48 protein-coding genes (1 of these 48 only partly in view) are annotated in these 57,144 nt (G+C 74.6%); 25 read left to right on the top strand and 23 right to left on the bottom strand.

Translation table 11 applies throughout. The features are described 5' to 3' along the window. Positions 1-288: 288 nt before the first annotated feature. The 3 genes from OZ948_01970 to OZ948_01980 are packed head-to-tail and all read left to right on the top strand — an operon-like array spanning position 289 to position 3,826. A complete protein-coding gene (locus OZ948_01970; protein ID MEB2343487.1) occupies positions 289-1,152 on the top strand; it encodes a phosphotransferase in 864 nt (287 codons plus the stop codon). Then, positions 1,149-2,354 (top strand): glycosyltransferase, encoded by a 1,206-nt coding sequence (locus tag OZ948_01975; GenBank protein ID MEB2343488.1) that lies wholly within the window; start codon positions 1,149-1,151, stop codon positions 2,352-2,354. Before OZ948_01970 ends, OZ948_01975 begins: the two co-directional genes overlap by 4 nt. Further along, positions 2,351-3,826, top strand: coding sequence for a lipopolysaccharide biosynthesis protein (locus OZ948_01980; GenBank protein ID MEB2343489.1), 1,476 nt, complete (start codon positions 2,351-2,353; stop codon positions 3,824-3,826). The genes OZ948_01975 and OZ948_01980 overlap by 4 nt, the downstream gene beginning before the upstream one ends. On the opposite strand, the gene OZ948_01985 is transcribed toward OZ948_01980, so the two are convergent. Beyond that, positions 3,775-4,746, bottom strand: a complete 972-nt coding sequence (locus OZ948_01985; protein MEB2343490.1) for an aminoglycoside phosphotransferase family protein — start codon at positions 4,744-4,746, stop codon at positions 3,775-3,777. The two genes, OZ948_01980 and OZ948_01985, sit on opposite strands and share 52 nt — an antisense overlap. Before the next feature lie 82 nt (positions 4,747-4,828). Here OZ948_01985 and OZ948_01990 point away from each other — a divergent pair, with 82 nt between their 5' ends. Further along, on the top strand, positions 4,829-5,965 hold the full coding sequence (locus OZ948_01990; protein ID MEB2343491.1) for a nucleotidyltransferase family protein: 1,137 nt from the start codon (positions 4,829-4,831) through the stop codon (positions 5,963-5,965). A gap of 17 nt (positions 5,966-5,982) precedes the next feature. Then, positions 5,983-7,128, top strand: a complete 1,146-nt coding sequence (locus OZ948_01995) for a hypothetical protein (GenBank protein ID MEB2343492.1) — start codon at positions 5,983-5,985, stop codon at positions 7,126-7,128. Here OZ948_01995 and OZ948_02000 read toward each other — a convergent pair. Continuing rightward, on the bottom strand, positions 7,039-8,421 hold the full coding sequence (locus tag OZ948_02000) for a glycosyltransferase (protein ID MEB2343493.1): 1,383 nt from the start codon (positions 8,419-8,421) through the stop codon (positions 7,039-7,041). The genes OZ948_01995 and OZ948_02000 overlap by 90 nt on opposite strands. A gap of 99 nt (positions 8,422-8,520) precedes the next feature. On the opposite strand from OZ948_02000, the gene OZ948_02005 reads away from it, so the two are divergent. From OZ948_02005 to OZ948_02020, 4 genes are read left to right on the top strand one after another with little or no spacing between them, the layout of a single operon-like run. After that, entirely contained in the window at positions 8,521-10,338 is a 1,818-nt protein-coding gene (locus tag OZ948_02005; GenBank protein MEB2343494.1) for an NAD(P)/FAD-dependent oxidoreductase, read from the top strand. Next, a complete protein-coding gene (locus OZ948_02010) occupies positions 10,335-10,631 on the top strand; it encodes a hypothetical protein (protein ID MEB2343495.1) in 297 nt (98 codons plus the stop codon). Before OZ948_02005 ends, OZ948_02010 begins: the two co-directional genes overlap by 4 nt. Positions 10,632-10,642: 11 nt before the next feature. Continuing rightward, positions 10,643-11,917, top strand: coding sequence for a hypothetical protein (locus OZ948_02015; protein MEB2343496.1), 1,275 nt, complete (start codon positions 10,643-10,645; stop codon positions 11,915-11,917). Positions 11,918-11,938: 21 nt separating this feature from the next. Then, positions 11,939-12,610, top strand: a complete 672-nt coding sequence (locus OZ948_02020; GenBank protein MEB2343497.1) for an NUDIX domain-containing protein — start codon at positions 11,939-11,941, stop codon at positions 12,608-12,610. 18 nt (positions 12,611-12,628) lie between these two features. Here the strand turns inward: OZ948_02020 and OZ948_02025 are convergent, their stop codons facing one another. Then, positions 12,629-13,483 (bottom strand): oxygenase MpaB family protein, encoded by an 855-nt coding sequence (locus tag OZ948_02025; protein ID MEB2343498.1) that lies wholly within the window; start codon positions 13,481-13,483, stop codon positions 12,629-12,631. Between the two features lie 155 nt (positions 13,484-13,638). Continuing rightward, a complete protein-coding gene (locus OZ948_02030; GenBank protein MEB2343499.1) occupies positions 13,639-16,812 on the bottom strand; it encodes a hypothetical protein in 3,174 nt (1,057 codons plus the stop codon). Positions 16,813-17,416: 604 nt separating this feature from the next. On the opposite strand from OZ948_02030, the gene OZ948_02035 reads away from it, so the two are divergent. Next, a complete protein-coding gene (locus OZ948_02035; protein MEB2343500.1) occupies positions 17,417-17,902 on the top strand; it encodes a PEP-CTERM sorting domain-containing protein in 486 nt (161 codons plus the stop codon). 6 nt (positions 17,903-17,908) lie between these two features. Here OZ948_02035 and OZ948_02040 read toward each other — a convergent pair whose 3' ends face one another. Then, on the bottom strand, positions 17,909-18,394 hold the full coding sequence (locus tag OZ948_02040) for a peroxiredoxin (GenBank protein ID MEB2343501.1): 486 nt from the start codon (positions 18,392-18,394) through the stop codon (positions 17,909-17,911). Positions 18,395-18,688: 294 nt separating this feature from the next. On the opposite strand from OZ948_02040, the gene OZ948_02045 reads away from it, so the two are divergent. Then, on the top strand, positions 18,689-19,177 hold the full coding sequence (locus OZ948_02045; protein ID MEB2343502.1) for a hypothetical protein: 489 nt from the start codon (positions 18,689-18,691) through the stop codon (positions 19,175-19,177). Here the strand turns inward: OZ948_02045 and OZ948_02050 are convergent. Then, positions 19,174-20,328: a hypothetical protein gene (locus OZ948_02050; GenBank protein MEB2343503.1), complete on the bottom strand. Its 1,155-nt coding sequence runs from the start codon at positions 20,326-20,328 to the stop codon at positions 19,174-19,176. The genes OZ948_02045 and OZ948_02050 overlap by 4 nt on opposite strands. 162 nt (positions 20,329-20,490) lie before the next feature. Between OZ948_02050 and OZ948_02055 the strand changes: the two genes are divergently transcribed. Further along, complete coding sequence (locus OZ948_02055; GenBank protein ID MEB2343504.1) at positions 20,491-21,771, top strand: FAD-binding oxidoreductase; 1,281 nt, start codon at positions 20,491-20,493, stop codon at positions 21,769-21,771. Continuing rightward, positions 21,768-22,505: an SDR family NAD(P)-dependent oxidoreductase gene (locus tag OZ948_02060; GenBank protein ID MEB2343505.1), complete on the top strand. Its 738-nt coding sequence runs from the start codon at positions 21,768-21,770 to the stop codon at positions 22,503-22,505. The genes OZ948_02055 and OZ948_02060 overlap by 4 nt, the downstream gene beginning before the upstream one ends. Before the next feature lie 10 nt (positions 22,506-22,515). Here the strand turns inward: OZ948_02060 and OZ948_02065 are convergent, their stop codons facing one another. From OZ948_02065 to OZ948_02075, 3 genes are all read right to left on the bottom strand, one after another. After that, positions 22,516-24,039, bottom strand: a complete 1,524-nt coding sequence (locus OZ948_02065) for a DUF4215 domain-containing protein (GenBank protein ID MEB2343506.1) — start codon at positions 24,037-24,039, stop codon at positions 22,516-22,518. Positions 24,040-24,197: 158 nt separating this feature from the next. Further along, positions 24,198-25,448 carry an aminotransferase class V-fold PLP-dependent enzyme gene (locus OZ948_02070; GenBank protein ID MEB2343507.1) on the bottom strand — a complete coding sequence of 417 codons (1,251 nt, stop codon included), beginning with the start codon at positions 25,446-25,448 and terminating at the stop codon, positions 24,198-24,200. 62 nt (positions 25,449-25,510) lie between these two features. Beyond that, a complete protein-coding gene (locus OZ948_02075) occupies positions 25,511-27,079 on the bottom strand; it encodes an AMP-binding protein (protein MEB2343508.1) in 1,569 nt (522 codons plus the stop codon). A gap of 335 nt (positions 27,080-27,414) precedes the next feature. On the opposite strand from OZ948_02075, the gene OZ948_02080 reads away from it, so the two are divergent. The 5 genes from OZ948_02080 to OZ948_02100 all read left to right on the top strand — a co-directional run bounded on the left by OZ948_02080 (position 27,415) and on the right by OZ948_02100 (position 32,616). Next, complete coding sequence (locus OZ948_02080; protein MEB2343509.1) at positions 27,415-27,816, top strand: RNA-binding protein; 402 nt, start codon at positions 27,415-27,417, stop codon at positions 27,814-27,816. A gap of 123 nt (positions 27,817-27,939) precedes the next feature. Next, positions 27,940-31,038: a DUF748 domain-containing protein gene (locus OZ948_02085; protein ID MEB2343510.1), complete on the top strand. Its 3,099-nt coding sequence runs from the start codon at positions 27,940-27,942 to the stop codon at positions 31,036-31,038. A gap of 85 nt (positions 31,039-31,123) precedes the next feature. Then, on the top strand, positions 31,124-31,612 hold the full coding sequence (locus OZ948_02090; GenBank protein ID MEB2343511.1) for a MarR family winged helix-turn-helix transcriptional regulator: 489 nt from the start codon (positions 31,124-31,126) through the stop codon (positions 31,610-31,612). Further along, positions 31,609-32,085 (top strand): DUF2269 domain-containing protein, encoded by a 477-nt coding sequence (locus OZ948_02095; GenBank protein MEB2343512.1) that lies wholly within the window; start codon positions 31,609-31,611, stop codon positions 32,083-32,085. The genes OZ948_02090 and OZ948_02095 overlap by 4 nt, the downstream gene beginning before the upstream one ends. 9 nt (positions 32,086-32,094) lie before the next feature. Next, positions 32,095-32,616 carry a nitroreductase family deazaflavin-dependent oxidoreductase gene (locus tag OZ948_02100; GenBank protein MEB2343513.1) on the top strand — a complete coding sequence of 174 codons (522 nt, stop codon included), beginning with the start codon at positions 32,095-32,097 and terminating at the stop codon, positions 32,614-32,616. A 36-nt stretch (positions 32,617-32,652) separates the two neighbouring features. On the opposite strand, the gene OZ948_02105 is transcribed toward OZ948_02100, so the two are convergent. From OZ948_02105 to OZ948_02135, 7 genes are all read right to left on the bottom strand, one after another. Continuing rightward, the gene (locus tag OZ948_02105; GenBank protein MEB2343514.1) at positions 32,653-33,735 is read right to left on the bottom strand and encodes a hypothetical protein; all 1,083 of its coding nucleotides are present in this window, start codon (positions 33,733-33,735) and stop codon (positions 32,653-32,655) included. Further along, positions 33,687-35,681: a hypothetical protein gene (locus OZ948_02110; GenBank protein MEB2343515.1), complete on the bottom strand. Its 1,995-nt coding sequence runs from the start codon at positions 35,679-35,681 to the stop codon at positions 33,687-33,689. The genes OZ948_02105 and OZ948_02110 overlap by 49 nt, the downstream gene beginning before the upstream one ends. A 226-nt stretch (positions 35,682-35,907) precedes the next feature. Further along, on the bottom strand, positions 35,908-36,999 hold the full coding sequence (locus OZ948_02115; GenBank protein ID MEB2343516.1) for a glutathione S-transferase: 1,092 nt from the start codon (positions 36,997-36,999) through the stop codon (positions 35,908-35,910). Between the two features lie 44 nt (positions 37,000-37,043). Next, positions 37,044-37,451 carry a DUF86 domain-containing protein gene (locus OZ948_02120; GenBank protein ID MEB2343517.1) on the bottom strand — a complete coding sequence of 136 codons (408 nt, stop codon included), beginning with the start codon at positions 37,449-37,451 and terminating at the stop codon, positions 37,044-37,046. Continuing rightward, positions 37,448-37,852 (bottom strand): nucleotidyltransferase domain-containing protein, encoded by a 405-nt coding sequence (locus tag OZ948_02125; protein ID MEB2343518.1) that lies wholly within the window; start codon positions 37,850-37,852, stop codon positions 37,448-37,450. Before OZ948_02125 ends, OZ948_02120 begins: the two co-directional genes overlap by 4 nt. 83 nt (positions 37,853-37,935) lie before the next feature. Then, a complete protein-coding gene (mdoH, locus tag OZ948_02130; GenBank protein ID MEB2343519.1) occupies positions 37,936-40,599 on the bottom strand; it encodes a glucans biosynthesis glucosyltransferase MdoH in 2,664 nt (887 codons plus the stop codon). Beyond that, positions 40,596-42,056, bottom strand: coding sequence for a glucan biosynthesis protein G (locus tag OZ948_02135; GenBank protein ID MEB2343520.1), 1,461 nt, complete (start codon positions 42,054-42,056; stop codon positions 40,596-40,598). The genes mdoH and OZ948_02135 overlap by 4 nt, the downstream gene beginning before the upstream one ends. 340 nt (positions 42,057-42,396) lie before the next feature. Between OZ948_02135 and groES the strand changes: the two genes are divergently transcribed. The 3 genes from groES to OZ948_02150 all read left to right on the top strand — a co-directional run bounded on the left by groES (position 42,397) and on the right by OZ948_02150 (position 45,952). Beyond that, the gene (gene groES / locus OZ948_02140) at positions 42,397-42,684 is read left to right on the top strand and encodes a co-chaperone GroES (GenBank protein MEB2343521.1); all 288 of its coding nucleotides are present in this window, start codon (positions 42,397-42,399) and stop codon (positions 42,682-42,684) included. A gap of 18 nt (positions 42,685-42,702) precedes the next feature. After that, positions 42,703-44,373: a chaperonin GroEL gene (gene groL / locus OZ948_02145; GenBank protein ID MEB2343522.1), complete on the top strand. Its 1,671-nt coding sequence runs from the start codon at positions 42,703-42,705 to the stop codon at positions 44,371-44,373. Between the two features lie 109 nt (positions 44,374-44,482). Beyond that, positions 44,483-45,952: an NAD-dependent succinate-semialdehyde dehydrogenase gene (locus OZ948_02150; GenBank protein MEB2343523.1), complete on the top strand. Its 1,470-nt coding sequence runs from the start codon at positions 44,483-44,485 to the stop codon at positions 45,950-45,952. A 31-nt stretch (positions 45,953-45,983) separates the two neighbouring features. Here OZ948_02150 and OZ948_02155 read toward each other — a convergent pair whose 3' ends face one another. Then, positions 45,984-46,253: a YjbQ family protein gene (locus tag OZ948_02155; GenBank protein ID MEB2343524.1), complete on the bottom strand. Its 270-nt coding sequence runs from the start codon at positions 46,251-46,253 to the stop codon at positions 45,984-45,986. 3 nt (positions 46,254-46,256) lie between these two features. Then, complete coding sequence (locus OZ948_02160; protein MEB2343525.1) at positions 46,257-46,820, bottom strand: hypothetical protein; 564 nt, start codon at positions 46,818-46,820, stop codon at positions 46,257-46,259. 87 nt (positions 46,821-46,907) lie between these two features. Here OZ948_02160 and OZ948_02165 point away from each other — a divergent pair, with 87 nt between their 5' ends. Genes OZ948_02165 through OZ948_02175 form a run of 3 tightly spaced genes read left to right on the top strand, consistent with a single transcriptional unit; the run spans position 46,908 to position 49,895 of the window. Beyond that, positions 46,908-48,122, top strand: a complete 1,215-nt coding sequence (locus tag OZ948_02165) for an acyl-CoA dehydrogenase family protein (GenBank protein MEB2343526.1) — start codon at positions 46,908-46,910, stop codon at positions 48,120-48,122. Positions 48,123-48,132: 10 nt separating this feature from the next. Then, the gene (locus OZ948_02170; GenBank protein MEB2343527.1) at positions 48,133-49,224 is read left to right on the top strand and encodes an acyl-CoA/acyl-ACP dehydrogenase; all 1,092 of its coding nucleotides are present in this window, start codon (positions 48,133-48,135) and stop codon (positions 49,222-49,224) included. After that, entirely contained in the window at positions 49,224-49,895 is a 672-nt protein-coding gene (locus tag OZ948_02175) for an NnrU family protein (GenBank protein MEB2343528.1), read from the top strand. Before OZ948_02170 ends, OZ948_02175 begins: the two co-directional genes overlap by 1 nt. 56 nt (positions 49,896-49,951) lie before the next feature. Here the strand turns inward: OZ948_02175 and OZ948_02180 are convergent, their stop codons facing one another. Both OZ948_02180 and OZ948_02185 read right to left on the bottom strand, forming a co-directional pair. Then, positions 49,952-51,475, bottom strand: a complete 1,524-nt coding sequence (locus tag OZ948_02180; GenBank protein ID MEB2343529.1) for a mercuric reductase — start codon at positions 51,473-51,475, stop codon at positions 49,952-49,954. Then, positions 51,472-52,221, bottom strand: coding sequence for a TVP38/TMEM64 family protein (locus OZ948_02185; GenBank protein MEB2343530.1), 750 nt, complete (start codon positions 52,219-52,221; stop codon positions 51,472-51,474). Before OZ948_02185 ends, OZ948_02180 begins: the two co-directional genes overlap by 4 nt. 62 nt (positions 52,222-52,283) lie before the next feature. Between OZ948_02185 and OZ948_02190 the strand changes: the two genes are divergently transcribed. After that, positions 52,284-53,450: a diadenylate cyclase gene (locus OZ948_02190; GenBank protein MEB2343531.1), complete on the top strand. Its 1,167-nt coding sequence runs from the start codon at positions 52,284-52,286 to the stop codon at positions 53,448-53,450. Between the two features lie 5 nt (positions 53,451-53,455). Here the strand turns inward: OZ948_02190 and OZ948_02195 are convergent, their stop codons facing one another. The 3 genes in view from OZ948_02195 to OZ948_02205 are tightly spaced (at most 19 nt apart) and all read right to left on the bottom strand, a layout consistent with a single transcriptional unit that may run on beyond the window. After that, entirely contained in the window at positions 53,456-54,745 is a 1,290-nt protein-coding gene (locus tag OZ948_02195) for a hypothetical protein (protein ID MEB2343532.1), read from the bottom strand. Beyond that, positions 54,742-55,713: an alpha-L-glutamate ligase-like protein gene (locus OZ948_02200; GenBank protein MEB2343533.1), complete on the bottom strand. Its 972-nt coding sequence runs from the start codon at positions 55,711-55,713 to the stop codon at positions 54,742-54,744. The genes OZ948_02195 and OZ948_02200 overlap by 4 nt, the downstream gene beginning before the upstream one ends. A gap of 19 nt (positions 55,714-55,732) precedes the next feature. Beyond that, a protein-coding gene (locus OZ948_02205; GenBank protein MEB2343534.1) for a UUP1 family membrane protein crosses the window boundary here: on the bottom strand, positions 55,733-57,144 show its 3' portion. 160 nt of this gene lie beyond the right edge of the window; 1,412 of the gene's 1,572 nt are visible here — the last part of the coding sequence; the start codon falls outside the window, past its right edge — the gene reads right to left on this strand; the stop codon is at positions 55,733-55,735.

The following is a 57,144-nucleotide window of genomic DNA, read 5'->3' on the forward strand; positions in this document are numbered from 1 at the left end:
GGGGGGCGGCCCGATCGACTTCGCTCGCCTTCGGCTCGCTGCGCGCTCGCTTCTGGGGTTGCCGGCGCGGGGGTGGCCCGATCGACTTCGCTCGCCTTCGGCTCGCTGCGCGCTCGCTTCCGGGGTTGCCGGCGCGGGGGGCGGCCCGATCGACTTCGCTCGCCTTCGGCTCGCTGCGCGCTCGCTTCCGGGGTTGCCGGCGCGGGGGGCGGCCCGATCGACTTCGCTCGCCTTCGGCTCGCTGCGCGCTCGCTTCGCTCGCTTGCGTGGCTACCCTGCGGCGGTCCCGTGAGCGACGTCGATCGTCTGGCACCCTTCCGTTCGACACCGGCGGCGGATCTTCCCGAGATCGACGCGGCGCTCGCGCGCCATGGGCTGCGCGCCCGCCGGATCGGGGAGCTCTCGCCGCCCGACCCGGTCAAGCGCGGTCGCTCCGCGGCGTGGATCGAGCTCGACGACGGACGCACGATCAAGGCGCGCGTGCTCGAGAGCGCCGGGGCGGCGCGCCTCCTCCACGAGCGGCGCCGCGCGCTCAACGCGGCCTTCCCGCCCGCGCTCGGCCACGCGGGGCGCGTCCTGCTCGAGGAGTGGATCGCGGGCGCTCCGCTCGCGGAGCCGGAGGCGTGGATCGAGCCGGCCGCCCGGCTCCTGGCGCAGCTCCACGCGAGTCCCCTCCCCGGGCCGGCGGCGACGGTCGCGACCGGACGCTGGCGCGACGAGGCCACGCGCAACCTCGCCCGGCTCGCGGAGGCGGGCGTCCTGGCGGCCGGCCCGCACGAGCGCCTCGCGGCGCGGCTCGCCGACGCCGATCCGGGCCGGGTGTCGCTGGTCCTCGCGCACCGCGACTTCTGCCCCGAGAACATGGTCGTCGACGCCGCCGGGGACCTGCGCGTCATCGACAACGAGTGGCTCGAGCCGCAGCCGGCCGGGATCGACCTCGCGCGCACGCGCAGCCGCTGGCCGATGCCGGCCGGCTCCTGGCGGCGCTTCCTCGACGCCTATCGCGGATGCGCGCCCGCCGACCCGGGTCCGCTCGGGTTCTGGGAGATCGTGGTGCTGGCGGGGACGGCGCGCGTGCGGCTGCGTCGCAGCGCGGCGCATGCTGCCACGGCCCTCGCCGGGCTGTGCGCGCTCGGCGCGGACGGCCGGTGAAGGGCCCCGTCGTCGCGTTGTGCATGCCCGAGCGCGGGCACGTGCAGCGCCTGCTGCCGGTCGTCGAGGGCCTCGCTGCGCGCGGCGAGACCGTCCACGTGCTGACCGACGCGCGCTTCGCCGCCGAGGTCGCGGCGTCGGGCGGGCGCTTCGCCGACCTCTTCGCGCTCCATCCGCTGGCGGCGGCCGACGATGCATCGCTTCCGGTGCCGGTCCGCTACGTGAGCTTCGCCGGTGTCTACGCAGACGCGATCACCGCGCAGGTGGCGGCGCTCGCGCCTTCGCTGGTGCTCTACGACAGCTTCGCGGTGGTCGCGCCGATCGTCGCGCGCCGGCTCGGGGTGCCGTGGGTCAGCCTGTGCGCGGGACACGCGCTCGATCCCGAACGGGCGCGTGCGGCGCTCGCCAGGGACCCGCGCGTCGCGGTCTCGGATGCGTGTCATGCGGCGGTTGCGAGGCTGCGCGACGCGCACGGCTTGCCGGACGCCGGCCCCTTCTCCTTCGCCGACGGGCTGAGCCCCTGCCTCAACGTCTACGGCGAGCCGCCGCAGTTCCTCGACGAGGCGGCGCGCCAGCGCCTCGAGCCGGTGGCCTTCTTCGGCTGCCTCGCGCCCGCGCAGCGCGACGCCGCGTCGCGCGAGCGGCCCTTCGCGGGGACGGCGCGCGGGAGCCGCGTCTACGTGTCCTTCGGGACGGTGATCTGGCGCTACTACGCGCCGCTCGCGCGTGCCGCACTGGAGGTGCTCGCCGACAGCTTCGCGGAGCGTGACGCGGAGCTGCTCGTCTCGCTCGGCGGTCACCCCGGAGCCGGCACGCTCGCGCCGGCCCTCGCGCGCCGGAACGTCCGCGCCGAGCCCTGGGTCGACCAGTGGGGCGCGCTCCGGGACGCCGATCTCATCGTGACCCACCACGGCCTCAACTCGACGCACGAGGCGATCCACCACCAGGTGCCGATGCTCTCGTACCCCTTCTTCGGAGATCAACCGGCGCTGGCCCGGCGCTGCCGGCAGCTCGGCCTCGCCCGGCCGCTCACCGCGGCGTCGCGTGCGCCCCTCGATCGCCCGGCGGTCGAGAGTGCGCTCGACGCCCTGTGCGCCGAGCGCGAGGCGCTGGCCGAGCGGCTCGCCGAGGCGCGCGCGTGGGAGCTCGCGACGATCGCGGGCCGCCCCGCGGTGCTCGATCGGATCCTCGGGCTGCGATGAGAGCGCCGGGGCCCGCCCCCACCGGCTATCGCGAGCGGGTGGTCCGGGCGCTCGCCTGGAGCGTGTCGGGGCAGGTGGGCGCGCGCGCGATCGGCTTCGCCTTCGGGGTGGCGCTCGCCCGGCTGCTCGGCCCCAGCGAGTTCGGGCTGCTCGCGATGATCACCGTGCTGACGCAGTTCCTTGTCGCGGTAGCCGATCTCGGGCTCGAGGAGGCGCTGGTCCAGCGCCGCGAGCTCGACGAGGCGCACTGCTCCTCGGTGTTCTGGGCGATGCTCGCCGCCGGCTGCCTGCTCGGCGCGGCCCTCGTCGCCGCGGCGCCCGCGATCGCGCGCTTCTACGGCGCCGCGGAGCTGCGCCCGCTCGTCGTCTGGCTGGCCGGCCTCGTCCTGCTCCGCGGCCTCGGCACCGTGCCGCGGGCGCTGATCGCGCGCCGCCTCGACTACCGCAGCAGCACGATGATCGAGTGCGCGGCCGCAGTGGGGGGCGGTGCCTGCGCCGTGGCTCTCGCCTGGCGCGGCTTCGGCGCCGCGAGCCTCGCGATCCAGCTCCTCGTCGGCGAGGCGCTCGCGAGCGCGCTCCTCTTGTGGGCCGCCGGCTGGTGGCCGCGTCCGATGCTGCGCCGCGCGGCGCTCGTCGAGCTCCTCGGCTTCGGCGGCTATCGCGCCGCCACGCGCGGCCTCGTCTACTGGACCCAGCACGCCGACGACCTGCTGATCGGCAAGCTGCTCGGCAGCGGACCGCTCGGCCTCTACACGCGTGCGTTCACCCTGATGCGGCTCCCGGTGCTCGCGATCGCGCGCGCGGTCGCACGGCCGATGTTCCCGACCCTGGTGCTGATCCAGGACGATCCCGAGCGGGTGCGCAGCCTCTACCTGCGCGCGACCGGCGCCGTCGCACTCGCCACGGTTCCGCTCTGCCTGGGGCTCGTCGCGTGCGCCGAGCCGCTCGTGGTCGGCGTGTTCGGCGAGCCGTGGCGCGAAGCCGTGCCGCTCGCCCGGGTGCTCGGGATCGCGGGCCTGCTCCAGGGCGTGACCGCCCTGGCCGGCAGCCTCTACCTCTCGCAGGGCCGGCCGGACCTGCACCTGCGCCTGCACCTGCTCCAGAACCTGGCGACGCTCTGCGGGGTGGTGGCCGGCGTGCGCGGGGGCACGCTCGGGGTGGCGATCGGGTACACCGTTGCGAGCGTCCTCACGAGCGTGCCGATGCTGGTCTTCGCCGGCGGCCTCGTGGGGCTCCGTCTCGGAGCGGTGTGGGGTCATCTGCGCAGCGTGTTCCTGGCCGGCGTGGTGATGGTGCTCGCGGTGGCCGCGCTCGGCGCCTGGGCGCGCCCGTTGCTGCCGCTGCTCGCGCTGCTCGCGCTCCAGGTCGCGACGGGCGCCGCGGTCTACGGCGCTGCGATCGGCCTGCTCCGGGGGCAGCCCTATCGGGATCTCGTGGAGCTGCTGCGCGGGCGGCTGCGCGCCAGCGGCTGAGCTCCCGCGCCGAGCCCGGCGAGGAGCTCGTCGAGCCGGCGCAGCGGGGCGTCGCGGAGGGCCGTCCGGCGTGCGGTCCGCAGATGGAGGCTCTTCACGATAGCCGCCGCGCGCCAGAACGGCGCCGCCGCAGCGTCGACGGGCTCTCCCCGCCAGCGGGCGTAGCGGGCGAGGAAGGCGTCCCAGTCCGGATCGGGCATCGGCCAGCGCGCCCAGGTGCGCGCGAGGTCGAAGTCGAGGAAGTCGAGCCGCAGGCTCTCGTTGTCGACGGCGACCAGGCGACCGCGGGCGTCCTCGACCAGGTTCTCGGCGCAGAAGTCGCCGTGGATCAGGCCGATCGGCGCGCGGGCCGGCGTCGCGCTCCGCAGCACGCGCGCGAGCTCCGCCGCCCGGGCAGGCGTCAGGACGGCCGCGGCGGCGAGCCTTCCGAGCTGGCGCTCGGCCCGCTGCAGGACGCGCGCCGGCGCGCCACGGCGCGCGACGCGCCGGCCCTGCAGGCGGCGCGTCGCGTGGAGCGCGCCGAGCAGGTCGGCCGCCGCGCGGAGCCGCTCGGCGCAGGGAGGAAGGGCGCTCAGGGGGACGCCGTCCACCCACGCCTCCACGCAGATCCGGCCCTCGTGGGCCAGGATCGGCGCGAGCTGCGCCGATGCGAGCCCGCGCGCGAGCCCGACGAAGCGGCGTGCCTTCCCTGCGCGGGACAGCCGGCGCGTCTTCACCACGCGCCCGTCGTCGAGGGTCACGCGGAAGGCGGCATGGTCCGACCGCGAGGAGGGCAGGCCGGTGATGCGGACCGCTCCGGTCGCGCGCGCGCCGATCCCGGCCAGCACGGCGGCGACGTCGGCGTCGACGATCGCCCGGCCCGCGCTCCCGGGCGAGGGGGCGGTCGGCTCCAGGGGTCCGGGCGAGACCAGCGGCTCCACCAGCACGGGCCTCCCGCGCGTCTTGAAAGGGCGCGATCGCCTGGGATAGGCTGCCGCCCCCGTCCGGCGCCGGGGGCGCACCATGCTTTCACCCAGGTTCGCCGCGGACGCAAGCACCCTCGCGCCGGTCGCCGCCCTGGCGCGCGTCGCGAAGCACGCGGGCCTCGGCGAGCCCGAGCCCCTGCTCGCGGCGCTCGCCGCGCTCGGAGCGTCCGCCGAGGACGCGGCCGAGCGGCTGCGCGCGCACCATCTCGTCCGGCTCGTGCACGCGCGGCTCCCGGAGGAGGCCTTGCGGGCGCGCCTGCCGGCCGCACTCGTGGACGCGCTCGCGAGCCGCCGCCCGATCCAGCGCCTTCCCGTCACGACGCTGCTGGCCGCCTTCGACGAGGTCCGGGCCGCCTGCGCGGCCGCCGGTGTGCCGCTCCTGCTGCTCAAGGGCTTCGTCTTCGCCGAGCGGCTCTACGGCGGGCTCGAGCGGCGCCCGCAGCACGACGTCGACGTGCTCGTGCGCCGGCGCGACCGGCGCCGCGCGCTGCGCCTGCTGCGCGGGCTCGGCTTCGCCCCCAAGGCCTACGACCTGCACTCGCGCACCCTCGTGCGCGAGGGCGTCGCGATCGACCTCCACCACGTGCTGCGCCGCGCGCCCGCCTTCGCGCTCGACGAGGCCGAGCTCTGGCGCAGCGCGACCGAGCAGCCGGTCGGGGCGCGCCGGGTCGCGACGCTCTCCGACGAGCACACGCTCGTGCTGCTCGTGCTGGCGTCCTTCGAGGATCTCGGCCAGGGCATGGTGAAGCTGAAGCAGCTCCTCGACCTCTACCTGCTGCTGCGCGCCGTCGACCCGGGCTTCGACTGGGAGGGCTTCTTCGCGCGCCGCGAGCGCGAGAACCTGGCGGCGGTGGCCGCGCACGTGCTCGCGCTCGTCGCGACGCTCTTCGAGACCGCGGCGGAGCTCCCGGAGCTCTCGGCAGCGCTCGCGCGCCGGCGCTGGCAGCCGCTGCCCGTGAGCCGCGAGGAGGCGCTCGCGCTGGTCGGGGCAGCGCGCAAGGACGTGGCGAGCCTGGCCTGGTTCGGGCGCGTGTACCCGGGCTCGCTGTGGCTCCACCTGCTGTGGTTCTGGGCGGGCGGCTTTCCCGCGAACCTGCGCAACCTCGGGCCGGCGTGGCTCGGGTCGCTGGGGAAGCTCGCCGCCTCGCGCGCCGCACCGGGTGGTGGCCGATGAGCGAGAGAAGGACAAGATTGACACCGATAGGTGTCGCCTGCCTCGCCATCGTGCTGCTCGCCTCGTTCGCGCTCGCGCGTTGGGCCGCGGGGGGCCGCGACTGGACGCGCTTCGCGGTCGCGGGGACCACCTACACGCGCCCCGCCGAGACGCCCGTGCCGGTCCGGGTGGTGCCCGGCAACGGCTACGACGGGCAGTTCTACCTGCGCTTCGCCTTCGATCCCTTCGAGGCGGCGCCCGACGCCCACGGGATCCGGCTCGACGCGCCGGCCTACCGGCAGCAGCGCGTGCTGCTCCCGGGGCTCGCCTGGCTGCTCGCGCTCGGCGATCCGGCACGCGCCCCGGCCGCGCTCGTGCTGGTGAACCTGCTGGCGATCGGCGTGCTCACCGGCTGCATGGCTGCGCTCTGCACCCGCTCGGGCGTGGCGCCGGCCTGGGCGCTGCTGGCCGGGCTCGCGCCCGGCTGCGTGATGGGGCTCGGGCGCGACCTCAGCGAGCCGCTCGCCGCCGCCGGCGTGGTGGCGGCGCTGCTGCTCGCGCTCGAGCGCCCGCGCTGGGCGCCCTTCGCGCTCGGCGCGGCGCTCCTTGCGAAGGACACGGCGGTGATGGCAGCGGCTGCCTACGCGACGGCGTGTCTGGCACGTCCGGAGACCCGGCGGACCGCGCTGTGGCTCGTGCCGGCGCTCGCGCCGGCCGCCGCCTGGCAGCTCGCGCTGCGCAGCCACTGGGGCCACTGGCCGTGGCAGGAGGTGGCCGAGACCCTGCGCGGCGGCTGGTTCGCGCGCGGCCTCTCGGTCCACGCGCGCCGGCTCCACGAGGGCGACCTGCTCGAGTCCTCGCTCGGCACGATCGCGCTCGTCTGGCTGGTCTGGCTCGGCGTCGAGGCGGGCCGCGCGGCCCGCGGGCCGGCCGCGGCGCCCGCGGGCGCGACCCGCAGCCTCGCGCTGCGCTTCGCCGCCCTCACCGCGCTCGGCTGGCTCGCGGTCGCGTGGCGCATGCGGATCTGGGGCGAGCACTGGGGCTTCCTGCGCGTGCTGCTCGACGCCCAGCTCGCCGCGCTCGCCTTCGTCTTCCTACGGGGCCGCCGGCCTTCGCTCGCCTTCGCCGGGCTCACGCTCGCGCTCTCCGCCGTCCTCGCGGCGCGCCTCGTGCTGCGCCCCTGAGAGCCTGTGAAGAAGGCGGCTCGGTCGCATCGCTTGCGGCGGCAGGCCATCTGCTGCGTTGCTCCTCCTCGCCCGATCTCGATCGGGCTCGTCGTCGCGCCTTGCATCTGGCCTACCGGCGACGGCGCGCTGCTCGGTCGCCGATTCCTTCACAGGCTCTGAGGCGGCACGCTCGGGCGCTGCCCGTCGCCGCAGCCGCCCGCGCTCGGCGGCGAGGGCCAGGGCGAAGGCGGCGCCGGCGTAGACGAGATGGAGCTGGTGGAACAGGAACGCCGCGGCCGCGAAGCGGGGGCCCCCGTGGCGCGCGAAGCAGGCGAAGAGCGACGCGTTCGACGCCCACGCCGCGGCGAGCACCGCGACGCTCGCCGCTGCCATGCCGGAGTGCCCGCGCGCGAGCGCCCACGCGAGCGCGGGCAGCGCCGCGAGCGCGATGGGCGCCAGCAGCGCGGCGGCGCGTTGCGAGGGGCGCAGGTTGAGCCCGCGCGGCGCCTCCGGCGAGCCGGCGACCAGGCGCGCCCAGGGGATCGCGCGGCGCCGGATCTCGGTGTCGACGAGCGAGGCGAGGCCCCAGCGCTTCCGGTGCGTGGCCTGGAGCGCCCGGTCGAAGCGCAGCCGGCCGTGCCGGCCGAGGCGCACGGCGAGCTCGATGTCCTCGATCGCCGGCGCCGGGAAGCGGCGGGCGTCGAAGCCGCCCGCGGCGAGGAAGGCAGCGCGCCGCACCGCGCCGCAGCCGGCCCAGAACGAGCGCGTGTCGGGAGGGGCGATCTGGTGGGTGTGGTGATGGCGCAGGTTCATGTAGAGCGAGGCGAAGTTGCGCTCGGGCGGATGGGCGTCGTAGGAGCCCGAGAGCCCGACGAGGCCGGGATCACGTGCGAAGGCGGCGCGCACGCGGGCCGGCACGGCGGGGTGCGCGACGCAGTCGGCGTCGAGGAAGAGCACGACCTCGGCCGCGAGCGCTTGCGCCCCGGCATTGCGCGCGGCCGCCGGTCCCTGCCGGTGCGGGAGGCGCAGCACGCGCGCGCCGTGCGCCTCGGCACAGGCGGCGGTGTCGTCGCGGGAGGCGTCGTCGACCACCAGCACCGGCACGCGGGCGCCGGCCAGGGCGGCGAGCGCGTGCGGCAGGAAGCGGGAGGCGTCGTAGGCCGGGATCACCACCGCCAGCGCGGGGATCCCGGGGTCGAGCTCGGGCCGGATCCCGGGGCCGCGCCCGGAGCGGATCCCGGGAGCGCCTTCGGGAGCGCTCTGCGGAGCGGCCCCGGGCGCGGTCTCTCGCGGGAGCTCCGGATCGGCCACCGCCGCAACGTACCGCGCGCCTGCTCCACCCGCCTCGACCGCGCTGGCGCCCCGCCCTAGGATGCGCGGCGCCCCGTGCCTGGGAGGTCGGCCGCACCCGTGACGCGCGCCCCGGAACGCGAACGCTGCGTGATCATCGGGGCGGGCCCGGCCGGACTGACGGCCGGCTGGGAGGCGCGCCGGCTCGGGATCCCGGCGCTCGTGCTCGAACGCGACGAGGTCGTGGGCGGCCTCTCGCGCACGGTCGAGCACCGGGGCTTCCGCTTCGATCTCGGCGGCCATCGCTTCTTCACGAAGGTGCCCGAGGTGGCGGCCCTGTGGCGCGAGATCCTGGGCCCCGACCTGCTCGTGCGGCCGCGGCTGTCACGGATCCGCTTCGGTGACCGCTTCTTCGACTATCCCCTGCGCCCGCTCGACGCGCTGCGCGGGCTCGGCCCCTGCGAGGCGCTGCGCGTCGTGGCGAGCTGGGTGCGCGCGCGGCTGCTCCCCTACCCGGAGGAGCACAGCTTCGAGCAGTGGGTGGTGAACCGCTTCGGCCGGCGCCTGTTCGAGGTCTTCTTCGAGTCCTACACCGAGAAGGTGTGGGGGATGCCGTGCGCGGAGATCGGCGCCGACTGGGCCGCGCAGCGCATCAAGAACCTCGACCTTGCGGTGGCCCTGCGCAACGCGCTGCTGCGGCGCGGCGGTGGCGCCGTCGTGACCAGCCTGATCGAGCGCTTCGAGTATCCGCGGCTCGGCCCCGGGATGCTCTGGGAGCGCTGCCGCGAGCGGCTCGAGGCGGACGGCGTGCCGACGCGCACGGGCCTCGCCGTGACGCGCATCCTGCACGACGGGCAGCGGGTGCAGGCGCTCGAGGTGCGCGACGCCGCGGGCGCCGTGGAGCGCGTCGAGGGCGCGAGCTTCGTGTCTTCGATGCCGCTGCGCGAGCTGGTGCACGCCCTCGATCCGCCGCCCCCGCCCGACGTGCTGGCGGCGGCCGGCCGGCTCCGCTACCGCGACTTCCTGACCGTCGCGCTGGTGGTGGAGCGCGCGGAGGTCTTCCCGGACAACTGGATCTACGTCCACGCGCCGCAGGTCCGCGTCGGCCGGATCCAGAACTTCAAGAACTGGAGCCCCGAGATGGTGCCCGACCCGTCGCAGACGGCGCTCGGGCTCGAGTACTTCGTGCAGGAGGGCGACGAGCTGTGGAACGCCCCCGACGCCGAGCTCGTCGAGCTCGCGCGCCGCGAGTGCGCAGCGCTCGGGCTCGTCGACCCGGCCGAGGTGCGCGAGGGCGTGGTGGTGCGCGTCCCCAAGGCCTACCCGGTCTACGACGCGACCTACCGCGGCGCGCTCGACTGCATCCGCTCCCACCTGAAGGGCCTCGGGAACCTCCAGCTCGTCGGGCGCAACGGCCAGCATCGCTACAACAACCAGGATCACTCGATGGTGACGGCGCTGCGCGCGGTGCGGAACCTCGCCGGTGGCTCCGAGGACGTCTGGGACGTGAACGTGGACGAGGACTACCACGAGGCGGCCCCCGCCCGGGCGGGCGAGCGCCTCGCCCCCGCACCGCTCGACCCCCGCGAGGCCGTGGCCAGCGCCTTCGCACGCTACGACGTGCGCGCGCTGGCCGGCGCGCTGGCCTGCCTCGTCGGCGCGGGCGTCTTCGCGGTCACGGCCATCCCGCTGCTCCGCGGCCAGCACGAGATGATCCCGGTGCTGTCGCTGCTCTCGAACTACCTGTACGGCTACCGGCCGGCGTGGGAAGGGGCGTGGCTCGGGCTCGGCGAGGGCGCGCTGCTGGGCGGCGCGCTGGGCGCGCTGCTGGCCGCCACGATCAACCTCGTCGTCGGCTGGCACCGCGCGGCCTACCTGCGCGAGGTCGAGCTCGCGTCCGGCCTCGACGCGATCGAGCAGGGAGCACCGGAGCCGTGAGCCGGCACCCGGACGCGGAGCTCCTGGCGGCGCACGTGGCGCGGCTACGCGCGTCGGTGATGGCTGCCAGCTTCGCGCTGCTCGGCGGCGCCGGGCTCTTCGTCGCGACGGCCTGGCTGCTGCTCCAGGGCGGGGATCCGGTCGGCCCGCACCTCTCCCTGCTCGGGAACTACTTCCCGGGCTACACGGTCACCTGGGCCGGGGCCTTCGTCGGGCTCGGCTGGGGCGCGCTCACGGGCGGCGTCGCCGGCTGGTCGCTGGCCTGGATCTACAACCGGCTGGCCCCCCGCTAGCCTCGCGGGTCATGGAAGCCTCGCGTCCCCTCCGTCGCTTCGCGGCCGCGGCCGCGTCCGCCGCCCTCGTCTCGGGCTGCGCCTCGCTCCCCTTCCGCCTGCCCTTCCTCGGCGGCGGCTTCGAGCGCGGCTTCTCGCAGGAGGAGCTGAGCGACGAGCTGAGCGCCTACGCGAGCCGCTTCTCGGCGCTGGTCACGACCGCCGGTGAGGAGATCTCGCTCGCCGACGACAGCCCCGCCACGCGCCGCCGCGTGCTGCTCTGGAAGCTGCGCCTCGCGCCGGCCATCGACGACGCGGCCTTCCAGCCCAACCCGCGGGCCGGCTACGTGCGCATGCTCACGATCGCGGTGATGATGCAGCGCTACCTGACGGCGGGCGACGGGCGCAACCTGTTCGGCGCCTCGCAGCCGATCGCGGTGGCGACCGCCGAGACGCTGAAGGAGGACGCCTTCGCGATCGGCGAGCGCTTCCTCACCCCGGACGAGCTCGAGGCGGTCGGGCGCGACGTCGACGCGCTCGCGCAGCGCTTCCCGATCACGGGCACGCAGTTCTCGCTGGTGCGGGCGCGCGAGGCGGCCCGGGCGGTGCCGGCCAGCAACGCCCTCACCGAGGTCATCACGCTGCCGCTCGCGCCCTTCCGCGCGCTCCAGGGCGTCGACTCGGGGGCCGCCGCCGTGCGCGACTTCAACCAGACCGCACGGCGCTTCTCGCGGGTCGTGGCGGGGCTTCCCGAGGAGCTGCGCGGCCAGATGGAGCTCCTGCTCTACGACGTCGAGGAGCTGCGCTCGATGCGCCAGGGCCTCGCGGCCTTCGAGCTGGCCGCCGCCAGCGCCGAACGGGCCTCGCTCGCGATCGAGCGCCTCCCGGCGGAGCTGCGTGCGACCCTCGACCAGCAGGTGCGCGGGCTGCTCGCGGAGTCGCAGGGCACGATCGGCGAGGCGGCGGCCGTGATGGCGCAGGCGCACGAGATCGCCGGGCCGCTCCAGGAGACCGCCACCCAGCTCCGCGAGGCGAGCGCCGCCTGGCGCGAGATCCTGGGGCCCCACGATCCGACCCCGCGCGGCCCCGGCGAGCGCGGCTTCGACGTCCGCGACTGGCAGTCGGCGGCCGGCGCGATCGGTACGGCCGCGGTCGAGCTGCGCGGCCTGGCGGCCGAGCTCGAGGGCTTCTCCGCGGGTGCCGGGCTGGACCGCCTGTTCTGGCGGGCGGCCGCGCTGCTCGTGCTCTTCTTCGCGCTGCTGCTCGGCTACCGCGTGCTGGCGGCGCGGCTCGCGCGGCGCGGTTGAGCGCCCTCCGGGAGCCTTGCGATGCCGCCGTCCGTCCCGATCCTCCCCGCCGCCACCGTCGTCCTGCTCCGGGAAGCGGAGGGCGGGCCCGAGGTGCTGCTGCTCCGGCGCAGCTCGAAGCTCGCCTTCCACGGCGGCGCGTGGGTGTTCCCGGGCGGGCGCGTCGACCTCGCGAGCGGCGAGAGCGACGACGAGGCCGGCGCGCGCCGCGCCGCGGTGCGCGAGGCGCGCGAGGAGGCGGGGCTCGCGCTCGACCCCGGCGCGCTCGTGCCGCTCTCGCACTGGACCACGCCCGAGGGCCAGCCCCGCCGCTTCGCCACCTGGTTCTACGTCGCGGAGGCGGACGACGCGCCCGTGCGCGTCGACGGAGGCGAGATCCAGGATCACCGCTGGGCGACCCCCGCCCGCGCGCTCGAGCTCCAGCGCGCCGGCGAGATCGAGCTCCCGCCGCCCACCTTCGTCACCCTGACCGTCCTCGCCGCCCATCGCTCGCCGCGCGCGGCGCTCACCGCGGCGGCGGCCGAGCCCCCGCTCGTCTACCTGCCGCGCATCGTGAAGGCCGCCGGCGCCATGGCCTCGCTCTATCCCGGGGACGCCGGCTGGGAGGCGCGCGACGCCGAGCGGCTCGGCTCGCGCCACCGGCTGCTCTTCCTGCCCGCCGGGTGGCGCTATCTGCGGGACGGCGCGGGCTGAAGGCGCGCGAGCGGCGGCTCAGCGTGCGAGGAGCACCCCGGGCGAGAGCCCGAGGCGCCGGCAGGCCTCGGCCGGCGGGCTCCCGGGGATGACGAAGCGGTCGGCGAGGCGCCCGAGCGAGCGCACCGCGCGCCGCTCCCAGGGGTGGAGCTCCCAGCGCGGCTCGTCGAGGCCCAGGAGCTCCCGCGCCCAGACGGGGGTCCGGTCGACGGCCGCCCGGATCAGCGGTGCCTGGAGGCGGGCGAGCGGGCCCGGAAGGATCGGCGTGCGTTCGAGGATCGCCAGGAACTCGAAGACGATCTCCGAGCGCTCGAGCTTCGGCCGCATCGTGGCGAAGAGCGCCTCGAGCTCGGCCTCCGAGGTGGGTGCTCCGGTGGCACCGTAGAGGCGGGCGGCCTCCCGGCCCTCGGCATAGAAGCGATCGCAGGCCGCCGCGTCGAGCGGGCGGACGAAGGCCTGATAGGCCGCGAGGAAGCCGAAGCTCGCGGTGGCCTGGACCCAGTCGAGCAGCTCCGGATCGCTTGCGCGGTAGGGAACGCCGGCAGGCGTCACGCCGTACACCCGCTCGTGGAGCCGCCGCACCCCCGCGATCATCTGCTCGGCAACGCTGCGGGCGGCATACACCGTGATCATCGCCGCGAGCCCCGTCCGCTCCATGCGGCCGAGCGGATCGGTACGGAAGCTCGTGTGCTCCCAGACGCCGGTGCGGACGCGTGGCTCGCCGAGCTCCAGGAGCACCGCGGTGATGCCCCCGACGAGGAGCGCCACCGGGTTGCGGAACACCTGCCAGGCGACGGAGTCGGGGCCGACCAGGGCCGGCTCGCCGGGCGGGCGCGCAAAGTCCACGGCACGGCCGATCTCGGGCCGCAGCATGGCACGCGCCAGGATCCGGCGAAGCGCCGCCGTGCGGAAGGGGTCGAGCCTCGTTTCGCCCACACCGGCCCTCCTCGGAGCAGCAGGATCCTCCTGCGCCGCGAGGGGGTGCAAGCCGTGCGCGTGCTCCCGACCCGCGCGCGCTCTCCCGGGGATCAGCGCCGCTGCCGGCGGGCCCTCCAGGCGCCCCAGAGCGGCAGCAGGAAGGCCAGCTCGGCGCCCAGGCCGCAGCTGCCGCCGCGCTCCGAGTTCAGGAACGCAGCGCTGCACTGGGGGTCGAGGAGATCGACCAGGCCGTCGCCGTCGTTGTTGACCCCGTCGCTGCACTGCGGGTTCTCGACGTTCCAGCCGGCATCCTTGCAGCCCGGGTCGGCGAGGTCCGAGACCCCGTCACCGTCGTTGTCGATCCCGTCGTTGCAGGCGTTCGGCCGGCTGCCGGGATTCGACGCGCTCGTGTTCGCGTCGCGTTCGTCCGTGTCGAAGACGCCGTCCAGGTCCTGGTCGATCCCCATGCGGATCCCGGAGCCGGGCGGCACGCAGGTGTAGGTGAGCGCCGAGCCGCCGTCCGCGATCGCGTCGAGCTGGCCCTGCGTGTAGGCGGCTTCCGAGGCGCGGTCGCTCTGGTAGGTGGCGCCGTCGTAGCGCCAGCCGCGCGGGATGCCGGCGACGAGGCCCTTCACGATCAGGTCGCACTCCGTCGTGACGCCGCCCAGCACCTTCGACGTGAAGGCCGCAGCGGCACGCGTCCGGAGCAGCGTGATGCGGGTTCCGATGTCGGCGATCGCGGCGCCGGTGTCGGTGACCTGCTGCCCGACGGCGGGCGCCAGGTCCGAGGGGAAGGCCAGCATGAACTGCTCCGTCTGGCGGCGCACCGTGTCGCTCACGAAGCCCTTGTTGTTGCTGTCGTTGTTGAACACGGTGGCCTGGAAGAAGCGGAACAGCGTGTCCGTGCTGCCGTCGTGCAGGTAGCCGAAGCCGCGCACCTGGTCGCCCTGGTGCGAGTTGTCGATCGGGTTGTTGAAGGGGACGTTCGGCATCCCGAACATCCCGACCTTCGTGTACAGGTTCCGCAGGTGCGGGATCTTCACGATCTGGTTCTCGTTCTCGAAGCTCGCGATCGTGCCGGTGCCGAAGAACCCGTTGGCCGGGTCCAGGGTGTGGCAGCCGTTGCAGTTGAACCCGATCGGGCCGTTCACTCCGTTGAAGCACAAGCCGTCGGAGCAGCGGGTGCCGGAGTAGAAGGTGGACCCTGCCTGCTGGTCGGTAGTGAGGCTGTTGTCGAGGCTTCGGACCGGGTTCGGCGGCAGCAGGATCTGCAGCGCGAAGGCCGTGAACTTGTGCATGTCGGCCTGGAGGGTCGAGTTCGTCGGGGGCTCGGCCGAGCCGACCAGGCCCTCGAAGGCCACGATGAAGTTGTCGAAGGAGTGGGCCTCGTCGCCGTCGCCGTAGGGGTCGTCGAGGCCGAAGAAGCCGCTCGCCCGGTCGCCGCGCCAGTGCATGGCGCCGCTGTTCGCGAGGCCGCGCAGGGTCTGGGTCGTCATCGGCCCCTTCATCGGGTGGAACTCGTCGACGTCGGCGCCGCCGTTCACGGTGCCCGGAGCCGCGAAGCCCAGGTTGATCGGGATCGGGTTCGGGGTGACGGGGTCGTCGGGGTTGCCGAGGTCCCAGGCGAGATGGTCGAGATCGCCGAAGACGTGGCAGCTCGAGCAGGAGGCCTCGCCGTTCGAGGAGGTCCGCACCGCGTCGTAGAGCATGAAGCGACCCTCGACGACCGAGTCCGGCTCCGGGTCGAAGGAGAGCGGCTGCGACGCGATCTGCGCGCCGGTCGTGGTGTTCACCGTGACGAGCGCGTTGTCGAAGCGCGTCAGCACGTAGAGGCGGTGTTTGGCCGCGTTCAGCGCGAGGCCGGCCGGGCCGCCGCCGCCGACGTCGATGTAGTTGGCGCTCTCCACCTCGGGGTCGAACTCGGCGCCGCTGCCGTCCCAGAGCGCGTCGTTCTCGAGGTCCGCGGTGTCGAAGACGCCGATCCGGCTCGATCCGAAGGCCGCCACGTAGAGCTTGCTGCCGTCCGGCGACACCACGAGGTCGACCGGGGTGGCGAGGCTGTGGTCCTTCACGCCCGAGGGCGCCGGTACCGTCGAGTAGTCGATGTGCCGGTTCAGGTGGCGCGGCTTCACCACTCCGCCCGGCGTGATCACGGTGATCCGCGCCTGCGCGAGGTTGCCCCGTACCGTGCTGCCGCCCCCGCCCGGGCCCTCGAAGCGGGTCAGGTTCTGGGAGTCGGTGTTGCTCACGTACAGGTTCCCGTTGACCGGGTTCGTGGCCATGTTGAAGAGCGTCGTGCCGACGTGCTCGTAGTCGGCGGTCTGGGCCAGCGTGTTGGCGTCGATCGCGAACACGTCGTGGTCGGGCAGGAAGAAGCGGACGCCGTTGCTCCAGTTGCGACCCTGGGTGTCCTTCCACTGCCCCGAGCCGTTGTCGTACTGGACGATCAGGCCGACCTCCGGTGCCGTGATGTTCTCGAAGTTCGCCGTCGGGCCGGGCAGGCCGCCCGGCATCTGGCCGCCGGCGAGGCCGTTCGGCGAGGTCACGGTGTCGCCACTCGTGCAGTTGCTGGTGCCGAAGCCGTCGCAGACCTTGCCCTCGGAGACGGCCGTCGTCTGGTTGCCGGAGAAGTGGATGCCGGCGTAGACGGTGTTGCCGCTCGGGCTCACCGCCAGCGGGCGCGGTGTGTCCCCGAAGAGCGTCATGATCCGCACGGGCGTCCCGCCGAAGCCCGTGCCGAGCGCGGCCGGATCGAAGACCCACACGTCGGCGCGGTTCACGCCGGGCGTGGTGAGCTGGGGGTCCCCCGCCCCGGGCACGCCCGCGATGCTCGGGTTGGTGCGCTGCTGGCCGCGATGGGCGGTGGTGATGAAGGCACGCTTGGTCGTGCCCGCGAAGACGATGTCGCGCGGCTCGTCGCCGACCAGGAGGGTGCGCACCACCTTCGGGGAGGCGAGCGTGCTCACGTCCACGATCGAGACGCTGTCCGAGAGGTGGTTCACCACCCAGACCTCGGTGTCGGAGCGGGCCGCCACCGCGACCGGCTCCATGCCGACCGCCACCGTCGCCACCAGGGTGAGGCCGCCGCTGCCGTCGATCGTGTAGACCTCGAGCCGGTTGTTCGGCGTGTTGGCGGCGAAGAGACGGGTCCCGCCGGGCGACATCGCCAGCGGTCGAACCAGCCCGCTCTCGAACTCGACGAAGCTGGGCGCCGCTGCGGCCGGGCCCGTGAAGGCCAGCAGGACGAGGGCCGGGATCGCGAACACGGTCCGCCGGAGGGTCAAGGAGGAGCTCCTTCGTTCGACGCCCGGGCTCCGGGCGAGCGAGGTCGCTGGCGAGCAGGAGAGGCCCGAGCACCCGATCGGGCTTGCGCGAACCGTCCCTTGTACCAGCCGGTCAAGATCGAAGTCAACGATCCTCCTCACCAAATCCGGGCTCGTCCGCATGGCGCTCGGCCGATATGAAACGCGTTACACTTTCGCGGAATCAGAGTTCCACCCAGATCCGCTGCCGGTCCCTGTCTCGCGAGGCGGCCCGATCCGGCAACCTGCCGCCCCTTCTTGCGTTCTCGTTGACGAGCAGGTTCCCGCTCCAGATGGCGTGCATCTTGCTCCGAGGCCCGGCGCGCGAGCTGCGTGGGAAGGGGGCGGACCATCTGCTCCTGCGGTGCGCGCCACGAGAGCAGGGAGGGATGTCCATGTCCGCAATCCGGGTCCTGGGGTTCGCTGCTGCAGCCGCCCTCGTGACCGCCTGGGGCGCCCCCGCGGGAGCGCTCACGATCGACTACCAGCCGCTCCCCGACCAGTCGGGGCCCTCGATCACCCAGTCCGACGGGGGGTCAGTGCCACCGCCGAGGGGTTCGGCGGCGTCACGAATCCGCAGAACACGATGACCCCGACCGGCACGCCCGGCGGCTTCACGAACATCGGCGTCAACGTGGGCGGAAGCTCGCTCTTCGGCACGCGCGGGCTCGGCTGCGGGCCGGTGGCGTCGCAGTGCGACCTGATCGCGCCGATCGGCGAGGACGCCTTGCGCATCACGTTCTCGCAGCCCGTGGAGATCGACTCGCTCACGATCGCGGCCATGGAGGACGCGGACGACGTGAGCTGGGGGTACTGGAACGGCGCGAGCTACCAGCACGCCGGCAACGACACCTGCGCGGCCTTCTCGTTCTGCGGCGGCAACGAGGCCTTCAACGGCCCGTTCGGCGCGCCCTCGACCTCCTGGCTGCTGGTGGCCGAGAACACCGGCGCCACGGCCTTCGCGCTGCGCAGCGTGAGCTTCACGGCCTTCCCGGTCCCCGAGCCGGGGACCGTCGGGCTCGTGGCGCTCGGGCTCGCGGCCGCCGCGGCCCGGAGGCGCGCGCGGGCCTGAGGCCGGTCACAGCCCGCGGAGCACCGCGAGCGCCTCGCCGACGTGGCGGGTGGCCGCGAGCTGTGAGCTGAAGGCGTGGCGGATCACTCCTTCCCGGTCGATCACGTAGGTGACCCGGCCGGGAAGGAGCCCCGCCGTCCGCGGCACGCGGAAGGCTGCGCGCACCTTTCCGCCCGGATCGGCCAGGAGCCGGAAGGGCAGCCGGTGCTTGCCGGCGAAGCGCTCGTGCGAGGCCGGCGGGTCGCTGCTGATCCCGAGCACCTCGGCCCCGGCGTCGAGGAAGGCCTCGTAGTGGTCTCGGAACGCACACGCCTCCCGGGTGCAGCCCGGCGTGTCGTCCTTCGGGTAGAAGTAGACGACGACGCTCTTCCGGCCCCGGAAGTCGGCGAGCGCGACCGGACGGCCGTCCTGGTCCTCGAGCGTGAACGCGGGCGCCCGGTCGCCGGCGCCGAGCCCGGTGCCGGCCCCGAGCAGCGAGTCGAGCAGGCCCATCACGGCTCCTTTCGCGTCCTGGCGCCCGCTAGTGTCCGGTGTCGGAAGTTCGCCGTCGAAGTCTCGAAGCCGTCGCGGGCGGCTGGGTGTGCACCGAGATCGCGGCTACGGGCCGCTCGCAAGGCGCGCGACCGAGCCATGGCCGTCGCCATGGGGAGGGAGCGCAACGCTGCGAGCGGCCCGTTGCCGCGATCGAATGCAGGCGAACTTCCGACACAGGGCACTAGGCTACGGCAGCGGATCCGGGATGCCGATGGCCCGGGCAGCGGGACGATCCGGGGAGGGGCACGACCCATGCAGCGCATCCTGACCATGCTGCTCCTGCTGCTCGCCGTGCCGGCGCTGCCGGCGGTCGCGAAGGACCAGGGCAAGGGCAAGGGGAAGGGCAAGGGCCCGCCGGCCGAGCGCGGCGCGGGCGGCGGCGACCACGACGAGTGGCACGACGACCACGACGGAGGCGATCGCGACTGGCGGGGCTTCTCCGACGCGGACCGCCGCTGGTGGCACGACTACTGGGAGGAGCAGTACGCCCACGGCCACTGTCCGCCCGGCCTCGCCAAGAAGCACAACGGCTGCCTGCCGCCGGGCCAGGCCAAGAAGCGCTACGTGATCGGCCGGCCGCTCCCGCCGGGCGTCGTGCTCGTCGCCGTGCCGCCCTACCTCCTCGGCCGGCTGCCCCCGCTCGAGGCCGGCTACCGCTACGGCATGGTGGACGGAGACCTCGTGAAGCTCGCCGTCGGGACGTCGCTGGTCGTGGATGCGATGGCGGGCCTGCTCGACTAGGGCTCCCGCCGCGCTCCCCGCCGCGGGGCGCGGCCGTCTCGTCTGCCGCGCCGCAGCAGCTTGCGGCGGAACTCCTGGATCACCGGCAGGCGATCGAGCCACGGCGAGGCGTCCGCGCGCGCGTCGTCGACCGGACTCTGGGCCCCGGCGAAGCCGGTGGGGATCTGGCTGTAGAGCTCGGGCGGGTCCCAGCCGTCGTCGAGGAAGTGGTACTCGAGGCCCGGCACGAAGAGGTCGTCGTCGGCCCGCACGTCGACGGTGCGCACGCCGTAGCTCGAGAGCTCGGTGGTGAGCGCCTGGGGTGGGATGATCCACGCCACCTCGGGCGCCGCGAAGAAGAGGTACTGGATGCGCCGGTTGCGCGAGAGGATGCGGAAGCGCCGCACGCTGCCGCCGTAGAGGCGGCTCCCGAAGCGGCCGCGCTCGAGGACGCCCTCGTCGAAATCGGGCTCGTAGCCGCGCGCGAAGCGCAGCGACGACGGGTCGCCCGGGCGCGCGAACCAGGCCACCGGCCGGCTGCCGTGCACGAGGTTGCGCGGGTCCGCCTGCGCGCGCCGGCGCGGCGCCGTGAAGTCGCGATAGGGCTCGACCCGGCCCACCGGCACCCGGCGCAGCACGAGGTCGAGCACCGCTTCGTCGTTCGGGATCGGACCGGGCTGGCGATTCAGGGTCTCGAGCGCCCCCTGGAGCTCGAGCGGCAGGTCGGTGGTCTCCTCGCGCGAGTAGGTGGTCTCGGTGGTCTCGTCGAGCACCACGTAGGTGTCGCCCTTGCCGATCCAGAACATGCCGTCCATCAGGCCCACGTGCGAGCCCGAGCGCCACACCAGCGCCGCGTCCTTGTAGAAGATGCGCGGGAAGACGGCGCGCCGCCGCCGGCCCGGGATCGCCTGCACCACGTAGGCGACGAAGAAGCGCAGGTAGTAGTTCTGGCGCGGCTTCGTCAGGTAGAAGACCGTGTCGAAGAGCTCGAGCCGGTGCTTCGGCGCGTATCCGAGCGCAAGGAGCCGGCGGGGCTGGCGGCGCGCCCGGCCGGCCACGACCAGCGGGACGCCCTCGTCGAGCAGGGCCCGGAACTCGCGCTCGACCCGCGCCGGCGGGAGCGGCGCCGGGCGCACGCTCGGGACGATGCGGGTCGGGATGGGTCCGGTCATGGGCGGTGGGAGCATCCCGCGCCGCGGGCGGATCGCGCAAGCGGGCGTGGATCCCGCCGGTGGCGACACCTAAGCTCGCCGCACCGCCTCCGGCGCGCGACGAGGACCGAGCCGATCCCGCACGATCCCGCCACCACCGAGCTCAGCGGCTGGGGCCGCGCCGTGCGCGTCCCCGCGCGCCTCGCGCAGGGCGAGGATCTCGAGGCGATCACGCGCGACGCCGTCCTGACCCGCGGACTCGGGCGCGCCTACGGGGACGCCGCACTGCCGCCGCGCCCGGGCGCCCGCGTCGCGGGCTCGCGCTTGGCCGATCGCGTGCTCGCGCTCGACGAGGCGCGCGCCGTGCTGCGCGCCGAGGCCGGGATCTCGCTCCTGCGCCTGCATCAGCTCCTGCTGCCGCGTCGCCTTCTCGTGCCGGTCGTACCGGGCACGGCGTTCGTGACGCTCGGCGGAATGGTCGCCGCTGACGTGCACGGCAAGAACCATCACCTGGCCGGCTCCTTCGGCGACCACGTCCGCGCGCTGCGCATGCGGCTTGCGAGCGGCGAGGTCCGCGAGGTGCGCGCGCCGGAGCAGGAGGACCTGCTGCGCGCCACGATCGGCGGCATGGGCCTCACGGGGCACATCCTCGAGGTCGAGATCGACCTCGCGCGGATCCCGAGCCCGTGGCTGATCGAGGAGCGCGAGGTCTTTCCGGATCTCGAGAGCCTCCTTGCGGGACTGCTCGCCGACGGCGCCCGCTGGCCCTACACCGTCGCCTGGGCGGACGCCCTCGCGCGCGGCGCGGCGCTCGGGCGCGGCGTCGTGAGCCGCGCGCGCTTCGCGGAGCCGCCCGAGGCGCCGGAGGGGGTGCCCGCACGCGGTCGCCATACGTCGGTTCCCCTGGACCTCCCGTGGCTGCCGCGCTTCGGCGTGGCGCTCCACAACCGCCTGCGGCTGGCCGCCACGCACAGCGGCCGGCGTACGGTGTCGCCCTACGCGTCGTTCCATCCCCTCGACGCCGCCGGCAACTGGAACCGCCTGTACGGGCGGCACGGCTTCACGCAGCACCAGTGCGTGATCCCGCGCGAGGCGGGAACGGAGCCGGTGCACGAGCTGTTCCGCGTGCTGGCCCGGACCGGCGCCAGCAGCTACCTGGTCGTGATCAAGGACTTCGGCCGCGAGGGGCGCGGCCTGCTCTCGTTCCCGCGGCCCGGCATCACGGTGTGCCTCGACCTCCCGCTCGCCGACCCGCGCACGCGCCCCGCCGTGGAAGCGCTCGACGAGGTCGTGATCGCGGCGGGCGGACGCATCTACCTGGCCAAGGACCAGCTCACCGGGCCCGCGCCGTTCCGGCGCCTGGAGCCACGGCTCGAGGCGTTCCTGGCCGCACGCCGGCGCTTCGATCCGGAGCGCCGGCTCTCGAGCGCGCTCGCGGTGCGGCTCTTCGGGGATCCCGCGTGAGGGTGGTGCTGGTCGGTGCGACCGGCGGGATCGGGCGCGCGCTCGCGCGGCGCCTGGCGGCGCGCGGCGACCGCCTCTTCCTGCTCGGCCGCGACGCGACCTCGCTCGCGCGCAGCGCGCTCGACCTGGAGGCGCACGGGGCACCGCCTCCGGTCGGTGTCGGAGCGTGCGACCTCCTCGAGCCGGCCGGCTTCGGGCCCGCTCTCGACCGCGCCGTGGCCGCGCTCGGCGGCCTCGACGCGGTGGTGGTGACGGCCGGCGCCTTCGGCACCCAGGAGGTGCTGGAGCAGGACGCGGCGCTCCGCGCGCGCGTGCTCGCCGCCAACTTCGCCGGCACGATCGAGCTGTGCGAGGCCGCGCGCCTGCGGTTGCTGGCCGCCGGCGGCGGCACGCTCTGCGTCTTCTCCTCGGTGGCCGGCGACCGCGCGCGGCGCCGCGTCGTGCTCTACGGTGCCACCAAGGCCGGCCTCTCGTACTACCTCGCGGGCCTCGACGCGCGCTTCCGGCGCGCGGGCCTGCGCACCGTGTGCGTGAAGCCGGGCTTCGTGCGCACCGCGATGACCGCGGGGCTCCCCGAGCCGCCCTTCGCCGCCGATGCCGACGCGGTTGCCGCGCGGGCGCTGCGTGCGATCGACCGCGGCTGGCCGGTCGTCCATGCGCCGGCGGTCTGGCGCCTCGTGCTGCTCGCGATCCGCGCCCTCCCGCGCGCGGCGCTGCGACGCCTCGAGCTCTGAGCGCCCGCATTCACCGGCAGTGCTTGCCGCAGCCCACGATCTTGGGCGGCGCCGGCGAGGGCACGACCGCGGGCGCCTCCTCGGCCCGGTGCAGCTCGACGCCGGAGAGCATCGGGCGGCCGGCCTGGGGCAGGAGCTCGACGGTGAGGAGCCCGTCGCTGACCCAGATCGTGCGCTCGCGGGTGAGCGCCCGGCGCTTGCCCGCGAGCTCCATCACGTCCACGTCCTCGATCCGCAGCGAGCCTTCGAGCTGCACGTCGAAGACGCGCTCGCCCGCACTCGAGACCTCGCTCCCCACCTCCGCGAAGTGGAGCCGCAGGTAGTAGAGGCCTTCCTCCCCGACGGGCAGCTCGAACACCAGCGGCGGACCGCCGGCCGTGCCGTAGCGGCGGCTGCGGTACATGGGGTCGGCATTCGTTCCACTGATCGACGCCGAGCTCGAGCCGGGCGTGCCGCCGTCGGTGAAGGCGGCGTCGGCGAGCCAGGTGCGGCCGTCGGGATCGGTGTAGTCGGGTCCGCCCACGTTCACGAAGAGCGGCAGTACGGAGCTCGTGGGCTCGGCCCGGCACTGCGCGTCGCAGCCGTCTCCGCTCGTGGTGTTGCCGTCGTCGCACTCCTCGCCGGCGTCCGGGACGCCGTCGCCGCAGGCGGGAGCCTGCTCGGTCCGGCAGGCGGCGTCGCAGCCGTCGCCCGCGCTGGTGCCGCCGTCGTCGCACTGCTCGCCCGGGTCGAGCCGGCCGTCGCCGCAGGCCTCGGCCGTGCAGTCCAGGCGGCAGCCGTCGCCGGCGCTCGCGTTGCCGTCGTCGCACTGCTCGCCCGGGTCGCGGATCGCGTCGCCACAGGCCTCGACCGTGCAGCTCGTGCGGCAGCCGTCGCCGGCCGCGGCGTTGCCGTCGTCGCAGGCCTCGCCGGGGTCGAGGATGCCGTCCCCGCAGGCGGGCACGCGCTCGATCGTACAGGTGGCGCTGCAGCCGTCGCCCGGCGCCGTGTTGCCGTCGTCGCACTGCTCGGCCGGATCGAGGCGGGTGTCGCCGCAGCGCTCGACGCTGCAGTCGGCGCGGCAGCCGTCGCCGGCCGCCGCGTTGCCGTCGTCGCACTGCTCACCGGGGTCGACGATCGCGTCGCCGCAGGCCGGGACACGCTCGGTCGTGCAGCCGGCGCTGCAGCCGTCGCCGCTTGCGGTGTTGCCGTCGTCGCACTCCTCGGGCGGCTCGAGGGCGGCGTTGCCGCACACCGGCGCCGGCGCCGCCAGCGCGATCTCGTTCGAGAGCGCGCTCTCGCCGCTGGCGTTCACCGCGGTGCCGCTCGCGTACGAGGTACCGGTGTCGGCGACGGTGACCTGCGCCGAGTAGACGCCGTCGCTCGGGGCCGGCAGGCCCTGCCACGCCGGCGCGCCGTAGGCCCCGCCAGCCTGGCGCACGTAGATCCGGAAGGCCGTCACGCCGGTCGCATCCGGCTGCTGGAAGCGCACGCTCACGACGCGCGCCTCGGCTGCAGACACGAAGCCCCCCACGGCGCCCAGGACGAGCGCCATGGCCCACGATCGATGCCGCCTCATGGAGCCACCCCCCCGGTCCGCGGCTGGGATCGGAGCGTCGAGGAGCGTCCTGGGTGATGGGAATCACCCCCGTCAGGTGGTGTGACGGAGCTTCATGCCGTGCGAAGGCGAGGCCGGAGCGCGTTGCCGGCAGCTCAGGCGTAGCGCGCGGAGGCGTCGCTGCGCTCGCCGCTCGCCCGCACCGCGGTGAGCGCTGCGGCGAGGTCCGCCAGGTACTCGTCGGCCACGCGGGCGTGGGCAGGGGAGAGCATCAGGTGGATCGCGCGCGGCTCGGTCGTGAGCCCGGTGAACCAGCCGCGCCGGGTCATCTGGCCCCAGACGGCGAACGGGTCGAGCACGTCGGAGCCGTAGGTGAAGAGTCCGAGCTGCGGGTCGCCGTAGGTGCGCAGGCCCTCCATGGCCGCGATCGCTCCCATCAGCTTCGCGCGGGTTGCGCAGACCAGGCGCGCCTTCTCGCGGTAGCCCTCGACGCCGAGGTAGTGGAGCACGGCCCAGGCCGAGGCGATCGCGCCGCCGGGGCGGGTGCCCGCCATCGTCGGGGTGGTCATGCCGCCCGCCGGCCAGGCGTCGAACTGGAAGACCTGGTGGCGCCATTGCTCCTCGCTGCGGTGGAAGATCGTGGAGGCGCCCTTCGCCGCGTAGCCGTACTTGTGGAGGTCCGCGGAGATGCTGCGCACGCCCGGGAGCGCGAAGTCGAAATCGGGAACGGGCACGCCGTTCATGCGCGCGAAGGGGGCGAACCAGCCGCCCACGCAGGCGTCGACGTGGAGCCAGACGCCGCGCTCGAGCGCGAGCGCCGAGAGCTCGGCGATCGGATCGACCAGGCCGTAGGGGAAGCACGGCGCGGAGCCGACCAGCATCAGGGTGCGCGGGCCGATCGCCGCGGCCATCGCGCCCACGTCGGCGCGCAGGTCCGCCGCCACCGGCACGCGCACGACGCGCATCCCGAGGTAGAGCGCCGCCTTGTCGAAGGCGGGGTGCACCGAGCGCGGCGCCACGATCTCGGCCCCGTTCGTGTCGACGCCGCGGCTGCGCGCCTCCTCACGGCACGCCTTCACCGCGAGCAGGATGCTCTCGGTGCCGCCCGAGGTCATGCTGCCGCACGCCTCGGCCGGCGCGTGGAGCAGCGCGAGGCCGGTGCCGACGACCTCCCGCTCCATCTGCGCGAGGCTCGGGAAGGCCAGCGGGCCGAGCGCGTTCTCGCTCTGGTAGAGCGCGTAGGCCTCCTTCGCGACCTGCAGCACGTCCTCGCCGGCGTGGAACACGTAGACCGCCGTGCGCGCGCGCCGCCAGTCGGCGTCGCGGGCCCCGAACCCGATCAGACGCTCGCGGATCGTCTCCCAGTCGGAGCCCTTCTCGGGCAGGTCGCGGCGCAGATCGGTCATGGGGGAGCCTCCGGACCGCCGAGACTACCCGGCGCCCGCGAGCGCCCGCCACCCGGCGGGTTCTAGATCTGCCGCTCCCGCCCCTGCCAGTAACGATCGCGCAGCCGCCGCACGTAGAGCTTGCCGGCCGGGGTGCGCGGCAGCGCGTCCTCGAAGTCGATCGAGCGCGGCGCCTTGTAGGCGGCCAGGCGGGTGCGCGCGAAGGCGATCAGCTCGGCAGCGAGCGCCTCCGAGGCGACGTGGCCAGGCGCCAGCTCGACGGCGGCCTTCACCTGCTCGCCCCACTCCTCGTCGGGGACGCCGAAGACGCCGACGTCGAGCACGGCGGGATGCTCCACCAGCACGGCCTCGATCTCGGCGGGGTAGATGTTGACGCCGCCCGAGATGATGAGGTGCGCGCTGCGGTCGGTGAGGTGGACCCAGCCGTCCGGATCGACCCGCCCGACGTCGCCGAGCGTATGGGTGTACGGATCGAGGAAGGCGGCGGCGGTCTTCGCGGGGTCCCCGTGGTACTCGAAGAGGTCCGTCGTGGTCCGGTGTCGGGCGTAGAGCGGGCCCTCCCGGCCGGCGGGGAGGCGATGGCCCTCGGCGTCCACCGCGAAGACCTCGAAATGGGGCAGGGCGCGGCCCACGGTGCCCGGGTGCGCCAGCCACCCGGCGCTGTCGGCGAAGGTGGTGACGCCGCCCTCGGTACCACCCCAGTACTCGTAGAGGACCGGGCCCCACCACTCGATCATGCGCCGCTTCACGGCGGGGGCGACGGGTGCCGCGCCGTGCAGGACCGTGTGCAGCGCCGGCGCCCGGAAGGCCCCCCGTTCGGCCTCGGGCAGTCGCAGCAGGCGCACGAACATGGTCGGGACCAGGTGCGTGTGGTGCACCTCGCGCTCGACGATCGTGCCGAGCGCTGCGCGCTCGTCCCAGCGCGGCAGCACCAGGATCGGCGCGCCGCAGGCCTGGTCGTAGATCGCGAACATGAGCGGCGCGGCGTGGTAGAGCGGGCCGGTGACGAGATGCGGCCCGCTGCCGTCGCAGGCGATCTGGCGCGCGTAGGCCTGCTGTCCCGCGAGCGCCTGGCCGAGGCTCGCGGCCTGGAGGCGTCTGACGCCCTTCGGGCGGCCGGTCGTGCCGCTCGTGTAGATCATGTTGCCGCCGGCGGGGCCCTCGAGCGGCATCGGCTCGTCGCGGGCGCCCGCGAGCGCGCGCTCGAGTTCGTCGCCCGCGACGAGCACCGTTGCGCCGCCGGCGCTGCGCGCGACGGCCTCGTGCTCGGGGTCGGTGAAGAGCACGCGGGCACCCGAGTCGCGCACCACGTAGGCGATCTCGTCGGGCGCCAGGTGCCAGTTGATGGGCGTCATCCAGATCCCGGCCTGGATCGCGGCCAGGATCGCCTCGACGCCCTCTGCGCGGTTGCCGAGCAGGACCGCGGCGTGGTCCCCGGGTGCGAGCCCCAGGTCCTCGCGCAGGAGCCGCGCCCAGCGACGGACGCGATCGTCGAGCTCGGCCCAGGAGCGGCGACGGACGCCGTCGTCGAGCGCCAGGCCCCCGGGATCCCGGCGCGCCCGTTCGGACGGGGTCCACATCGTGATGCCCTCCTTCTTGCGCCGGATGGTGTCATGGGGTCGGGCTCCCACCGAGCCCTCGCGCTGGCGCCTGGCGATCCGCCTCGCCGGCCCGGCCCCCGGGGTCCGGAACCCACCCCCACCCGTCTCCGCCCCGTGACCCTAGCCCGCTGCTGCTTGCGGACGGGGGGCGATGCGGCATCCTGCCGCGCGGGCGTTCTCCAGGTAGATGCGCAGCCAACGGGAATCTCCCGCCTGTTCGTCCTTCCTTCTGAGCCCGACGCCGCGATTGGTTCGCGGTGTCACCAACCGATTGGGCTCCGGCTGCCGGATGTTCCGCACAGGATCCTGACGGTTCTTCGCGAGCGCGCGCCCGAGTTGCGCGCGGCATCGCATTGGGAAATCGAGTGAGCAAGAAGCTGTACGTTGGCAACATCCCGTTCACCACCACCGAGGCCGAGCTTCGCGAGTTGTTCGAAGCCCACGGCGAGGTCGCTTCCGTGAGCGTCATCACCGATCGCGAGACGGGCCGGCCCCGTGGCTTCGCGTTCGTGGAGATGTCGGACGGCGACGCCGCGGACGCGGCGATGCGCCAGCTCGACGGGCGCAACCTCGGCGGGCGGCCGCTTCGCGTGAACGAGGCGACCTCCCGTCCGGCCGGCGGTGGCGGCGGCGGCGGTGGCCGCGGCTACGGCGGCGGCGGCGGCGGCCGCGGCGGCTACGGCGGCGGCGGCGGCGGTGGCCGCGGCGGCTACGGCGGCGGCGGTGGCGGCGGCTACGGCGGCGGCCGGGATCGCGATCGCTACTAGGCGCTTCGCCAGGAATGCAGGAACCGCCCCTCGCCCCCCAGAGCGAGGGGCGGTTTCCGTTTTCGGCCCGTTTGACCTTCCCCCCGCCACGGGGCTACCTCGGGAGGCGGGAGGAAGAGCTGCATGAGCGCCGAGCCGAGTCGACCCGCTGCCGGAGCCGGACCGCCGCGACGCCGCTGGCGCCGGCGGCTCGCGATCGCAGCGGGCGTCGCGGTGGTGCTCCTGCTCGCGCTCCGCCTCGCGCTCCCGACCGCGCTCGAGCGCGGCGCCGCCTGGGCGGGCCCGCGCTATCTCGGGCTTCCGATCCGGATCGAGAACGTCGATCTCGAGCTGCTGCGGGGTCGCGTGACGATCGAGGGCCTCGCGATCGGCAGCCGGGCGGACGCCGTGCTGCCGGAGCGCTTCGTGCCGGCGGCGGCGCCGGCGCCGCCGAAGGCCGGCGCGCCCGAGGGCGGGCTCGCGGCTGCGACCGAGGCAGCGACGGCCCCGGAGACAAGGCCCGGGGCGCCCGCCGTCGCGATCGGGCAGCCCGAGCGCTCCGAGCCCGGCGAGCCGTTGCTGCGCTGGGACCGGGTCTTCGCGGACCTCGACTGGGGGCCGCTCGTCTCGCGGACGCTCTCGCTCGCAGCGCTCGAGATCGACGCGCCGCGCGTGCGGCTCGAGCGGATGGCCGACGGCCGCATCGATCCCCTCTCGCACGCGCGGCCGACCGCTGCGTCCGAGCCGGAGCCGGAGGAGCCCGCTGCGCCGGAGGCGCCCGGCGAGCCGTGGCGGCTGTCCGTCGAGAAGCTCTCGTTGCGCAACCCCGACGTCCGCATCACCGACGAGACGAGCGGTGATCTGCTCGTCGAGCTCGGGCTCGAGGAGCTCGGCCTCGACCGGGTCGGCATCCGGGGCACGAGCCTCGACCTCGGCGGGGTCGGGATCCGCGGGCCGGTGCTGCGCGTGCGACGTGATTTCGTGTTGGCGGAGGGGCCCGCGGCGGCACCGCCGGCCACGCCGGCTGCCGAGCCCGCACCGGCTGCCGAGCCCGCACCGGCTGCCGAGCCCACGCCGGCTGCCGAGCCCGCACCGGCTGCCGAGCCCGCGCCGGCTGGCAGCGACGGCCCCGGCTACCGGGTCGAGCGGATCGCGATCGAGCGCGCGCAGTTCGTCTGGATCACCGATGCCGGCCCGCTCGACGTCGCCCTGACCCTGCACGCCGAGGGCGTGAGCGCGAACGAAGGCGAGCGCTTCCCGCTGCACCTCGTGCTCGAAGTCGAGGGCGGGCAGCTCGAGCTCGACGGGCAGGCCGGGATCCTGCCCCCCGCCTTCGACGGGAAGGTCGCCTGGCAGAAGCTCCCCTTCCCGCCGCTGCTGGTCGCGTCGAATCCAGAGCTCGCGCGCTGGCTGCGCTCGGCGCACTCCGCAGCGACGCTCGACGTGAAGGCGAGCCTCGCGGCGGACGGCAGCGAGCCGCCGGGGGTGCGGCTCTCCGGCGACGTGGCGCTCGACGCGCTCGCGATCGCCGACCCGAAGGACGAGGAGGTGGCGCTCGGCTGGCGGGAGCTCGCCATCGCGATCCGGGAGATCCGCGCGCCGTTCCCGCAGGAGGGCGCGCCGCCCGCGACCACGCGCGTGGCGCTCGAGCGCGTGCGGCTCGTCGCGCCCGAGGTGCGCTATGCGCCGCCCACGCCGGCGCTCGACGCCCTGCTCGGCGGGGGCGGGTCGAAGCCGGAGGCGCCGGCGGACGGGCCCGCGGAGCCGGGGCCTCCGGCCGCGCCGGTGCAGGAGGCCGAGGCGTCCGGGGCGGCGCCCGTCGAGCTCGACCTCGCTGCCCTCGAGCTCAGCGAGGGCCGCCTGCGCTTCGAAGATCGCAGCGGCGAACAGCCGCTCACGGCCTCGATCGACGGGCTCGGGGTCGACGCGACCGGGATCGCGGTCCGCACGGCGGGCGAGGCGCGGGCGGTCACCGTCGGGAAGCTCGCGGTGAAGGGCCAGACCCTCGGCTTCGAGGACGCGCGTGGTGCCGGCCCGCGCCAGGGCACCGTCGAGGGCCTCACGATCGAGCTCGGCGGCATCGAGGCCGCGGGCGGCGCGAGCCCTTCGGTCGCGGTCGCGTCGTTCGCGCTCGACGGCAAGACGCTCCGTTTCGAGGACGCCAGCGTCGAGCCGCCCTACAAGGGCGTGTTCCGCGATCTCGTCGCGCGCGCCGAGGGACTGCGCTTCCCGGAGCGCGTGGCGCAGAGCCTGAAGGTGACGGGTGCAGCGGCGGACGGCGGGCGCTTCGAGCTGGTCGGAGCGCTCGATGGAGACAAGGGCGAGGCGAAGTTCACCCTGAACCGGCTCGCGCTCGCGCCCTTCAACCCGTACGCGGAGAGTGCCGCGGGCTATCGGCTGGGCGGGAGCGCGTCCGTGAAGACGACCTTCCGCATGCGCGGCCAGCGCTACGACGCGAAGAACGCGATCACGCTGCACAAGCTCGACGTCGCGAGCCGGAATCCCGGGGACTTCGAGCAGCGCTTCGGGATCCCCCTCGACGTGGCGCTCGCCCTGCTGCGGGATCCCGGCGGCAACATCTCGCTCTCGGTCCCGGTCACCGTGGACGAGAAGGGCACGAGCACGGGGATCGGCTCGATCGTGGCCGGTGCGCTGCGCCAGGCGCTGGTGGGCGCGCTCACCTCGCCGCTCAAGCTGCTCGGCGCGGTCGGCTCCGGGGTCGGCGGGCTCCTGGGCGGCGGCGGCATCGAGCCGGTGGCGAGCGCGCCGGGTGCCGCCGGGCCCGAGGAGGGCCAGGCCGGGCGCTACGAGGGCGTCGTGCGGCTGCTCGCCGAGCGCCCGCAGCTCGCGTTGCGCCTGCGCGGCCGCACCGGCGATGCCGACCGGCCGCTGGTGGCGCAGCGCATCCTCGCCGAGCGACTCGAGGCGGGCGAGGGCCTGCCGGAGCTGCCCGACGGGCCGGGCTTCCTCGCGCGGCGGCGCATCGCGAGCGCCCTCCAGGCTCGCGCACGCGGCGAGGAGGGCGCGCTCGACCCCGCGGACGAGGCCCAGCTCGAGCGCTACGCCGCCGCGGCACCGGTCCCCGACGAGCGGCTCGCCGCGCTGGCCCGCGCGCGCGCCGAGGCCGTGCGCGAGGTTGCGATCACGGAGTTCGGCGTGGCCCCCGAGCGGCTCGAGATCGGTGCCCCGGCGCCTCCCGGCGATCCCGGCGTGGTGCTGGAGCTGGCGGCGGGCGGCGGCTGATCGACGCCGGGCGCACGGGCGGCGGGGTGGCTCGTCGGGCCCGAATGCGGGCACGGCCGGCTCGGATCCCAGATCGTAAACAAGGTTGACAGTTGAACCTCGCGAAGGCACGCTGGGCCGCGTGCCGCGCGACGCCGGACGCCTCGCCTGGGAGCTCGCCGACCGGGTCGGCCATGCCCACGCGCTCTTCGGCGCCGTGCTCGGCGGGGTCGTGGCGGGCACGCCGCTCACGGTCGGCGAGGCCATCGCGCTGGCGGTCCTCGCGAGCGCGCCGGCGGGGCTCAGCCAGACGGGGCTCGGCGGCGCACTCGGCGTCACGCGCCAGCACGCGCACGCCCTCACGCGGCGCCTCGCGGGCCATCGCCTCGTGCGCCGGACGCGCCGCGGGCGCGAGGTGCGGCTCGAGCCCACGCCCCGCGCCGAGCGGCTCGTCGCCGAGCTGCGGCCCGGCGCCGAGGCGCGGCTCGCGCGTGCCCTGTCGGGGCTCGCGCCACGCGAGCGGCGGGACCTGCACCGGCTGTGCGGGCGCCTCGTCGAGGTGCTCGCGCGCGAGGCCGGGGAGGAGCGGGCGTGAGCGATCTCCAGCTGCTCCTCGAGTGGCTCCACGTGTTGGCCGCCTGCTGCTACGTGGGCGGCTCGTTCGCCAACGCGATCGCGAAGACGCTCGCGGACCGCGCGCCGAGCGCGGAGGCCAGCGCCGCGTTGCTCGGCGCCGTGGTGTGGAGCAATCGCCTCCTGCTCGTGCCTCCGAGCTTCGTCCTGCCGGCGACCGGGCTCGCGATGGCCTGGCGCATGGGGCTCCCGCTCGGGTCGGGCTGGCTCGCGGAGGGGATCGCCCTCTTCGCGCTGCTCTCGCTGATCCTGTTCTGGGGCGTGCGGCTCGAGCACCGTCTCGAGCGGCTCGCCCGCGACGCCGCACGGCGTCACGCGCCGCTGCCGCCGGCCTATCACGCCCTGGCTCCGCTCTACGCGGGCCTCGGGCTCACGGCGACGGCCGCCCTCCTCGCCGTGGTCTTCCTGATGGTCGCCAAGCGGCCACTGGTCTGAGCCGCCGCCGTGCGCAAGCTGCGAGAGGTGCCGCCGCCGCGAGGGATCGCGCGGCTCCTGTATCGCCTTCCGATCGCGCTCCATCGCCTGGGGCTCGGCAGGCTCCTCGGCGCCCGCTTCCTGCTCCTCGAGCACCGCGGGCGGCGCAGCGGCGCGCTCCGGAGGGCCGTGCTCGAGGTCGTCCGGCACGAGCGCGGCACGTGGTGGGTGGTCTCGGCCTGGGGCGCGCGCGCCGAGTGGCTGCGCAACCTGCGCGCCGCCCCCCACGCGCGGATCGAGACCGCCGGCCGGACGCTTCCGGTCGAGGCACACGAGGTCTCGGGCGCGGAGGCCGAGGAGGTGCTGCTCGCCTACGGCCGCCGCCACCCGCGCGCGATCCGCTCGCTGGCGCGCCTGCTCGGCTGGCAGCTCGACGGCAGCGAAGGGGATCTGCGTGCCCTCGCGTCGGTCGTGCGGGTGGTCGAGCTCCGGAGCGCGGAGGCGCCCGCTCCGGGCGGGACCCCGGCGGTGCGGACGAGCCCGGGCTCGTGAGGGGCCTCTCGCCCGCGGGACCCTCACGCGATGGGCTCACCGGAACGCCTTCCGCCAGCGGCGCAGCACCGCCAGGACGGCGAGCGAGAGGGCGCCAGCCTGGCTCGCGCCGCTGCTCCGCGGCTCGGGGATCGGCAGCGTGCGCTCGAAGAGGAACGTCCACACGTAGGCGCGGCCGAGCCCGTCGGGATTCTCGTACACCCCGTGCCCGGCGTCGGTGCTGCAGAACTCGACCTCCACGTCCCCCGCGCAGGCCATGTGTCGATCGCAGCGGGTGCGGCCGTGCGCGAAGGTGCGGACGGGCTCACCCAGGCATCCATCGAGCTCGGCCCAGCGCGCGAAGCTCGCGGGCGCTCTCCCCTGATCGCAGACGCCATCCCCTCGCACGACCTTGTTGTCGCAGGGGCGATCGATGCCGGCGGCGAGGTCGGCGGCGCGGTCGTACCAGACGAAGTTGTCCTCGATCCCGTGCAGATAGAGCACCGAGACCGGCCGGTCCGGGGCGCAGGGCAGGCGGCCCTCCTGGAGCGGGAAGGCGGTCGCCGCGACGGCGGCGAAGAGGTCCGGGGCGCCGCAGGCGGCGCGGTGCGCCATGCCGCCCCCCATCGACTCGCCGTAGGCGTAGATCCGCCGCTCGTCGATGGGCACGGCGCCGCCGACATCGGCCACGACGGCGCGGAGGAACGCGACGTCGTCCGGCGGGGGCCTTGTCGAGCACAAGAGGACGTCGAAGACGGACCCGGTCGACCAGCAGTGGCTCGGGCCGCAGGCCGCGCCCCCGAACGGAGGCCCGTCGGATCCGACCGGCCGGACGAGGACGATCCGCTGCTCCTCGGCGAAGGGCTGCTTCGCGAAGAACTGCGCCAGACCTTCCGGGCCGGGACAGACGTCCCACGAGTGCAGCTCGACGAGCAGCGGGAAGGGCCGTGCGGGATCGCAACCGGAGGGCACGATCATGGAATAGGAGCGCAGCGCGCCCTCGTGCAGGACCTGGCGATCGGCGTGCGGGCCGGGGCCTAGGGTGCACTCCGAACCATGGGCGCTCGGGTCCCACGCGAGGACCCCGACGATCAGGAGCGAGCGCTGCAGGCGGCGCCATTCCGGGGCGGACGGTTCCATGTCGTCCTCCTGCGCGACGTTCCGGCGAGGGCCGCGAGGGCGGCCAGCGAGAGCACGCCGGCCCCCGGCTCCGGCACGTACTCGGGGCCGAAGTCCACGATGAGCAGACCCGCCGGACCGGTGGCGACGTAGCTGAGGCCACCCTCCCGCTCGACGTCGAACCCCCCACCGAAGAGGCCGCCGAGCTCGAAGGGTGCCGCTGGATTCGCAAGATCGATCGCGAGCAGCCGGTCCGCGAGCCAGGCGATGCCACCCTCGAGCTCCACGTCGTTCACGACGCCGGATGCGCCGAGGCGGAGGGCTCCGATCTCCGTCGACAGGCGCGGAACCTCGCCAAGCTCGAAGACGCGAAGCCCCTCGGCTCCCGCGGCGGCTGCGGCGATCCGGCCTTCCACCGCGATTCCGCGGACGCTCGCGCCTTGCAAGCGGAACATGCCATCCGAGAAGGGCGCGTCGGGGTTCGAGACATCGAAGAGCGAGATGCCGCACGAGCCGCTGGCGACGAATGCCGTCGCACCCTCGACGGTCGCCTCCCAGGCGTCGCACTCGCCGGGATACTCCGCGACCACCGCCGGCGCCTCCGGGTTCGAGAGATCGACGAAGGCGAACCCGAGCGCATGTGTCACCAGCGCGTGCTCGCCGAACGACTCGACGCGATCGGCCAGCACCTCGACCGATCCGAGCGGAGCCGGCGCGTCCGGATTCGAGATGTCGAGCACGCGGAGCGAGAAGCCGTCGACCGAGAGGACGAGGTTGCCTGCGAGCGCGACCCCGCGCGAGGGGATCTCGACCGCGCTCCGCTCCACTGGCGCGGAGGGGTCCGAGACGTCGACGATGCGCACGGCGTACTCGTCCGCGAGCACCGCGAGGTCGCCCGAGACCGCGACGTCCGCGACGAAGCCGGGCGTGTCGAGCACCCCGATCACGGCTGGGCGGTCGGGGATGGTGACGTCGACGACGCGCACGTCGAAGGTGCCGCCGAGGATGGCGTGACCCCCGACCAGGGCGACCCCCTCGTGGTAGGCGCCGCTCGCGAAGGCGCCCAGCGGGGCGGGTGCCTCGGGGTCCGAGACGTCCACGACGCGCAGGCTCGCCGTCATGGGCCCATACCCATCCCCGCCTGCCAGGTAGGCCCGCCCCTCCGCCACGGCGAGATCGCTGGCGAAGCCGGGGAAGGGAAGGCTGCCGATCTCCACCGGCGTCTCGGGCAGCGCCACGTCCACGACGTGGAGCGATCCACCGGCGGAGTCGTTGGCCAGGAGGTACAGGTACCCGCCCACGACCTCGAGGCCGGTAGGATCAGCCGCGACGGGGAGGCTGGCGATCTGCTCCAGGTGGGACGGATCGCTCGCGTCGAGAACGTGCAGCGCGCCGCCTCCGGTGAATTCCTGCTCGGACACGCTGACGTAGACCCGCCCCGCCGCCGCTTCCAGGCCCCGGACGAGCCCTTGGGGAATCGGGAGCTCGCTGGCCAGCTCCGGGAGCGACGGGTCCGAGAGGTCCACCGCGAGAACGGTGTGCCACGAGGCCACGTATCCGATGCTCCCATCGATCGCGACCCATTCCGCGTCGCCTGCGAGCGGGAGGGTGCCGACGAGGCTCGGAGCGGTGGGGACCGCCACGTCGAAGACCAGGAGCGCATCGCCATCCGCGACGAGCAGGAGGCCCGTGCCGGCAGCCACGCTCCACGCCGAGCCGGGCGTGTCGATCACCCCGACCCCGACCGGCGCCGCCGGATCGGAGAGGTCCACGACCCGGACGCCGCTCTCCTGGTCCGCGCTGTAGACGACGGATCCGACCGAGGCCACGCGCTGCCAGCGCCCGGAGGAGAAGTACGGCCCCGCCGCCTCGAGCATCCCGACCGTGACGAGCGCCGGGGCGGGCGGGGCGGCGAGGGCGACCGCGCTGGCGAGCACCGCTCCGCTCGTCGCGACTCCGGTGCGCATCGGCGCCTCCGTTCCCCTCTCGCGCGCCGGACGCGCAGGTCGGGTCCGGCGCCCCCCTCGGCTGGCGTCACCTCCCAACGAGTCCCGGCTTCGTGCGGACGCCATCGGCGAGGGTATCCCGCGAGAGCGATCGCGCATCGGGCGACGCGGCGCGGAAGCGGCGGTCAGCGGTGGGGGCCCGGGGTTGCGCGAGGGGTCGGGCGGGGTCTCCGGGGCGCCCGCCCCCTCATCGCTCACGCTCCCACGGCGGTGGGAAGGGGCGGTTGCGGGCCGGGCGCGGGGGCGAGGTCGGGTCGGGAACCACGCCGGCCTGGCCCACGAAGTCCGCGTAGTACGCGCGCACGCTCGCGCGCTCGAGGAGCGCGTCGAGCGCCGGTGAGCGCAGGGCGGTGTAGCGCGCGAGGAGGACTCCGCGCGCGTTCGCGAGGAAGGGCGTGGCGGCGATCTCGATCCGGGAGCCGCCCGCAAAGGCGAGCTCCGCGCGGCCCGCCTCGGTGGCGCGGCTCACCCAGGGCAGGTAGGAGCGCCCGAGCTCCGCCACCAGCGCGACGAGCGTGTCCGGCACCGGGTCCGCGGGCGCCCAGGGTCCGAAGGCCTGCTCCTCGGGCTCGAGGAGGCGCTGGGTGTGCTTCCCGAGCGCCGGGGCATCCGCGTCGAGCCAGCGCCGGCACAGGGGATCGTTCGCGAGGTGCGCGGCGCAGCCGCCGAAGAGCGCGAAGTCGGCGAGCGACGGGCGCCCGCCGAAGAGGTACGGGCTCGCGGCGAGGTGCGCCTCGAGGGCGCGCTGCCAGGGGCGGAGCACCTCGTCGATCCAGGCGCCCACGTTCGCTGCGGTCACGCCGAAGGGTTCGCAGGTGGCCGTCACGTGCGCGCGCACGAGCTGCGCCGCCTGGTCCGCGGTCACCGGCGCCTCGAAGCTCAGGTCGCGCGCCAGCTCGAAGCCCCCGACGCGGTGGTTCTCCTCGAAGTGCCAGCGCGAGCCCACCGCGGCGCGGTAGAGCCACTCGTCGAAGGCGTCCTCGAGGGCGTAGCAGAGGAAGAGCTGCACCGGATCCGGCGGCAGGACGGAGGGCTCCGGATGGCGGGTCTCCAGGTGCTCGATCACCTCCGTCGTGTCCCAGCACCAGGCGCCCTCGGGTGTCCGCACGACCGGCACGCCCCCCGGCCAGCCCGCCGCGCGTGCCTCGGGCACGGCGCCCGCGCAGCGGCGCAGCCGGTACGGGATGCCCTTGTAGCTCAGGTAGCCTTCGAGCTTGCGCGTGAAGAAGGACTGGCTCATTCCGTACACACGGAAGAAGCTGCTCTGCTCGGCGGACACGGGGACCTCCTCGCCGACGCCGGGGCGCTCGACCGGCCCGAGGCTCACGAGCGCGCCCGCACCGCCCCCAGGAATCGCTCCAGGTCCGCGAGCCCGCTGCGCACGGCATCCTCGACGACGCCGAGGTCCACGTCGGCGTAGCCGTGGACGAGGACGTTGCGGAAACCGGCCATGCGCTGGAGCGACGCCGAGAGCGGCGGGTCGATCCAGCCAGCCGATTCCAGGAGCGCGAAGAGGCCGCGGTTCGTGTCGGGTTCGCCCAGGCGCTCGTCGGAGACGATGTGCGAGGCGACGTCCAGCGCGGCCTGGATGGCGACCTGCAGCGTGTGCTCCACGAACCGGCGCTCGCGAACGTCGTTGCGGAGGTGCTCCAGGCGCGCCATCCCGCGCAGCTCGCGGATGCAGGTCTCGACGATCGCGAGCTTCTTCGCGACCAGCGGGGCGTCGGTCACGAGGCGCGCCGTCCCCCGGCGCGATAGCGGGCGCGGAGCGGAGCGAGGTCGAAGTACTCGTTGCGGCGCTCCACCTCGAAGCGGATCCGGGCGGCACGGTCGCGATCGAGCAGGAGACGGCCGTCGCGCAGGACGCGGTGGACGAGGTCCGCCGGCGCGCGGTTGAGCACGGTGAGCTGCACCGGGCGGCCGAGGGCGCGCTCGAGCGCGCCCTCGAGATCGAGCGGCCCGGCAGCGAGGCGTGAGGCGGGTGGCGTGGCGTAGAGCACGGCCACGTCCACGTCGCTGTGCTCGCCCGCCTCGCCCCGTGCCTCGCTGCCGAAGAGCCAGGCCGAGAGGACCTCGGGCGGGGCGTCCCGCAGCAGGGCTCGCAGCCCGTCTTCCAGTCGCTCGTGGGGCATGGCGGGACTCTAGAACCCCTCTCGTGAACCCGCTCCCGTCACCAGCGCGGGCCCTCGCCCGGGCAAGGGACGAGAGGGCCGATTCATCCGCCCGGCACGCCCCAGCGCACGGTGCGGGTGCGGTCGGCGAGCTGCCAGACACCGCGGTGCAGCTCGATCATCGGCTCCACGTCGGCGAGCAGCAGGCGCCGCTCGCCTGCGCCGAGCGCATCGGGGCCCTGCGCCAGCGCCTGCTCCACAAGGGCGCGCCGCGCGGCGCGCAGGCCCTGCTTGCCGCCGCGCGTGCCGCCGAGCAGCGCGCAGTGGACCGCGTTCACGGCGGGATCGACGACCGCGCGCACGAAGCCGTCGTGCTCGACCGGCGGCAGCGCCGCGCGCGCGGCCTCGGCGCGGGCCGTCTCGCGGGCCACGTCGGCGATCTCGGGTGGGGGCGAGGACTCCTCCGGCGTCAGGAACAAGCCGGCACCGCGCGTCCGGTCGCCGAGACCGATCCGGCTCGTCAGGACGGAGACCGGCACCGACAGGATCAGCGCCGCCACGATCGGCGTGAGCCACCAGAAGTAGCTCGGGTTCAGCGCGAAGACGCCCGCTGCCCAGGCGCCCGCCCAGACCGTGTCGATCGCGTGGTAGCGGAGCGCCTCCCGCCAGCTCGTCTCGCGGTCGCCGCGCGGCGGCGAGCTCCACACCACCGTGCGGCCGAGCAGGTTCGAGAACACGAAGCGGGTGTGGAAGACCATCCGCACGGGCGCCAGCAGGGTCGACACCAGCACCTCGAGCAGCGCGCTCGCCAGCAGGCGGAAGAAGCCGCCGAATTCGCGTGCACGCCCGCGCAGCACGACGAGCAGGATCGCGAGCAGCTTGGGCAGGAACAGGATCGCGGCCGTGACGCCGGCCAGCGCGAAGGCCCAGTCCGGGCGCCACACCGGCCACTCCGGGAACAGGCTCGGGCCGGGCGGGAAGTAGACCGGCTCCCGCAGGGCTTCCCAGACCGCCTCGGTGGTGGAGAGCGCCAGGAAGGTGAACCAGAGGCCGGCCGATACGTAGGAGAGGACGCCGTTCAGGAACAGCGCGCGGTGCGCGCCACGCAGCCCCTCGGTGAAGAAGAGCCGCAGGTGCTGGATGTTGCCCTGACACCAGCGGCGGTCGCGTGCCATCTCCTCGAGCAGCGTCGAGGGGACCTCCTCGTAGGAGCCCTCGAGGTCGTAGGCGAGCCAGAGCGTCCAGCCCGAACGACCCATCAGCGCCGCCTCCACGAAGTCGTGGGAGAGGATCTCGCCGCCGAGCGGCGGCTTGCCCGGCAGGCGCGGCAGGTGGCAGCAGTCCATGAAGGGCGCCACGCGGATGATCGTGTTGTGGCCCCAGTACTGGCCCTCGCCGAGCTGCCAGTAGTGCAGCCCGGCGGCGAAGAGCGGCCCGTAGATCCGGCTCGCGAACTGCTGCACGCGCGCGAACAGCGAGCGGCGCAGCACCGCCACGGGTGCGGTCTGGATCATGCCGGCGTCCGGCTGCGCCTCCATCATCGCCACGAGGCGCGCGATCGCCGTGCCCGACATCACGCTGTCGGCGTCGAGCATCACCATGTAGCGGTACTGGTTGCCCCAGCGGCGGCAGAAGTCGGCGACGTTGCCGGCCTTGCGCTCGAGGCGCACCCGGCGCCGGCGGTAGAAGATGCGTCCGAAGCCGCCGACGTCGCGGCACCACCCGAACCAGGCGGCCTCCTCCTCGACGGCGAGGCCGGGGTCCCGGGTGTCGGAGAGCACGAAGAAGTCGAAGCGCTCGAGCTGCCCGGTCTTCGCGAGCGAGGCGTGGATCGCGCGCAGCCCGGCGAAGACGCGCGCCACCGGCTCCTCGCAGATCGGCATCACGATCGCGGTGCGCGCGCCGGGGTCGAGGGTGGCGAGGTCGGCCGCACCGGCCGGGAGCCGCGTCACCGCGAAGCGGTCGCGTCGCGAGAGCAGCAGGAAGAAGCCGAGGGTCGCGGTCCAGAAGCCGATCGAGATCCAGCCGAAGAGCGCGCCGAAGCAGACCGCGATCGCGGCCTCGAGCCAGTTGGCGCCGCCTTCGGGGAGCACGCTCAGCATGAAGGCGGCTGCGATCACGCTCGGGATCAGCACGAGCAGCGTGAGCAGCAGGCGCCGGCGCAGCGCGGTGAAGCGCCAGCGCCGGCGGCGCTCGGGCGGGACGGTGGGGACCGTCGCCGGCGCGTCCTCGCCGCGGCCCGGCGCGCGCTCGATCGAGCGGCGCAGTCCGCGGCGCACGAAGCGGTGGGTCACGAACGAGCGGCGCTCGTGTGGGGGCATCGAGTAGAGCCGCCGGCGTCCGGACGGGCGCGCCGGCTCGGGTTCGGCCGACGCGCCGATCCCGCCGGCCAGGACGGTCGCGATCCGCCAGCCCACGAACGCGTCGGGCTCACCCGCGTGCGGCCCCTCGAGCGGCTGCGGGTGCAGATCGAGCAGGAGCCGGCGCAGCGCGCCGAAGGCGGCCGCCTGGGCGTCGAGGCCGTCGCCGGGATCCGGCTGCGTCGCGGCGCGCTCGATCGCGCGCTCGGCCAGCGTGGTGCGCGCCGGCTCGGCGGCGCCGAGCTCCTCCAGGTAGGCGCGCAGGCGCTCGCGGGCGCTGCGCCAGTCCTGGAAGAGCCGGTCGCGGTGGATCTCGAGCCGTGCGGGCTCGCCCTCGCCGCCCCCCGGGCCGGGCGCGGCAGCGGGCGAGGCGCCCGAGCCGGGAGCCTGCGGAACGCCGGCGCTCATGGCTTCAGAAGATAGGTCCAGGTCTCGGTGAGCGTGTCCTCGCCGTGCTGCAGGAAGGCGCGCAGCTCGAGCGGGTCGCTCCCGCGCGGGCGCACCTGGAGGATCAGCCGCCAGCCCCGCGTGACCGGGTTGTGCACCACCACCTGCTCGAGCAGCTCGCCCGGCTCGCCGCCGGCCGGTGCCAGCGTCACGATCCCGCGCAGGACGGTCTCGGGCGGAAGGATCGCCAGCTTCTCGCCCACGAAGTCGATCACGAAGCGGAAGGCGTCCTCGTAGGTGCCACGGTCGCGGCGCGTGGCAACCGCGCGCCCGCCGGGCGGCCGCTCCGGATCGTCCCCGTACCACCACATCCGGTACGTGAAGGGCATCGCCTGGCCAGGGGGCGCGACCTCGTCCGGCACCCAGAAGGCCACGGTGTTGTCGTGGATGTCCTGCTGGGTCGGAATCTCGATCAGCTCGACCCGGCCCGCGCCCCAGTCCCCGGCCGGTGCGATCCAGACGCTCGGCCGGGTGTCCTGGCGCGTCTCGAGGTCCTGGTAGTGGTCGAAGTTGCGGTCGCGCTGGAGCAGCCCGAAACCGCGCGGGTTCGTGAGGCGGAAGGCACTCACCGAGAGCGTGCGCGGGTTGGCGAGCGGGCGCCAGATCCACTCGCCGGTGCCGTCGTTGAGGAGCAGGCCGTCGGAGTCGTGGATCTCGGGCCGGAAGTCGGGCGGCGGACTCGGGGTGCCCTCGCCGAAGAAGAACATGCTGGTGAGCGGCCCGATCCCGAGCTTGCCGACCGGCTCGCGCAGGAAGACCCGCGAGTCGACGTCGACCAGCGTCTGCTCGCCCGGACGCACCACGAAGTGGAAGGCGCCCGTGGCGCGCGGGCTGTCGAGCAGTGCGTAGAGCTCGAGCTCGCGCGCCTGCGGTGACGGGCGCACCAGCCAGTACTCGCGGAACCAGGGGAACTCCTCGCCGCTCGGGAGCGCCGTGTCGATCGCGAGCCCGCGCGCCGAGAGGCCATAGGCCTGGTCGCGGCCGACCGCGCGGAAGTAGCTCGCGCCGAGGAAGACGATCACCTCGTCCTTGTACTCGGCCTTCTTGATCGGGAAGTGGACGCGGAACCCCGCGTAGCCCAGGTCCTGCGGCACGCGGCTCGCGAAGTCGTTCCTGCCGTAGTCGAACTGGCTCGGGGAGAAGGCGGCCTCGTGCACGCCCTGCGCGTCGACGACGTGGACCGCGATGGTGCGGTCGTAGAAGAGGCCGGGATGGAAGAACTGGATCTCGAAGTTGGACCGCTGTCCGCGCCAGAGCGCCTGTTCGGGCCGGAAGCGGATGTCGCGCCACTGGTCGTAGGAGATCTGGAGCAGCCAGTCCGGCACCTCGCCGTGCGGATCCTGGTAGGGCTTCCCGGCAAGCTGCTCCGCGCGCTTCGCGACGTCTTCGAGCCCGAACGCGCGCGCGCGAGCCGCCACGCCCGCGCTGGCGACGGCGCCCGCAACGACGATCCCGAGCGCACGAACCCACCCCGGCCGTCGTCCACCCGCCCCCACGGCACCTCCTGCGCGCCGCTCGCCGCGCGAGAGACGCATCTTCGGGAATTCCCCCGGAGGCGACAACGGTGGCAGGGCTCGACGCCTTCGTGCCCCAAGGGGAGCAAGGGCGCTCCGCCTTGACTCGAGGCCGGCTGGTGCTTACTCGACGGCCCCGTCGGGCGCGCCGCCTTCCGGCCGCCCGGCCTGCAACCAGGACGCTGCGAGAGGGCGCAGCCGGCGCGGCCGGCCGCGGCGCCTTTCGCGAGGAGAGCCAACGCTCATGAAGATCCGACCCCTGCACGACCGCATCCTCGTCAAGCGCATCGAGGAGGAGACCACGACCAAGGGCGGGATCATCATCCCCGACACCGCCAAGGAGAAGCCGCAGGAAGGCCGCGTCGTCGCGGTCGGCACCGGCAAGCAGCTCGAGGACGGCAGCGTGCGCCCGCTCGACGTGAAGACCGGCGACAAGGTGCTGTTCGGCAAGTACTCGGGCAACGAGGTCACGCTCGACGGCGACGAGCTCGTCATCATCCGCGAGGAAGACGTCCTCGCGATCATCGGCTGATAGGAGGAATCGACAGTCATGGCAGCCAAGGAGATCCGCTACCACCAGGACGCCCGCGCGAAGATCCTCGCGGGCGTGAACGGGCTCGCGAACGCGGTCCGCGTGACGCTCGGCCCCAAGGGCCGCAACGTCATCATCGAGAAGAGCTGGGGCTCACCGACGGTGACCAAGGACGGCGTCACCGTCGCCAAGGAAGTCGAGTTCGAGGACAAGTTCGAGAACATGGGCGCGCAGATGGTGAGGGAGGTCGCGAGCAAGACCTCCGACAACGCCGGTGACGGCACCACCACCGCGACCGTGCTCGCGCAGGCGATCTTCCGCGAGGGCAGCAAGCTCGTGGCCGCCGGCGTGAACCCGATGGAGCTCAAGCGCGGCATCGACAAGGCCGTCGGCGCCATCACCGACGAGCTGAAGAAGCTCTCCAAGCCGACCCGCAACAGCGAGGAGATCGCCCAGGTCGGCACCGTCTCCGCCAACGGCGACGAGACGATCGGCAAGATGCTGGCCGAGGCGATGGAGAAGGTCGGCAAGGAGGGCGTGATCACGGTCGAGGAGGCCAAGTCGATGGACTCGACCCTCGAGGTGGTCGAGGGCATGCAGTTCGACCGCGGCTACCTCTCGCCCTACTTCGTGACCGACCCGCAGCGCATGGAGACCGTGCTCGAGGACCCGCTGATCCTGCTCAACGAGAAGAAGATCTCGAGCATGAAGGACCTGCTCCCGATCCTCGAGCAGGTGGCGCGCCAGGGCAAGCCGCTGCTGATCGTGGCCGAGGAGGTCGAGGGCGAGGCGCTCGCGACGCTCGTGGTGAACAAGATCCGCGGCACGCTGCAGGCGGCCTGCGTGAAGGCGCCGGGCTTCGGCGATCGCCGCAAGGCGATGCTCCAGGACATGGCGATCCTCACGGGCGGCCAGGTGATCGCCGAGGAGCTCGGCCTCAAGCTCGAGAACGTGGCCCTCAAGGACCTCGGCAAGGCCAAGAAGGTCGTGATCGACAAGGACAACACGACGATCATCGACGGCGCCGGCGCCAAGAAGGAGATCGAGGGGCGCTGCAACGAGATCCGCAAGCAGGTCGAGGAGACGACCTCGGACTACGACCGCGAGAAGCTCCAGGAGCGGCTCGCGAAGCTCGTGGGCGGCGTCGCGGTGATCAAGGTGGGCGCCGCGACCGAGAGCGAGATGAAGGAGAAGAAGGCGCGCGTCGAGGACGCGCTCCACGCGACACGCGCAGCCGTCGAGGAGGGCGTGGTGCCGGGTGGCGGCGTCGCGCTGCTGCGCGGTCTGGCGGCGCTCGACGGACTCGGGGAGGCGCTCGACGCGGAGCAGAAGGCGGGCGTCAACATCGTGCGCCGCGCGGTCGAGGAGCCGCTGCGCATGATCAGCCAGAACGCCGGGATCGACGGCTCGATCGTGGTCGAGAAGGTGAAGGGAGGCAAGGGCGCCTTCGGCTTCAACGCCGCGACCGAGGAGTACGAGGACCTGGTGAAGGCCGGCGTGATCGACCCGACCAAGGTCGTGCGCACGGCGCTCCAGAACGCCGCTTCGGTGGCTTCGCTGCTGCTCACGACCGAGGCGATGGTCGCCGAGAAGCCGGAGAAGAAGAAGGCCGGCGGCGGCGGCGGCGGCATGCCGGACATGGGCGGCATGGGTGGCATGGGTGGCATGGGCGGGGACATGGACTTCTAGTCTCCGGCTCCCTTGCTGGCAGATGGCGGCCCCTCGTCCTCGCGGACGGGGGGCCGCTCGTCCTCCGGGCCGACGACCTCGCGCGCGTGCGGCGGCTATCGTCGGGCGCATGGCGATCGCCCTCCACGACCCGACCCTGCTGCGCACGCAGGCCTTCCTTGGCGGCACGTGGGCGGGGGCGGACTCCGGCGCGACCTTCGCCGTGCGCGACCCCGCCGACGGCGAGGAGCTGGCGCGCGTACCGCGCTGCGGCGCGGCCGAGACGCGCCGCGCGATCGCGGCGGCGGCGGCCGTCCAGCCCGGCTGGCGGGCCTGCACCGCGCTGGAGCGCGCGCGCGTGCTGCGCCGCTTCCATGACCTCCTCGTCGAGCACGAGGACGACCTCGGGATGCTGATCACGCGCGAGCAGGGCAAGCCGCTCGCGGAGGCGCGCGCCGAGATCGCCTACGCGGCCGGCTTCTTCGGCTGGTTCGCCGAGGAGGCGCGCCGCGTCCAGGGCGAGACGATCCCCGCCCACCGCGCCGACGCCCGCATCGTGGTCGTGCGCGAGCCGATCGGGGTGGGCGCCGGCATCACGCCGTGGAACTTCCCGGCGGCGATGATCGCGCGCAAGATCGCGCCGGCCCTGGCCGTCGGCTGCGCGATCGTCGTCAAGCCCGCCGAGGCGACGCCGCTGACCGCGCTGGCGATCGCCGAGCTGGCGGCGCGCGCCGGGCTGCCGGTGGGGCTGCTGTCGGTGGTGACCGGCGCCGCGGAGGACGCACCCGTGATCGGCGCCGAGCTCGCCGAGAACCCGATCGTGCGCGCGCTCTCCTTCACCGGCTCGACCGAGGTGGGACGCCTCTTGATGGCACAGTGCGCGCCCACCGTGAAGCGCGTCTCGCTCGAGCTCGGCGGCAACGCCCCGTTCCTGGTCTTCGACGACGCCGATCTCGCCGCCGCCGTCGAGGGTGTGATCGCCTCGAAGTTCCGCAATGCGGGCCAGACCTGCGTGTGCGCGAACCGGATCCTCGTGCAGGACGGGGTCCACGACCGCTTCGTCGCGGCGCTCGCCGAGCGGATCCGGGCGCTCCGCGTGGCGCGCGGGACCGAGGCGGGCGCCCAGATCGGGCCGCTGATCGACGAGGACGGTCTCGCGAAGGTCGAGCGCCACGTGGCGGACGCCACCGCGCGCGGCGCGCGCGTTCTCGTCGGCGGCCAGCCCCACGCGCTCGGCGGCACCTTCTACGAGCCGACCCTGCTCATCGGGGTCGGCACCGGGATGCTGCTCGCGCAGGAGGAGACCTTCGGTCCGGTGGCCGGGATCCTGCGTTTCCGCGACGAAACCGAGGCCGTGCGCATCGCGAACGACACGCCCTTCGGCCTCGCCGCCTACTTCTACGCGCGCGACGCGGCGCGCGCCTGGCGCGTGTCGGAGGCGCTCGAGTACGGGATGGTGGGGATCAACACCGGAATGGTATCGACGGAGGTTGCGCCCTTCGGCGGCATGAAGCAGAGCGGGATCGGGCGCGAGGGCTCGCGCCAAGGCGTCGAGGAGTGGCTGGAGACCAAGTACCTGTGCTGGGGGGGGCTCTCGTGAGCCGCCGGCGGGCGCGGTTCCCCGAGCGACGCTACGGGGCGACGTGGAGCACCAGCTCGCGCCCACTCCCGCGCCGCCGGTGCTCCCAGACGAAGACGCCCTGCCAGGGGCCGAGCGCGAGCCGCCCCCCGAGCACCGGAATCGACAGCGAGGTCGCCGTGAGCGCCGCCTTGATGTGCGCCGGCACGTCGTCGGGCCCTTCGCGCGTGTGGGTGTAGAGCGGATCGACGACGGCCTCGACCGGGCCGGTGATCTCGTGCAGGCCGCGGCCGCGGGTCGGGACGCGAATCCGCGTCACCAAGCGCTAGCGGTCCTCCGCCACCGTGAGGAGCGCCTGGGTGGCGCCGGGCACGCCCGTGATCACGACCGACGACACGCGATTGCCCTTGCGCGCGACGAGCGTGCTGCGCGCGTGCTCCTCCTTCGCGAGCTCGATCTCCCAGCCCTGGGCCAGGTAGTGCTCCTGGTACCAGGCAAAGAGATCGGCGGGCGGATCGGGGCTGCGCAGGTTCACGACGGTGCCGTGGTCGGGCGCCGCCATCGACGAGAGGGGCCGCGCGTTGCCGTAGAGCGGCACGTCGTCGGGAAAGCCGGTGGGAAGCTGGTCGGCCTTGCCGTACTCGGCCTCGAAGACCTGGCCATCGGGCAGCACGGTCCGCGTCACGACCGGTCCCGCGGGTGCGGGAGTGGGTGCGGCGGCAGGAGCCGGGGGCTCCACCGCGGGAGCGGGCGAGGCCGCGATCGGCTCGGGAGCCGGTGCGGCAGGCGCCGGGGCGGCGCCTCGGTCCCGGGCGCCGCAGGCGAGGGCGAGGGCGAGCGCGAGGGCGGCGAGCGGAGCGAGCGAGCGGACGGAACGGGCGGGTGCCATGGGCTCCTCCGGTGCGGCCGGGCCGGCGAGGGTAACAGAGACCGCTGCTACGCTGCGCGCCGGACGCCCGACAGGAGAACCCCCGCGATGGATCTCGGTTACGGCCCCGAGGCCGAGGCCTTCCGGCACGCGCTGCGCGAGTTCCTCGAGCTCCACAAGGAGCGCGCCCCGCGCGGCGGCCAGCTCCTGGCCGGTGCCACGCGCAGCGCGGCGATCCTGGACTGGCAGCGGCTCCTGATCGAGCACGGCTACGCCGCGCGAACGATCCCGAAGGAGTACGGCGGCTACGGTGCCGCGCCGGATCCACTGATCCGGGTCCTCCTCGACGAGGAGTTCGCACGCGCCGGTGTCTCGGCGGGGATCGGCGGGCAGGGGCCCGACATGCTGGTCCCCACCTTGCTGGAGCACGGCAGCGAGGAGCAGAAGCGCCGCTGGGTGCCGCCCACGATCCGCGGCGAGGTGGTCTGGTGCCAGGGCTATTCCGAGCCCAACGCCGGCAGCGACCTCGCGAACGTGCAGACGCGCGCCGTCGAGGACGGCACGGACTTCGTGATCAACGGCCAGAAGATCTGGACCACCACCGCGCACCAGGCCGACATGATGTTCGGCCTGATCCGTACCGAGCCCGGCGCCGGCAAGCACGGCGGCCTCTCCTACGTGCTGATCCCGATGGACACGCCCGGGATCGAGGTCCGCCCGCTCGCCACGATGACCGGCCACGCCGAGTTCAACGAGGTGTTCTTCAGCGACGTGCGCGTGCCACAGGCGAACGTGGTGGGCAAGCGCGGTGAGGGCTGGAAGATCGCCAACACCACGCTCACGCACGAGCGCAACATGCTGGCCGCGACCGGGCAGCTCGAGTCCTCGCTCGCGCGCCTGGTCGAGCTGATGCAGGCCGAGACCCGCGACGGCCGCCGCGCGATCGACGACCCGGCGCTGCGCGACCGCCTGATGCGGCTCCAGGGGCGGCTCGTCGCCATGAAGTACCACTCGCTGCGCATGCTCACCTGCCGGATCCGCCGCGAGCCTCCGGGGCCGGCGGGCACGCCGGAGGGCTCCGCAGCGCTCGTCACCAAGCTCGCCGGCTGCGAGCTCTCGCACCAGATCGCGGCGCTCGCGATCGACGCGATGGGCGAGCTCGGCACGCTCTACGGGGGCGCCCGGCACGAGCGCGCCGGCGGGCTCTGGCAGTTCCACTACATGTTCTCGCTCGGGCTCGTCATCGGCGGCGGCACGGCGCAGATCCAGAAGAACATCATCTCCGAGCGCGGCCTGGGTCTGCCGCGCGAGGCGAAGGCGTAGGGAGACGGCGATGGATTTCGGGCTCTCCGAGGAGCAGCGCCTGCTCGAGCAGACCCTGCGGCGTTGGCTCGACGAGCAGCTTCCCGTCGCGCGCGTGCGCGAGATCGCCGCGAGCGAGGCCGGGACCGACGCGGGCTTGTGGCAGGGTCTCGCCGAGCTCGGTGTGCTGGGCCTCCTGGTCCCCGAGGAGCACGGCGGCGGCGGCCTCGGGCTGCTCGACGCGGCGCTCGCGATGGAGAGCCTGGCGCGCGCCGCCGCGCCGGCGCCCTACCTCGGCAGCGCCGTGCTCGCGCCGCTGGCGCTGCTCGCAGCCGGCACCGGGATCCAGCGCCGCGAGTGGCTCCCGAAGCTCGCGAGCGGCACGGCCCGGATCGGCGTCGCGCTCGGTGAGCTCAGCGGCCGGCGCGCCGACGCGGGCCTGCGCGTGGACGGGGGCCGCCTCCAGGGCCGGGCGCTCTTCGCGATCGACACGGGCGCCGCCGACGCGTTCCTGGTCGCGCTCGACCGCGATCACCTCGTCCTGGTCCCCTCCGATGCGTCCGGCCTCGCCGTGACGACGCTGCCGACGATCGACCGCACGCGCCGGGTCGCCGAGCTCGGCTTCGACGGCGTGGGGCCGATCGACTGGCTCGGCGGGCCGGCCGGCGTGGCTGGCGCCGCGGCGCGCGTGCTCGACGCAGGCCGCGTGGCGCTCGCGGCCGACGCGCTCGGCGCCGCCGAACGCGCCCTCGAGATGGCCGTCGCCTACGCGAAGCAGCGCGTCCAGTTCGGCCGGCCGATCGGCTCCTTCCAGGCCGTGAAGCACCTGTGCGCCGAGATGGCCGCCGAGCTCGAGCCCGCCCGCTCGCTCGTCTGGTACGCGGCCTACGCCTTCGACCAGCGGCCCGAAGAGGCCACGGTGATGGCGGCGCACGCCAAGGCCCACCTGGCCGAGGTGGCGACCGCGATCGTCCGCACCGCCACCGAGGTCCACGGCGGCTACGGCTTCACCGACGAGGGTGACCTGCATCTGTGGTTCAAGCGCGCCGGCCTCGACCGGCAGCTCCTCGGCGGGCCCGAGGCGGTGCGCGCCGAGGCCGCCGCGGCGCAGGGGCTCGCCTGATGTCGCCCGCGGTGGCGGTGGCCCTGCTCTGGGTGCTCTTCGGCGCGACCCACGTGGCGCTGTCGAGCCCGGGCCTGCGGGCACGGCTCGCCGCCGCGCTCGGCGAGCGCGGCTTCCTCGGCGTCTACTCGCTGGTCGCCTTCGCCAGCTTCGTGCCGCTCGTCTGGGTCTACCTGGCCCATCGACACGAGGGTGCGTTGCTGTGGGCGCTCCCGATCGGGACGGCGGGACTGTGGGCGATCTACGCCGGACAGGCCGTGGCCTGGACGATCGCCGTCGCGGGCCTGGCGAGTCCGAGCCCTGCCACGGTCGGCCTGCCCGAGGAGCGGCGCCTGCGGGAGCCCCGCGGCGTCCACCGCATCACCCGCCACCCGCTCTTCATGGGCCTCGGCCTCGCCGGCCTGCTCCACCTGCCCGGGAACGGCTTCGCCACCGACGTCGCCTTCTGGGCCGGCTTCCCGCTCTTCGCCCTCGTCGGCTGCGCCCACCAGGACGCCCGCAAGCGCGCCACCCAGCCGGGCTACGCGGAGTGGATCGCGGCGACACCGTTCCTTCCCTTCACCGGCGCCGGCACCCGGCCCGGCCTGCGCGAGCTTTCGCCAGCCGTGGTCGCGCTCGGGATCGCCGTCACGGTCGGCCTGCGCTGGCTGCACGGGCCGCTGTTCCGCTAGCTAGCTAGCGCGAACGCGCGATCGGATCCCGGGACCGGGCTCGACCGCGGCCAGCCTCAGTGCGGCAGCCGCAGCACCACGCCCAGCATGCGCCTCGCGAGCGGTGTGAGCCGCGTGCGGAGGTAGGCGTTGGCGGCGCCGGTCACGGCCATGGCCCGCGTCGGATAGGGGAGGACCGTGGCGGACAGCGCGCCGAGGCCGAGGCCGGCGGTCATGGCGGCCACGACCAGCGCGATCTGCTCGCCGGCGCCCGCCCCCACGATGGTGGCGCCGACGATCGTGTCCCTGCCCCTGGGCGTGTGGAGGCGCGCGAAGCCCTCCGTCTCGCCCTCCGTGCGGGCGCGGTCGTTGGCGGTCATGGGTACGGTGTAGGTGTCGATCGCGACGCCCTGCTCCTCGGCCTGCTGCGGCGTCAAGCCTGCCTGGGCCAGCTCGGGATCGGTGTAGGTGCACCAGGGGATCACGAGCCGGGAGAGCCGCTGGCGGCCGTAGAAGAGCGCGTTCCGGACCGCGAGCCGGGCGGCAGCGTCGGCGGCGTGCGTGAACCGGGTCTCCAGCGCGCAGTCGCCGACGGCGTAGACGCGGCGGTTCGTGGTGCGCAGGAAGTCGTCGACCGTGACCCCGCGCTGCGCGTCGTAGCCGACGCCGGCGGCCTCGAGCCCCAGGCCCTGGACGTTGGGGAGGCGTCCGGCGGCGACGAGCAGCTCGTCGAAGGCCTCCTCGCCGGCGCCGGCGCCCTCCGCGGCGAAGCGCAGGCGGCGCACCGCGCCGTCGCGCGCCACGCGCTCGACGCGGGTGCCGAGCAGCACGCGCACGCCGTCGCGGGCGAGCGCCTGGGCCACGATCCCGGCCGCCTCGGGGTCGTCGCGCGCAAGCAGCCGCGGGGCGACCTCGAAGAGCGTCACCGAGACCCCGAGCCGCGCGAAGGCCTGCGCCAGCTCGCAGCCGATCGGACCGCCGCCGAGCACGGCGAGCCGCGCCGGCGCCTCGCGCAGGTCGAAGACGGTCTCGTTGGTGAGGGGGTGGGCTTCCGGGAGGCCCGGGATCGGCGGCAGCGCGGCGCGCGCGCCGGTCGCGACGATCGCGCGCCGGAAGGCGAGCCGGCGCCCGCCCACGAGCGCCTCCCCGGAGCCCGCGAAGCGACCCTCGCCGAGGAAGACGTCGACGCCGAGCTCGTCGCGGAAGCGGTACGCGGAGTCGTGGGGCGCGATCGCGGCGCGGATCGCCCGCATGCGCTCCATCGCGGCCGCGAAGTCGGGCTGCGCGCCTTCGGGCGGCGCGAGGCCGATCGCCCGCGCCCGGCGGGCGTCGGCAGCGAAGCGGCCGGCGCGCAGCACCGCCTTCGAGGGCACGCAGCCCACGTTCAGGCAGTCGCCGCCCAGGAGGCCGCGCTCGACGAGCGCGACGCGCGCGCCGAGCCCGCTCGCGATCGCGGCGCTGACCAGGCCGGCGGTGCCGGCGCCGAGCACGACCAGGTCGTAGCGCCGGGCCGGTTCGGGGTTCCTCCAGTCGGGCGGCGCGAGCGCGGCGAGCCGCGCGGCGTCGTGCGGATCCGCGGGCAGGAGCGGGGGCCGGCTCACGCCAGGTCCTCGCCGGCCGAGCCCCGCAGCGCCTGGCGGGCGAGGCGCGCCACGAGATGGGTCGCGGCCACCGTCGCGACGAGCCCGAGCGCCAGGAGCGCCCACTCGGCCGGGCTGCGCGAGCGCGTACCGCCGGCGGCCCGGGCGAGCTCGCCGGCGAGCGAGCCGGAGTACACGTAGAGGAGCGTGCCCGGCAGCATGCCGGCCGAGGCGAGCAGGTAGTCGCGCAGGCGTACGCGCGTGAGGCCGAGCGCGTAGTTCAGCAGGTTGAACGGGAGCAGCGGCGAGAGCCGCAGCAGGAAGACGATGCGGCCGCCCTGGGCCGCGATCGCGCGGTCGATGGCCGCGAAACGCGGATCCGCGGCGATCCGCCGCTCGACCCAGGGCCGGGCCAGGTGGCGCGCGACCAGGAAGGCGAGCGTGGCGCCGATCAGGGCAGCGACGAACACGTAGGCCGTCCCGCGCGCGAGCCCGAAGACGGCGCCGCCGGCGAGCGTCAGGAGCGAGCCCGGGACGAACGCCAGCACGGCGAGCACGTAGCCGGCCATGAAGACGAGCGGTCCCCATGCGCCGAGGCCTTCGACCCGGGCCTGGAACGCGGGCGCCAGCGCACCGAGCTGGCGCCCGGCCACGATCAGCAGCGCGATCCCCGTGGCGACGAGCGCGGGGCGCAGCCGCCGCGCTCGTGCTCCCGCTCGCGCTGCGGCTTGCGCTGCGGCCTCGCCGCCACGGGCCCGCTCCGCCATTGAGCGGACGCTATCACGGTGCTAGACCCGCCGGCACGTTCCGCCCCCACGCGAGCCGGCCCTTGCCCGACGTCCGCCTCACGGACCTGATCGACGTCCTGATCGTCGCGGTCCTGCTCTTCACCGCGCTCGGCTGGGTGCGCCATGCGCGCGGGCGCATCGCGCTGGCCGGCGTTGCGATCGCCGGAGCGCTCTTCCTGGTGGCGCGCGCGCTCGGGCTCCAGATGACGGTCTGGATCCTCCAGGGCTTCTTCGCGGTCGGCGTGCTCGTGCTCGTGGTGGTGTTCCAGGACGACCTGCGGCGCGGGCTCGAGCAGCTCGCGGTCTGGGGGCTGCGCCGGCGCCCGCAGGCCGCGCCCGCCGACGCCGTCGACGCGCTGGTCGGCGCGGTGCGCCGGATGGCAGCCGCGCGGATCGGCGCGCTGGTCGTACTGGCCGGGCGCGAGCCGCTCGACCGCCACGTGGCGGGCGGGATCGAGCTCGACGGCAAGCTCTCCGAGCCCCTCCTGCTCTCGCTCTTCGACCCGCACTCGGCGGGGCACGACGGGGCCGTCCTCGTCGAGGGTGATCGCGTGCGGCGCTTCGCGCTGCACCTGCCGCTCTCGACCGACGGCGAGCAGCTCGGCGGCGGCGGCACCCGTCACGCCGCGGCGCTGGGCCTCGCCGAGCGCAGCGACGCCTTCTGCGTGGTGGTGTCGGAGGAACGCGGAACGGTGTCGGTAGCGCGCGACGGGAGCCTGCACCGGCTGCCGGGACCGGAGGCGCTGGCGTCCGAGCTGCGGCGCTTCCTCCAGCGCGTGTCGAAGCGCCCCGACGACCGCGGCGCGCTGCGCGCGGTCGCCCGGCGCTGGCCGGAGGCGCTGGTCGCCCTCGGCGCCTCGCTCGCGTTCTGGTTCCTGCTCGTGCCGGGCTCCGTGGTGGACCGCTTCGCGCGCCGCGTGCCGGTCGTGGTCGACAACCTGCCGCCGGGCTGGACGCTCGAGAGCGTGGAACCGAGCGAGGTGGAGGTCGTCTTCGAGGGCCCGCGGCGCAGCCTGCTCTTCTCGGGCGGCGGCTCGGAGGCCGAGGTGCACGTGGACGCGCTGCTGGTCCAGCTCGGCCGCCGCACCTTCGAGATCGACCCCGGCGACGTGCGCCACCCCGAGGGCTGGCGCCCGCTCGCCGTCGAGCCCGACCGCGTGAAGCTCTCGCTGGCCGGCAACGGCGGTACCCGCGCCGGCGGGAAGTAGCCGGGCTACGGCGCGCGGGAGAGCTCGCGGCGGGCGAAGAAGTCGGGGAGGGGGGCGCCGGCCACCCGTTCGCAGAGGGCGCGGAAGCGCGCGAGCGACACCGTCTGCGGCGCGGTCGCGAGCTCGTGCACGACGTCGTCGAGGCCCCGCGCGCCGGCGCTGGCGGCGCGGATCTCCCCGTCGAGGTCGCGCAGGAGGCCGACGGCGCGTGCCGTGACCGCCCCCGAGGCGCGTTCCGTCGCCACCACGCTGCGCACGCCGCGCCCGCGCGCCCCGATCCGCGCCAGCGCGCGTTCGTAGCGCCGCTTCGACACCGTCCGCGAGCGCACCAGCGCCTCGAGCGAATACAGCTCCGCCAGCCCCTCGACGATCCAGTCGCCGTCCGGTCCGGCGCGCGCACCCATCCAGAGGTGCACGATCTCGTGCAGGAGCGGGCTCGTGCCGTCCTCGCTGATCAAGGGGAGGCTCGTATGGAGGTAGGCGCTGCGCGGGCCGGAGAGGCCGCCGCGCCACATCGGGTCGCCGGCGCCCACCACCGCGATGCGCTCCGGGAGCGGCGCGATCTTGCGCAGCGTCGGCAGCGTCCAGCGCAGCATCGCGAGCAGGTCCTGCCGGCGCATGCCGTGCCCGACCGGTCCACCGATCGCGAGCGACGCGCCGGCCACGCGCTCGCGCACGGTCCCGAGCCGCCCGAACACCATCCAGCCCACCGGGCGATCGAAGCGCCGGCGCGGGTTGGAGATCTCGTAGCGGCCGTCCGGGAGACGCCGGTAGGGCAGCACCGCCGACCAGCCCTCCGGCAGCCGCAGGCGCAGGTGCGCGACGGCGTGTGCCATCCGGTCGGTGCGCACGCGCGCGGGCGGCACCAGGGAGTCGCCGCGCAAGAGCGCCCACTGGCGCGTCGCGCGCGCGTCGTAGCTGTGCTCGTTGCGCAGGTGGTCGATGCGCACCGTGTAGCGGAGCTCGCCGCCGTGCCGGGGCGGCGTCCAGGTCACCCAGCGCTCCTCGATCGAGAGCTCGCCCGAGCCCGTCCAGTGGGTCTGGCGCTCGGGATCGTGCGCGAAGCGCAGCGAGAGCAGCCCGTCCTCCGGATCGCTGACGGCGATCGTCACCTTCGCGGCGTTCTCGGTCGGGACGATCAGGAACTCGTAGTCGACGTCGTAGCTCACGTCCGGCGCGGGGGGGGCGGGCGCCTGCTGGGCACGGGCGGGGGCCCCGAGCGTAGCCGACACCGCCACGAGCCCGGCGAGGGCGCAGGCGCATGCGAGCCCGGCTCCGCGATTCGCACGGATCATGCGGCGTCCCGCAGGTCCACGAGCGCGCCCGCGATCCGCACGCCGAGCGCCAGCCGCTCGTCGACGCCCAGGTCCGGCTGCCAGGAGCGGTCCACCGCGCGCAGCCGAGGCAGGAGCCCGCCGCGGTTGGCGAGCTGCACCATCAGACCCGGGCGCGCGTTCATCTCGAGCAGCACGGGGCCGCGCCGTGCGTCCACGACCAGGTCGGCGCCGACGTAGCCGAGCCCGGTCACGTCGGCCGCGCGCACCGCGATCGAGAGCAGGTCCTTGAAACCGGGGATCTCGCGCCCGAGCAGCGGCTCGCCGCTGTCGGGATGCGTCGCGATCGGACGGCTCTGCTGGATCGCGTGGGTGGTGCGCCCGGAGACGAGGTCGATGCCCGCGGCGACGGCGCCCTGGTGGATGTTGGCGCGCCCGCCGGAACGGCTCGTCGGCAGCCGCGTCATCGCCATCGCCGGCACGCCGCGGTAGACGACGACGCGGACGTCGGGCACGCCGTCGGTGGCGATCGCGGCCAGCTCGGGGTGGACGACGAGGCGCTCCTCCACCATCGCGGCGTCGGGCTGGCCGCCGATTGCGTAGAGACCGGAGATGATCCCGGCGGCGTGGTAGAGCAGATCTCCGAGCGCGACGCTACGGCCTCCGGCGGCGAGGAAGCGCTCGCCCTCGCGCCCGCGGACCACCAGGATGCCGTTGCCCATCGCGCCGTGGGCCGGCTTCAGCACGAAGTCGAAGAGCCGCGCCAGCTCCGGGCCGAGCTTGCGCAGCTCGAAGTGATGGCGCGCCACGGCCAGGAGCTGCGGCGTCGGGATGCCGGCCTGCCGGCACAGCTCCTTGGTGCGGAGCTTGTCGTCGACGTTCGGGTAGCAGCGGCGCGGGTTCCAGCGCAGCGTGTAGTCCGCGTTGCGGCCGTTGATACCGAGCACGCCCTGGCGGCGCAGGGCGCGCCAGACCCGGAGCGGATTCATCCTGGACGACCCGGAGGGCTCATGCGGCCCCCTCGGCCGGACTCGCGAAGGACCGGAAGCGCACCAGGTCCATCAGCCGGTAGCCGGTGTAGCCGCCGATCCAGACCAGCAGGCCCATCACGACCAGGGTCAGCTCGGGGAACGAGAACATCAGGTGCTCGGCACGCGGGTCGCGCATGATCGGGTACACGGCCGCCACGACCAGCAGCGAGTAGCCCATGCGCGCCAGCGCGTTGCGCATGCCCTCCTCGGCGATCGCGATCGAGAAGCGCTCGCAGAGCATGGTCAGGATCACGATCGGGAACAGCACGCCGGCCAGGAAGTCGCGGCGCTCGAAGCTGCTGCCGATCAGCGCGAAGCCCGTGACCCCGAGCACCACCAGGCAGAGCAGGATCGAGAGCCGCGGCACCAGCAGCAGGCGCAGGCGGTCGAGCACGAGGCGGCCGAAGACGCCGAGGCCGAGCACGCCCGCCACCAGTGCGAGCCCGACCCCCAGGTCCACCTGGCGCAGCGCGAAGGCGACCAGCACCGGCATGAAGGTCCCGAAGGTCTGGAGGCCCACGAGGTTGCGGAGCAGCGCCAGCACGAGCGCGCCGAGCGGGAACAGGAGCAGCGCGCGCAGGGCGCCCTGGGTCGCGACCGGAAGCCGGTAGAGCGAGAGCGCCGCGAAGACCGGACTCGGCGGGACCATCAGGGTGGCCAGCTCGTCGGCGCCCAGATGCTCGCGCAGCGCGTGATAGCGGTAGCTGAGCGCCTGCGCGCCGGTGGACTCGACGCCCGAGAGCGAGCCCGTTCGCAGCACCAGCAGGTTGCCGGGATGGGAGGCGAAGAAGGCGCCGGTCGGCGAGAGTGGCACCCAGCCGCCGGCCCACGCCTCCGCCCACACGGTCTCGTCCGGCGCGCCCGCGCCGAGCTCGAGCCCGAGCACCGGCCGCGCGGGTACGCCGATCGCACGCAGCAGCGAGACCATGAGCGCCACCTTGCCTCGCTCGCTCCCCCCGCGGTTCGCGAGCGTGATCAGGGCATCGTCGCTACCGCCCTCGAGCGTGAGGATCTCGTGCGCGATCCAGGCGTAGATCGAGCGCAGGCGCCCCGGCACGTCGTCGGCGGGGGGCAGGCCCAGCGAGTCCAGCACCTCGGTGATCTCCGGCGCGTCGGAGGGAAAGGCGGCGCTCGGCCTCCCGAAGCGCTGCACGACCTCGCGCGGCGCCGGGGTGAGCACCTCCTCGGAGAGCCCCTGCTGCAGGGGCGTGAGCCGCACGCGATAGCCGTAGGCGATGTCGTGGATGCCGCCGATCTCGCCGCGCCAGACCGCGATGCGGTTCTTCCCCTCGGGCCGGATCGAGAAGCTCAGCCGGTCGCCGACCGAGCGCTCGTCGTAGACCTCCTGGCCCGACCCGCTCGAGGGCAGGGGGGCACGCACGCTCCCGC

It is taken from the genome of Deltaproteobacteria bacterium (genome assembly GCA_035063765.1).
Taxonomy (GTDB): Bacteria; Myxococcota_A; UBA9160; order UBA9160; family PR03; genus CAADGG01.

What these genes read in the sequence shown, in the direction of transcription:
- OZ948_01980 (MEB2343489.1), top strand. Translation starts at nt 2,351, where the DNA reads ATGAGAGCGCCGGGGCCCGCCCCCACCGGCTATCGCGAGCGGGTGGTC.
- OZ948_01990 (MEB2343491.1), top strand. Translation starts at nt 4,829, where the DNA reads ATGCTTTCACCCAGGTTCGCCGCGGACGCAAGCACCCTCGCGCCGGTC.
- OZ948_02015 (MEB2343496.1), top strand. Translation starts at nt 10,643, where the DNA reads ATGGAAGCCTCGCGTCCCCTCCGTCGCTTCGCGGCCGCGGCCGCGTCC.
- OZ948_02020 (MEB2343497.1), top strand. Translation starts at nt 11,939, where the DNA reads ATGCCGCCGTCCGTCCCGATCCTCCCCGCCGCCACCGTCGTCCTGCTC.
- OZ948_02025 (MEB2343498.1), bottom strand. Translation starts at nt 13,483, where the DNA reads ATGCTGCGGCCCGAGATCGGCCGTGCCGTGGACTTTGCGCGCCCGCCC.
- OZ948_02035 (MEB2343500.1), top strand. Translation starts at nt 17,417, where the DNA reads ATGACCCCGACCGGCACGCCCGGCGGCTTCACGAACATCGGCGTCAAC.
- OZ948_02040 (MEB2343501.1), bottom strand. Translation starts at nt 18,394, where the DNA reads ATGGGCCTGCTCGACTCGCTGCTCGGGGCCGGCACCGGGCTCGGCGCC.
- OZ948_02045 (MEB2343502.1), top strand. Translation starts at nt 18,689, where the DNA reads ATGCAGCGCATCCTGACCATGCTGCTCCTGCTGCTCGCCGTGCCGGCG.
- OZ948_02050 (MEB2343503.1), bottom strand. Translation starts at nt 20,328, where the DNA reads ATGACCGGACCCATCCCGACCCGCATCGTCCCGAGCGTGCGCCCGGCG.
- OZ948_02065 (MEB2343506.1), bottom strand. Translation starts at nt 24,039, where the DNA reads ATGGCGCTCGTCCTGGGCGCCGTGGGGGGCTTCGTGTCTGCAGCCGAG.
- OZ948_02070 (MEB2343507.1), bottom strand. Translation starts at nt 25,448, where the DNA reads ATGACCGATCTGCGCCGCGACCTGCCCGAGAAGGGCTCCGACTGGGAG.
- OZ948_02085 (MEB2343510.1), top strand. Translation starts at nt 27,940, where the DNA reads ATGAGCGCCGAGCCGAGTCGACCCGCTGCCGGAGCCGGACCGCCGCGA.
- OZ948_02105 (MEB2343514.1), bottom strand. Translation starts at nt 33,735, where the DNA reads ATGGAACCGTCCGCCCCGGAATGGCGCCGCCTGCAGCGCTCGCTCCTG.
- OZ948_02110 (MEB2343515.1), bottom strand. Translation starts at nt 35,681, where the DNA reads ATGCGCACCGGAGTCGCGACGAGCGGAGCGGTGCTCGCCAGCGCGGTC.
- OZ948_02125 (MEB2343518.1), bottom strand. Translation starts at nt 37,852, where the DNA reads ATGCCCCACGAGCGACTGGAAGACGGGCTGCGAGCCCTGCTGCGGGAC.
- mdoH (MEB2343519.1), bottom strand. Translation starts at nt 40,599, where the DNA reads ATGAGCGCCGGCGTTCCGCAGGCTCCCGGCTCGGGCGCCTCGCCCGCT.
- groES (MEB2343521.1), top strand. Translation starts at nt 42,397, where the DNA reads ATGAAGATCCGACCCCTGCACGACCGCATCCTCGTCAAGCGCATCGAG.
- groL (MEB2343522.1), top strand. Translation starts at nt 42,703, where the DNA reads ATGGCAGCCAAGGAGATCCGCTACCACCAGGACGCCCGCGCGAAGATC.
- OZ948_02150 (MEB2343523.1), top strand. Translation starts at nt 44,483, where the DNA reads ATGGCGATCGCCCTCCACGACCCGACCCTGCTGCGCACGCAGGCCTTC.
- OZ948_02160 (MEB2343525.1), bottom strand. Translation starts at nt 46,820, where the DNA reads ATGGCACCCGCCCGTTCCGTCCGCTCGCTCGCTCCGCTCGCCGCCCTC.
- OZ948_02165 (MEB2343526.1), top strand. Translation starts at nt 46,908, where the DNA reads ATGGATCTCGGTTACGGCCCCGAGGCCGAGGCCTTCCGGCACGCGCTG.
- OZ948_02170 (MEB2343527.1), top strand. Translation starts at nt 48,133, where the DNA reads ATGGATTTCGGGCTCTCCGAGGAGCAGCGCCTGCTCGAGCAGACCCTG.
- OZ948_02175 (MEB2343528.1), top strand. Translation starts at nt 49,224, where the DNA reads ATGTCGCCCGCGGTGGCGGTGGCCCTGCTCTGGGTGCTCTTCGGCGCG.
- OZ948_02185 (MEB2343530.1), bottom strand. Translation starts at nt 52,221, where the DNA reads ATGGCGGAGCGGGCCCGTGGCGGCGAGGCCGCAGCGCAAGCCGCAGCG.
- OZ948_02195 (MEB2343532.1), bottom strand. Translation starts at nt 54,745, where the DNA reads ATGATCCGTGCGAATCGCGGAGCCGGGCTCGCATGCGCCTGCGCCCTC.
- OZ948_02200 (MEB2343533.1), bottom strand. Translation starts at nt 55,713, where the DNA reads ATGAATCCGCTCCGGGTCTGGCGCGCCCTGCGCCGCCAGGGCGTGCTC.